The sequence below is a fragment of the Cobetia sp. UCD-24C genome, assembly GCF_001306765.1.
Lineage (GTDB): Bacteria > Pseudomonadota > Gammaproteobacteria > Pseudomonadales > Halomonadaceae > Cobetia > Cobetia amphilecti.
In genome coordinates this window covers 57,672-113,891 of record NZ_LJTD01000012.1, presented here as the reverse complement: position 1 = coordinate 113,891, position 56,220 = coordinate 57,672, and the positions used below count along the sequence as shown (strand labels likewise).

Here is a 56,220-nt window from a genome sequence, read left to right as displayed (position 1 = left end):
TGAGCACGCTGGCGGGCGCCTTCGCTGGCATGTCGATGGGGCTGACCGGTCTGCTGACCGCCTTCATCGTGCCGCCTATCGTCAGGCTGTTCGGCTTCTGAGCATGAGGTGCATTGGTGGAGAGTCGAGCTGGAGGTGAGCAAGCGGCGAGCAAGAAGCAGGAAGGCCAGCGTTATCGTGGCATCGTCTTGTGAGAGCTTAAGTTTGCGTTAAGCGCAGCCATTCATGCTGGTGATCACTCCATGGTTCAGCTCAGCGCTTGCGTGTTGGCCATGGCAATCGCCAGCACGTCTTGTGGAGATGTCACCTCGTTGCCACATGTCTGTCAGTGAGCTGATCGATCATGCTCCTATGCAGGTCCACAAGGCGTGGCATCCACTCGCGCCTCTGTGTCTGGCAATGCCTCGACCCAAGGAAAGCCCTCATGTTCACTTCTCTTGCACGCACAGTTCTTGAACGCACTGGTCTTGCCCGCATTGGTCTTACCCACACCGCTGCAAAGCTCAAGCCCGCTGGCCTTGCCGGGCATCGTGTACTGGTCGAGGCGCCGATGGCCTCCAGTTGTCGAGAACTCTGTTGGCAGCTGGCGGCGGCAGGGGCTGCATTGATTCTGGTCGAGCGAGAGGGGGATGACCTTGCCTTGCTGTGCAGGTTGTTGCCCACCCCGAGTGGCCAGCAACACCGCCGCCTGTCACTGACGCACGCAGATGTGAGGGGTGACGCGCTATGCACGCAGCTGCGCAACATCCCGACTTCGGAGCGCCCCGATACCTTGCTGAGCCTGCCGGGCGATGGCCGCTGGCATCTGGAGAGTGGCCGCGCCTGGCATGTGCTCGAGCTTGGGGGGTGGCCGGCCGAGGTGCGCGCGAAGGTACTGGAGTGTCTTGGGCTGCATGGCTCGGCGGATGGCCGACGCCCGCTGCTGGAGCTGATCGTGCAGGCAGACGGCGACTTTTTCGTTCCGCTGCCGACAACCAAACACTCACGTATCCGTTTGCATACCCCGGCGCTGATCACCGGTGAAGAGGACCCTCTGTTGATGCGCCTGGCGCGTCATCAGGGCAATCATCCTGTCAGTGTGGCGCGTCAGGCGCGCAAGCTGATCTTCCGACTGCGGCTGGCGCGAGCCAGGCACCCGCTCGCGTATGGCTGGCTGATGGCGGGTGAGGCGCTGCGGCGTGTCATCGGCGGGCCGCGCCGCATGCTGGAGCGTGGCGCGCTCGGGCTGCGCGAGCAGAGGATGCTGCTGACGGCGCGTCTGGCCAGGTGGCGCCATGCTCGGCACCAGGGGCGTCGCGCACGCAGTGGTGTGTGATGGCTGGCTGATCTGTCGACACCGCCCGCAGTATGCTTCCGACGTCCGTCACCTTTCGGTGGCGGACGTCTTGTCTCATGTCCTGATATGACATGGCAGAATCAGAACGATTTCAAGGAGTCCAGATGCGAGTTCTGCTCGTCGAAGATGATCCGTTGTTGGGCGAGGGGGTCAGCCATACCCTGCGCCGCGAAGGCATGAGCACTGAATGGTTGAAGGAGGGCGCCAACGTTGCCGCCACGCTCAAGCATTCGCCCTTTGATGTGCTGGTGCTGGACCTTGGCCTGCCGGATCTCGACGGTCTGCAGGTCTTGAGTCACTTGCGCCGTCAGGGCCAGACGTTGCCGGTATTGATCCTGACGGCGCGTGACGACATCAGCGACCGGGTACGTGGTCTGGACGGCGGCGCGGATGACTATCTGGTCAAGCCGTTCGACATTGCCGAGCTGGTAGCGCGTCTGCGTGCGTTGGTGAGGCGCCATGCCGGGCAGGCCAGCGGTTGCCTGCAGCTGGGGCCGTTGCGCATTGATCAGTCTGGCCGCACTGTCACGCTCTCCGGTAGTGAGGTCGGCCTGGGGCGGCGCGAGTTTGATCTGCTGGAGTTCCTGCTGCTGCACCCCAGTCGTGTCTTCAGCCGGGATCAGCTCGTCGAGCAGCTCTATGGCTGGGATGGCGATGTCGAAAGCAATGTCATCGAGGTACATGTGCACCATCTGCGCCGCAAGTTCGGCACCGGGGTGGTCAAGACTGTGCGCGGTGTGGGCTATCGGCTGGGGGAACTCACGTGAAATCCATCCGCAGTTTCCTGCGGCGCAACCTCATCGGTGGCGTCGTGGTCGTGCTGGGGACGGCCGCTGCCTGGAGTTACTTCGATTCCCGCGAGCAGATTGATGAGCTGTTCGATGCTGAGCTGGCCCAGAATGCACGCATGCTGGGGCGACTCTATCAGTCCCGACTCGCCTCGTTGACACCGGTCGAGCGTCAGGAAACGTTGCAGCAGATGACATCGGGCCAGTTCAGCCTGCGTCCGCCCTCCTTGAGCTTTGCCGATGGCCATGAGAAATCCCCGCTGGGACATGTCTATGAAGACAAGCTGATCTTCCAGATGTGGGATGCGCTGGGCCAGCCGTTGCTTGGCCTCTCTTCACGCTCCGTGGTGCTCGATTACCTGCCGGTGCCCGGCTATGGCAGGCAGCACGACAATCACCATGACTGGTTCACCTTCACGCTGTATTTCCCCGAGAGTGGCATCTGGGTCACGGCGGCCCAGCGTGAAGATGTGCGCGATGAACTGACCGGCCAGATTGCATTGCACAACGTGTTGGCGCTGGTGGTCGGGCTGCTCGTGATCGCCTTGCTGATCGGTGTGGCGGTCTCGCGGGGGTTTCGTCCCGTCTTGCGCATCAGTCATCAGATCACGGCCCGTCAACCCGGGTACCTCGAGCCGCTGGATGCCAGCGAGGCGCCGGACGAGATACGCGGCATGGTGGATGCCCTCAATGGGCTGCTGGCGCGCCTGGCGGACACCCTGGACAAGGAGCGGCGCTTCACGGCCAATGCCGCCCACGAATTGCGGACTCCCCTGGCGGGCATCAAGGTGCATGCCCAGAACCTGGAGGCCGATGCCAGGGATGAGGCCTCGCGGCGCTCGGCACGCATGATCGTGGATGGCGTCAATCGCATGACGCGGGTAGTGGAGCAGCTGTTGACCCTGTCACGACTGGAAAGCGGGGCAGAGGCACCGCGTCGTCCGGTCGATCTCGCCCAGCTGACCCATGAGCTGGCGCGGGACCTGGGCCCCATGGCACGCCAGCGAGGCATCAAGCTGCATGTCGAGGTTGCACCCGGCGCGCAGCTGGTCAGTCATGAGAACGGCCTCTACGTGCTGCTGCGCAATCTGCTCGACAATGCGCTGCGCTATACGCCAGAAGGCGGAGAGGTGCATCTGGATATCCGCCGCGACGACGCTGGATGGCGCATGGAAGTGGCCGATACGGGCCCCGGAATCCCGCTGCGTGAACGCGAGCGCGTCTTTGAACGCTTCGTGCGTCTGGCCGGCCAGAAGACTCAAGGTTCCGGGCTGGGCCTTTCCATCGTGCGCGAGCTCGCCGAACGTCTAGGCGCAGCGCTGGCGCTGAAGGAGAGCCCCTTGGGAACGCCGCAGGCCCCGGGGCTGCTGGTGCAGGTTCGCTTCCCGTCGTAGCAGGTTCGCTTCTCGTCGTGAATAGTGCGTGTCCGCCGGGTTGCGTCAGTGGAGGCCAATGATTGCGCCGAATGCATCATGCGGCTGTGATGCTGGCTGGCGCCCGATAATGCCAGCGGGGAGTGCAACTCGGCGATGGTCGGGTGGCAAAGACGGCTAGATTAGCGCTATCTTCATTATATGTTGCAGAGCAGCATGACATTCCCCTCTGTCAGGAGATTCGCATGAGTGAACAACAGTCTTCCCCTGTCCGTGTTGCACTGGTGACCGGCACCGCCAGTGGTATCGGCGCCGCCATCATGCAGGCGATGTGCGATGCCGGGCATCAGGTGCTGGCGGTCGATTTCAGTGATGAGGGGGCAGAAGTCGCCGACAAGGCAGGGGCTGCCTTCTTCAAGGCCGACCTGACGGATGCCGAGCAGTGTCGCGCGGCGGTGGATGAAGCCGTGTCCCGTTTCGGGCGTCTCGATATTCTGGTCAACAATGCCGGCATCCAGCATGTCGAGCGCATCAAGGACTTCCCCGAAGCCAAGTGGAATCAGATCATCGCCTTGATGCTGAGTGCGCCATTCACGCTGATCCAGGCGGCCTGGCCGCACATGGAGAAGAATGGGTATGGCCGTATCGTCAACATGGCGTCCATCCATGCCCATGTCGCGTCGCCGGGCAAGGCGGCCTACGTCAGCGCCAAGCACGGCTTGATGGGGCTGACCAGAACCGCTGCGCTGGAAGGGGGCGAAAGCGGCATTACCGCCAATGCCATCTGCCCGGCCTATGTGCGCACGCCGCTGGTCGACAAGCAGATCGCCGAGCAGGCCAAGCTCAATGACATGCCCGAAGATGAAGTGATCGAGAAGATCATGCTCAAGGGCGCGGCGATCAAGCACATGATCGATCCCTCCGAAGTGGCGGACATGGCGGTGTGGCTGGCCTCCGACAAGGCAGGCTCGGTGACCGGCTCCAGCTTCAACATGGACCTGGGGTGGACGGCGCAGTAACGGCGTACCCTTGAGCAACGGCTCATTCCAGACAGTGCAGAGACACCAAGCCCTCACCATCGATTCGCGCTTGCGAGCGAGGATGGTGAGGGCTTTTGCTTGGCCGACAGCAAAGTGTCGCCTTGGCGCAGACTAGGCCAGCGGCACGGTCTCAGCGCTTGACCGGGCGCTTCTGTAGCTTGCGTTGCAGGGTACGGCGGTGCATGCCCAGGGCGCGGGCGGTGGAGGAGATGTTGCCATCGTGCTCGTTGAGCACCTTCTGAATGTGCTCCCAAGTCAGGCGGTTGACCGACGGCGGGTTGTCGGAGATCTCGGCGGCAGGGTCGCCGCCCTCGCGGTTGAAGGCGTTGAGAATCTCGTCGGCGTCGGCGGGCTTGCACAGGTAGTTGACCGCGCCGAGCTTGATGGCTTCCACCGCGGTGGCGATGCTGGAATACCCGGTCAGCACCACGATACGCGTGTCAGGCAGCAGGGCGATCAGCTCGGGCAGCAGCTTGAGGCCGGAGCTCTGCTCCAGCTTCAGGTCCAAGGTGATCAGCTCCGGGCGGTGGCTGCGTGCCACACTGAGTGCCTGGGCTTCATCACGGGCCACTTCCACTTCATAGCCGCGGCGCGTCATGGCGCGCGCCGTGACCTGGCAGAAGAATTCATCATCGTCGATGATCAGCAGTCGGGTTGCATCGCTCATCAGGGTTCTCGCTTGGGCGGTCTTTGCCGCCATCATGTCAGATGAAGGGGGAGGCGCACTTCCGTCAAGGTGCCGCCATCTTCGTGGTTGTACAGACTGACGCCGCCACCGAACCGATTGATGGTGGCATGCGTGAGGAACAGGCCGATGCCCATGCCCTTGGATTTGGTGGAGATGAAGGTCTCACCGAGCTGGTCCGCCACCGCCATGGGCACGCCATCGCCATGATCGCGGATGTCGATCAGCACTTCCTGATCGCGTTGCTCCAGGGTGATCTCGATATCATCCGGGCAGGCGTCAGCAGCATTGTTGAGCAGGTTCATCAGCGCCTGCTCAAGCGTGGTGTCCACCAGCATGGAGGCCTGTTCAGCGCCGGGCGTCACCTCGACGCTATGCTGCACGTCCGGGCGTACCACCAGCCAGCGCTGCACGATTTCCTCCAGCCACTGGGCAGCATTGATGGGTTGGGGCTGCTCCATGCGGCGGCGGTCGGCTGCGGCCACCATCGCCTGCAGGCGTTGCTTGCAGGTGTCGACCTGGCTGCGCAGCAGGGCAAGATCCTCCTCCAGCTGAGGGTCATTCCTGTCCTTGGCATCCTCGCGCATCTCGCTCAGCAGCACCGCCATGGTGGAGAGCGGGGTGCCCAGCTCATGCGCGGTGCCGGCGGCCTGGCTGGCCACCGCCAATACCTGCTCGCTGCGCAGGGCGGCCTCACGCGTGGTGGACAGCGCCTGATCCCGGGTGCGCAGGGCATGGGCCATCTTGTAGATGAAGTAGGTCACCAGCGACGCCGACAGGCCGAAGTTCAGCCACATGCCGATGACATGCAGGCTGATGCGTCCACCCAGCTCATAGGTCGCCAGCTGCGGCACCGGCTCATAGAACACCATCAGGAAGCTGTAACAGCCCATGCCAACCGCGGCAATCACCCAGGCATAACGCCACGGGAGCGTTGCGGCCGCCATGGTCACCGGCACCAGATAATAGGGCACGAAGGGATTGGTGGAGCCACCGGTATGGAAGAACAGCATCGTCAGACCGGCGATATCCACCAGCAGGTGAATCAGGTTCTCGGTGTCGGTGACGGGATGCGACTGCCCGAGGCGCCACCAGGTCGCGACATTGACTAGCCCCATCGCGATGATGATCGAGATGACGGGCAGCACATTGAGCTGAAAGCCGATGATCTCGAGCCCGAAGATGATCAGGATGAGAAAGCCGGTCCAGGTGATACCGCGCGCGATGGTCAGACGAATGAGATTGCGGTGCGGCGTGGACAGTGGTGGCGGTAGCGGCTGATTCATGACGACTCCTGCGAGGAATGCGGCCATGATAGTGAATAAGGCCCATAAAGTGCAGCCCTGACGGTCAGTTAGCGCCAAGGCGCCATGCAATCCCCTGCCTTGCTTTCTCTTCTTTGTGCCCGCTTTGTGGCGCTCTCTTCGTGGTTCAAAGTTATCAGCCTCGCTCGAAGGAGCCACTCAGCCAGGGCGTCACGCGTGTCGGTGTGATGTCGGCCAGATGGACCTCCCAACTCTCGTCATGCGTGAGAGGCTGGCGCGGGTAGCTTCCCGCTGATCTGTTGCGGCCAGTGCTGCTTGACCAGGCGAGCCAGGGCGCATGGCGCTGCATGCCGGCGGGCAGTGTCGCAAGCTCCGGTATCCAGCGGCTGACGTAATGGCCGAGAGGGTCGTGCTGGCGTGCCTGCTTCATCATGTTGAAGTGCCGATCCCCGCGCGGATCACGTCCGATACCCGCCAGATAGCGCCAGTTGCCCCAGTTGGAGGCGACGTCGTGATCCAGTAACTGATGCTCGAACCAGGCCGCTCCCTGTCGCCAGTCCACGCCAAGGTCCTTGACCAGAAAGCTCGCCACGTTCTGGCGCATGCGGTTGCTCAGCCAGCCGGTAGCCGCCAGTTCGCGCATGCCGGCATCGACCCACGGTATCCCGGTCATTCCGGCCTGCCAGCGTTCAAGTGCTTCCGACTCCCGCGCATGACTGCGCGGCTGAGCCGCGTCGTGGCTTTGGGGCTCGCCCGTGAAGGTGTGCCTGCCCAGCCGCCGTGCATCCCAGTGGAAGTATTCGCGCCATAAAAGCTCGACGCGGATCCAGTCGCTGTCCTTGAAGGCAGCCTGCGGATGCGCGCAGTGCTCGGGCAGCGTGGCCTGAAAGCGGTGCAGCGCGTCCAGTATCCGCCGCGGCGACAGACAGCCCAGTGCCAGCCACACGGAGAAGCGGGTCGAGAAATCCGCGCCGTTGAGGCGATTGCGGGTGGTCTTGTACTGACCGGCGAAGGCGGGGTTCAGGTAATCCTGCAGGCGCTGCAAGCCGGCGGGCTCACTGGGGGCAAAGGTGTATTCGCCGCGGGTGTCGGCCTGCCAGTGGCGAGCCTTGAGCAGGTACCTGGCCGTGCCCTGAAAGCCACGAGGGGCGGCCTCTGGCCAACCGGGGAGCGTGGATGGCGCGTTCAGCGGGGCAGGCATGTCAGTGAGGCTCGGGCGGGCCTTCTCCAGCTTGCGCCGGAAGGCACTGAAGCTCTCGGGGAGTGCGACGAGTGGTTCCGGCAGCTCGTCTTCGTCCAGCAGCAAACCGCTGTTCAATTGCCGCAGGCGACACTGGCTTGCCACCGCGCGTTGTTGGCGTTGTTCCACCACGCCCGTGGCGCGGCGCGTGATGACGCCCCGGCAGCCATATTGCCTTGCCAGTTGCCCAATCAGCTGTGCCGCGTCGCCATGGAGGATCAGCAGGTCACTGCCTAGTGCCTGAAGTCGTGTGCGCAGCGATTCCAGGCTCCCGAGCAGGGCATGTTGCCGTCCCGTGCTGAGCGGCTGCAGGCGTGGCTCCCCGGGGCTGACGCTGCCGAAGGGCTGAAAGGTCGTCTCCGCCACCACATGCACGACCAGCAGGTGCGAGGCTCGCTCCTCGAGCGCGGCTTGCCACAACGGGTTGTCATCCAGGCGCAGGTCCTTGTTCAACCATACCAGCCAGGGGTCAGTGGACGTCATCGCGCGCCTCCCGTGCCAGCTGGCGTGCGTTGCGACGACAGCGCTGACTGCAATGGCGTACGTCGTCCCAACAGTCCTGCCACTTCTTTCGCCACGTGAAGGGGCGCTGGCAGGTCTGACATGGCTTGCTGGGCAGGTACGGTTTGCGATGCATGCTGGCAAGGCTCCTTAAAAACAGTACATAACCTATACCATAATTGTACGTCACACGAAATGGCGGCCAGGCAATCCCCTGTCATTCAGTTGATGAGCGCCTTGTGTGGCTGCCTCAGTCGCTGCCCGGCAGTTGATCCAGTTGTCGCTCCAGAGTCTGCATGGTGAGCAGCAGATCACGGTATTGGCGTGCATTGACGGCGCCGAGCAGCTCATCCTCGAAACGCCGCGCTTCGGGAATCAGCTCGGCGAGCATGGCCTCTCCCTCGGCGGTGAGAACGAGTAGCTGCGCACGCTGGTCCTGCTCGCTCGGACGACGCAGGATCAGTTCACGGCTCTCCAGTGATTTGACGGCGCGCGAGACGCGTACCTTGTCCATGTGGGTGCGCAGGCTGATTTCCCGCGCGGTCATCGGCACGCCGCGGCTCAACCAGGCCAGCAGACGCCACTCGGCGACATTGATGGCGAAGCGCTCGCCATAGCGGGCGAACATCGCCTCACTGGTGCGCTCGGCCAGTCGGTTGAGGCGATAGGGCAGGAACTGGTCAAGATCCAGCTCGCAGCGGGGCGTGTCCTGTGAGGCTTCCCCATCAAGGGCATCGCGCGCTTCGGGAGTGTCATCAGTGCGTTGCATCGAGAGTTACCTGTCTCGGTGAGAGGGCTGACCAGCGTTGTCACGACAGTGCATGGTGGTGGGATCAGGTTACCGATGTTACCACTTTCGACAGCGAGCAAGACAAAAGTCGAGCACTCGAGCGATTGCCAAGGTATGAATCTGTCTATATGGTTTCATATGTAACTATTTAAGGGCGATGGCGGCATGTCGTGCCGTGGATGCCCCAGGTCATCAGGAGCCGCGAGCCCACAAGGAGATTAATCGTCATGCGCGAGCGCAATGCTGAGTGTCATTATCACGCCGGTTTTCGAAATCATGTCTCCAGCGAGGCGTTGCCTGGCGCCTTGCCGCAGGGCCAGAACTCTCCCCAGCGTTGCCCCTATGGCCTGTACGCGGAGCAGTTGAGCGGCTCGGCCTTCACCGCGCCGCGTAGCCACAATCTGCGCAGCTGGCTTTACCGCATTCGGCCCTCGGTGGTGCAGGGCGCCTATCAGCCCATGGAGATGCCGCAGGTCGCCACCGCACCGCTGGCCGAGGGAATGCCGGATCCCAACCCGATGCGCTGGGACCCCATCGAGTTCTGCGCTGGCGATTTTCTCGAAGGCCTGATCACGCTGGCGGTCAATGGGGATGCCCAGGCGCAGCAGGGCTGTGCCACGCATCTCTACGCCTTCTCTCGCGGCATGCAGCAGCGCTTTTTCTACAATGCTGATGGCGAATTGCTGATCGTGCCGCAGCAGGGTGCCATTGAGGTGCGCAGCGAGCTGGGCCTGCTGGAAGTCGCCAGCGGCGAGATCGTCGTGATTCCGCGTGGTATCAAGTTCCAGATCAATCCGCTGGCGGGGCACACGGAGGGCTGTCGAGGCTATGTGGCCGAGAACTATGGCGCGCCTCTCGAGCTACCCTCGCTGGGGCCCATCGGCAGCAATGGACTGGCCAATCCGCGTGACTTCCTCGCGCCATCGGCACGTTTCGAGGACGAAGCCGGTGACTTCACGCTGGTGGCCAAATTCGGCGGGCGTTTCTGGCGCGCGAGCCTGGATCATTCACCGCTGGATGTCGTGGCCTGGCACGGCAACTACGCGCCCTACAAATATGATCTGGCGACCTTCAATACGATCAATACGGTCAGCTTCGATCATCCTGACCCCTCGATCTTCACCGTGCTGACATCACCGTCGGACACCGCCGGGGTCGCCAATCTCGACTTCGTGATCTTCCCGCCGCGCTGGATGGTCGCCGAGAACACCTTCCGACCGCCGTATTTCCATCGCAATCTGATGAGCGAGTTGATGGGGCTGATCCATGGCGAATATGACGCCAAGCGCGAAGGATTCTGTCCGGGCGGCGCGAGTCTGCACAACGCCATGACCCCGCATGGCCCTGACGCTGCCACCTTCGAGGCCGCCAGTCAGGCAGAGCTCGCCCCTCGCTATCAGGGCAATACGCTCGCCTTCATGTTCGAGAGTCGCTATCTGTTCCAGCCCACCCCGCAGGCCCTATCGTCGAGCGCTCGTCAGCGCGACTACGGCTCGGTATGGCAGGGGCTCGCGTCGCACTTCACGCCTCACACCACTCCTCAATTCACCCCTTAATTCACCCTGCATAAGTGATGACCTTTGACTGTTCATCGTCATCCGACCCCAGGCAATTCCTGCATTATTGCTCACGTTGCTCTTCAAGGAGGCACCCATGAAATTCGCTACCTACCAGGATGGTTCCCGTGATGGAACGCTGCTGCTGGTCTCCCGTGACCTGACCCGCGCCGTCAAGGTCGCGGATGTCGCCACGACGCTGCAGGCGCTGCTGGAAGACTGGACGTCGCTGGCGCCCAGGCTCGAGCAACGCTACGAGGCGCTCAATGATGGCACGCTGACGGACGCCTTTGCGCTGGAAAGTCAGGCGTTGCATTCCCCGCTGCCGCGCAGTTACCAGTGGGCAGACGGCTCGGCGTATCTGAACCATGTCCAGCTGGTGCGTCAGGCGCGTGGCGCCGAGATGCCCGAGACCTTCTGGCACGATCCGCTGATGTATCAGGGTGGCAGCGACAGCTTCCTGGCCCCCAGCGCCGATATCGTATGTGTCAGTGAGGAGCATGGCATCGATTTCGAAGGCGAGATCGCCGTCATCACCGATGATGTGCCGATGCACGTCAGTCCGGAGCAGGCCGAGGACCACATTCGCCTGTTGATGCTGGTCAACGACGTCAGTCTGCGTGGGCTGATCCCCGGCGAGCTGGCCAAGGGCTTCGGCTTCTTCCAGGCCAAGCCGTCGTCAAGCTTCTCGCCCATCGCCGTGACGCCGGATGAGCTGGGGGATGCCTGGCAGCAGGGGCGCGTACATCTGCCGCTGAGCGTGCATCTCAATGGTGAGAAGTTCGGTGAGCCAGAGTCCGGGCCAGACATGATCTTCAGCTTCCCGCAGCTGGTGGCGCATGCCGCGAAGACTCGCCCCCTGGGCGCCGGTGCGATCATCGGCTCAGGTACCGTGTCCAATCCCGGCAAGGATGGCGGCCCCGGCAAACCGATCAGCGAAGGGGGCGTGGGCTACAGCTGTCTGGCCGAAGTGCGCATGGTCGAGAAGATCCTGTTCGATGAGATTCGCACGCCCTTCATGCGTTTTGGTGATCGCATCCGCATCGAGATGTTCGATCGCGATGGCCAGAGCATCTTCGGCGCTATTGATCAGCAAGTGACGCAGTTGGACGCCTGATGGCGGCGTCGAGAGGCAGAGCTTCTCAGAGACATGTCTCGGGAAGGCGTCGTGTGCCGGTAAGCCTCAAGCCAACTGGATGCGAGGTAGTGCGAAGGGGCGGCCGGCATCCAACCGCGTCACAGGGGAGTGCAGCATGAGTTCAATGAGTCTGTATGGCTATTACCGTTCATCTACCAGCTATCGGGTAAGAATCGCGCTGGCGCTCAAGGGGATAGAGGTCGCTCAGGTGCCGGTCAATCTGCTCAAGGGCGAACAGCGCTGCGAGGACTATCTGGCCATCAACCCCCAGGGACTGGTGCCGACCCTGATGGTGGGAGATACCCCAACATCTGTGGCCCTGACCCAGTCACTCGCGATCATGGAATATCTGGAGGAGCGCTGGCCCACCCCGGCGCTGTTGCCCTCAGTGCCGGAAGCGCGTGCGAAGGTGCGCTCGCTGTGCCAGTTCATGGCCTGTGAGATGCATCCGCTCAACAATCCGCGCGTGCTCAATTATCTGACCGATCGGCTTGAGGTCACCCAGCAGCAGCGCCTTGAGTGGTACCGACACTGGGTCGCCGAGGGCTTCGCGCGTCTGGAAGTGATGCTGGCGGAAAGTGCAGGGCGTTTCTGCCATGGAGATAGCCCAGGCATGGCGGATGCCTGCCTGATGCCTCAGCTCTACAATGCGCGCCGCTTCGAGTGTGAACTCAAGGACTACCCGAGGATTCTGGCCATCGAGGCGGCCTGTCAGTCACTGGAAGCTTTCCAGCAGGCCCACCCCGAGCGTCAGCCAGATTGCCCGGCGGCCTGACGCGCATGGCTTCAAGGCAGCAAGCAGCGCCCCACCCGGAACGGTGGGGCGCTTTCGTCTTGCTCATGCGCAGCTTGCACGCTTTCGGCCTGCTTGGCTTCGCGCAGCTCAAATCGCGCATCGCGAATCACCTGCCAGGCGGACTGCAGGAAGAGGGCGGCAATCGCCGCCCCCAGCAGCACATCCGGCCAGCGGGAGCCTGTCCAGCCGACCAGTAGTGCGGCGCCGAAGACCGAGGCATTGGCGATGATGTCATTGCGTGAACATAGCCAGGTGGAGCGCATGTTCAGATCATCCGACTTGAAGCGCCACAGCAGGCCGAAGCAGACCAGATTGACGGCCAGCGCCAGCAGGGCGAAGGCACCCATGCCGTGTGCGGCTGGGGCGACGCCATGGAGGGCCTGATAGCCCGCCTCGCCAAGGACGATCACGCCCAGTGCCAGCATCACGATACCTTTCACCAGCGCGCTCAACGCACGTTCACGCACGCTGCGGTGCAGGACGTAGAGGGTCAGGGCGTAGACGCTGGCATCGCCGAACATGTCGAGGGAATCCCCCAGCAGCGCGGTGGAGCCCAGCCACCAGGCCGCGGTGAATTCGATGAAGAACATGCTGGCATTCAGTGCCAAAAGGATCTTGAGCACCTTGCCCTGAGAGGCTCTGAGCTCTGCCAGCTCGCCGGACTTGCTTTCGCAACAGCTTTTCATAAGGGGTCTTGGCCTCCTGTCGTATTGCTGACAGCATGGAGGTTATAGTCACTATAAGGTCAAGCCTCATGACACAAGGATCCGAGCGCGAGCCGGGAACAGCAGCGCAAGACCCGCAAAGCTCAGAGGCTGTCACAGGGGCGATGAGCATCGGTCAGCTGGCCAAGGCCTCAGACGTCCAGGCGGTGACGATCCGCTACTACGAGAAGCAGGGTCTGTTGGCCCCGCAGCGGCGTGCGGCCAACGGCTATCGCGAATATGGCAATGCACAACTGCGCCGGTTGACCTTTATCCGCCGTTGTCGGCGTCTGGGGTTCTCGCTGGATGATATTCGCGCCTTGCTGGGACTGGCGGATCAGCTTGCCTTGCCGTGCAATCAGATCGACGCGCGTATCGAGGCGCAGCTGGCCGAGGTGCGCAAGCGCCAGCGCGATCTCGCCGTCATGGAGGAGGAGTTGCAGCGCCTGACACACTGCTGCGCCGGCGGGGTGGTGGCGCAGTGCCGTATCGTCGAGACACTGACCGAGGTCTAGGAGTAAGGCCCTGGCATTTTCGCGCGCGCAAGGATGACTGAAGGCCGCTGATCGCGCTCGCCTCTGTTGCCGCGCCGCGCCAGCCGCTACAATGCGCGCCATTCGTCTTGTTCTGCTATTCACCCAACAGTGCGCGCGGCGTGCCTCACGTCGGGCCGGATGCCTTTCAGCTCATGTCAGATTCCCAGATTGCCAAGGCGGCGGATGTGCGCCGTACATTCGCCATCATCTCTCACCCGGATGCCGGTAAGACCACCATCACCGAGAAGCTGCTGCTGTTCGGGAATGCCATCCAGATGGCCGGCTCGGTCAAGAGCAAGCGGGCCGATCGCCACGCAACCTCTGACTGGATGAAGATGGAGCAGGAGCGTGGCATCTCCGTGACCACCTCCGTGATGCAGTTCCCCTACAAGGACCGCATGGTCAACCTGCTGGATACTCCCGGGCACGAGGACTTCTCCGAAGATACCTACCGGACGCTGACCGCCGTCGACTCGGCGCTGATGGTCATCGATGGTGCCAAGGGTGTCGAGGACCGCACCATCAAGCTGATGGAAGTCTGCCGCCTGCGCACCACGCCGATCCTGACCTTCGTCAATAAGATGGACCGCGAGACGCGTGACCCCATCGAGGTGATGGACGAAGTCGAGACGGTGCTCAACATCCAGTGTGCGCCGATGACCTGGCCGATCGGTGTCGGCAAGGGCTTCAAGGGCGTCTATCACCTGCTCAATGACGAGATCCATCTCTACAAGCAGGGCCAGGGCAACCGCATTCCCGATGACGTGCGCATCAAGGGCCTCGATAGCTCCGAAGCCATCGAAGTGCTGGGCGAAGACCTGATCGAAGAGTTGAGCATGGAAGTCGAGCTGGTGCGCGGCGCCTCCCACGAGTTCGATCTCGAGGCCTATCGTCGCGGTGAGCTGACGCCGGTCTACTTCGGTACTGCCATGGGCAACTTCGGCGTGCGCGAGATGCTCGACGGCTTCGTCGAATATGCCCCGCCGCCCCAGCCGCGCGATACCGATACCCGCGAAGTCACCGCCCACGATGAGCGCTTCACCGGCTTCGTGTTCAAGATCCAGGCCAACATGGACCCGAAACACCGTGACCGTGTCGCCTTCCTGCGTGTCTGCTCCGGCAAGTACGAGAAGAACATGAAGATGCGCCACGTGCGCATCAACAAGGACGTCAAGATTCCTGATGCCCTGACCTTCATGGCGGCGGACCGCTCCCACGTGGAAGAGGCCTGGCCGGGCGATATCATCGGCCTGCACAACCACGGCACCATCCAGATCGGTGACACCTTCACCATCGGCGAGGACATGCGCTTCACCGGCATTCCGCACTTCGCGCCGGAACTGTTCAAGCGCGTGCGCCTGAAGGACCCGCTGAAGATGAAGGCGCTGCAGAAAGGTCTGCAGCAGCTCTCCGAAGAGGGCGCGACCCAGGTCTTCCAGCCGTTCGACAACAACGACCTGATCGTCGGTGCCGTCGGTACGCTGCAGTTTGACGTGGTCGCTCACCGCCTGAAGGAAGAGTACAAGGTCGAGTGCATCTATGAGGCGATCAACGTGCAGACCGCACGCTGGATCTACTGCGATGACAGCAAGATGCTGGAAGACTTCAAGCGCAAGGCCAGTGCCAACCTGGCCTACGACGGCGGTGGCTGGCTGACCTACATCGCGCCGACCCGCGTCAACCTGCAGCTGACCCAGGAACGCTGGCCGGACATCACCTTCCGCGCGACCCGTGAGCACTGAGACAGTTGCCACAACGGCGTTGCCACAGCGGCGCTGCCGTAACGGCGTTGCCCTAGCGGCGATGTCGTAATGGCGCTGCCACAGCGACGCTGCGATAGCGAGACCGTCGATCACGGCATGAAGAACGCCACCCCTCGGGGTGGCGTTTTTTTATGCCCGGATAAAGGTGGCACTTTTTGTGGCCAGACATGCGTGTAACCCTACGTTTACACAGCCAACCCATGGCGCGGCATCAGCACGGCATAATGTTCGGGTCATGTTGTCTTGCTGGCATCCGTGTGATGAAGCTTGCTGGGGCGAAGGTCGGTAGGGCGCAGACAATGACAACAACAATGGCGTGGGATGTGTCTCAGTGCGGGCCATGCATGATGCGTGGCAATCCACCGGATGGTTAGCGAGTGACAGGAGATGACAGATGTCCGGATTCATGCAGGAATTTCGTGATTTTGCCGTCAAGGGAAGCGTCGTCGACATGGCGGTCGGCATCATCATCGGCGGGGCATTCACACTGATCGTCAAGAGTCTGGTCGGTGACATGCTCAACCCGTTGATCGGGCTGCTGATCGGCGGAGTCGATTTCGCCAACTTCTTTGTCGTCCTCAAGGAAGGCGCTCAGGCCGCGCCCTACGCCAGTCTCGAGGCCGCCAAGGAAGCGGGAGCCGTCACGCTGAACTATGGCTTGTTCATCAATGCCATCATCAGTTTCGCGCTGGTGGCGCTGGCGGTATTCGTGTTGATCCGCCAGATCAACAAGCTCAAGAAGGAAGCCGAGGAAGCGCCGGAAGAGGTCACCGACAAGGATTGCCCGTATTGCCTTTCCAAGGTGCCGCTGGCGGCGACCCGTTGTGGTCATTGCACCTCCGAGCTGGCGCCGGCAGCGCCGGTGGAGGCGGCCTAGGCCATCTGCGTCAGTCACGACGACAGACAAGCAATATCGACACTCGTCCTCAAGGGGCCGGCCACCAGGCCGGTCCCTTCGTTTGTCTGTCACACGCAGATATAGCACGATGGCTGTACGACCATCACCGGGAGATTCCATGCTGATCGACAGCCATTGCCATCTGGATTTCGCTGACTTCACGCCGGATCGTGAGGCGGTCATCGCGCGTGCCGAGCAGGAAGACGTCTCGGCCTTCGTGGTGCCCGCCACCACGGTGGCAAGCTTTTCGGCAGTGCTGGCGCTGGCGGATTCAACGGCGCGTATCTTCGGTGCTCTGGGACTGCATCCCTATTTTCTGTCCGAGCATGGCGATGACGCGCTGGCGGCGCTTCATCAGGCTCTCGATCAGCATGCTGATCATGTCGTCGCGTTGGGCGAATGTGGCTTCGATGCGCGACTGGCCGATCATGACGCCCAATGGCAGCTGTTCGAGGCCCAGCTGAGCATGGCACGCGAATTCTCCCTGCCTGTCATCGTGCACTGCGTACGCGCCAATGACGAAGTCGCCAAGCGTATCAAGCAGGCACGACTCACCCGTGGCGGCATCATTCATGCCTTCGCGGGTAGTCAGGTGCAGGCGGAGCGCTTTCTCGAGCTTGGCTTCGTGCTGGGGCTGGGCGGCAGCGTGACCTACCCGCGTGCCAACAAGCTGCGCGGAATGGTGGCGTCACTGCCCGACGATGGCTTCGTGCTGGAAACCGATAGCCCCGACATGCCGCTGTGCGGGTTCCAGGGCCAGCGCAATGAGCCATCGCGAGTGGCCAAGGTCGCGGACGTGGTGGCGGAACTCCGCTCGAGCAGTCGCCACGATATCGCGTTATCCACCACGACGAATGTGCAGCGTATTCTTCAACTGAACGTCTGATCTAGACTGACCTCAAAGGCCAGGCGACAGCCTGCCGACCCGGTTCAGGAGGTCGCCTCATCATCGGTAAATCAATGTCAGATTCTTCAGCATCGCGTTCCTCCTCTCGTGTGCCGGCACACGAGTCTTCTGCTGTCTTCGCGCACGCCTCCCTGCCTGCTGGCCCCCGCTATCGGATTTACCTGCTGCCGCTGCTGTTGCTGGCGGCATTGCTGGCCACCGCCTGGTTGACGGCCAGCCAGATCACGCAATCCCGCGAGGCGGATCGTGAGTCCGACAGGCAGCGCCTGGCCTTGTGGGTCCAGAGTGAACAGCGCCTGCTCGCGGGACAGTTGCAGGAGAATGGCTACTGGGAAGAAGTCGTGACCAGGTTTCTGCGCGAGCCCGAGCTCGACACGACCTGGCTCGAGTACATGTATGGCCCCGAGTTCGCCATCAATACCGGCATACATCTGATCTCTGCGGTGCGTGGCGATGGACAGGTGGCCGCCTGGGTGCAGCACAACGCCGGGTCGCCGGGGGCCGACTGGCTGGGCAAGCAGCCGGTGAGCTGGCGACGTGCGCTCGCCCCCGTCATGCAGGCGGCCCGCCAGTCACCGACACAACCTCAGCTGGCCTGGTTGATCGTCGACAACCAGCCATGGCTGATCGGCATGCAGGGGCTCTACGAGGATGAGGAGGCCTTGCCACCGCGTGACGAGCAGGGGCTGTTGATTCTGGGCATGCCGCTCACGGCAGACCTGCTGGACGAGCAGGCGGCCGTGCTGGGCTTGAAGGGTCTGCAGGTGGTCAGCAACGCCATGCCACAGCCCATCGCGACGCAGCAGGTCTGCGTGGCCTTGCCCGCTTCTGGTCGGGCCGATCGCTACAACCATGCCAAGGCCTGCTGGCAGGATGAAAATCGCGTCGCTCAGTTGCTGCAGGAGATGGGCACTCCGCTGGCGGTGCTGCTGTTGATCATTGTGCTGGCGGGCATGGGCACCATCGGCATGCTGGTGCGCGACAGTCGGCGCCGCAGGGCGAGTCGGGCCTATGGCGCCTATCTCGAGCATCAATACCAGCGCCACAGCATTCTCAACCAGCAATTCCTGAGCGTCCCCTATGAAACCCACACGCCGCAGAATGCGCGTGCGTCTCTCACCCGCTACCTGCAGCGCGTGCGCGAGATGCTGGGGGCAGAGATCATCATCTATCGGCGTGAGGTGGGAAATCCCAACGCCGGCTACCTGATTCTGCAGAGTCACGATGAGCGTGAGTGGTTGAGTGAGGCATCGTTGCGGCGTGATCCTCTCTGGCGCCTGCCGGTGGGGCGCGTGTGCGTGTCAGCCGGCGATCGCTCGCGACGCGATGGCGATGGGAGCGTCGACAAAAATGTCGATGAGCAGGAAGATCGCGCGCTGCTGCTGTGCCAGCGACTGGGCGCCAGCCAGCTGATGGGCTATTCGGTCTCGCCGCATCCCGGGCGCAGCGAATTGCTGCTGGTGGCCAGTCGCGGCCATCGACTCAACGCCACCGAGATGATGCCGTTGCTGGACATGACCCTCGATACTCTGGTGGTAAGAGGACTGGAGCAGGAGCGCGTGCTGCTCCAGCACCAGTTGCTCGAGGAGCGCGAGACGGATCTCGATACCGGCCTGCTCAGCCGTGAAGGCATGCTGCGCCTGATCAAGGTGCGGATTGACCAGCTGGGCGAGGTCGCGCCGATGGAGGGCTTCGTGCTGATGGCGCTTAGGATCGGCGGCTTGCAGGTGCTCTACGATCATGCCGGCGCCGAACCGGGCAATCACCAGCTGGAGCAGGTCCAGAAGCGCATCGCTCCCTTGCTGGGAAATTCCGGCGATGTGGCGCGCCTCGAGACCGACAGGCTGCTGATCATGGTCCAGCGCCGGCTGCTGGAAGCGACGCGAGGCGGTATCAGCGGCTGGCTGGACAACCTGCTGAATGCCGTGCGCGACAAGGTCACGCTCAATGATGAGGTGATCTATCTGCAGCCGAGCCTGGGCATCACGCGCTATCCCGAGGATGGCCATCAGGTGGATGCGCTGGTCTATCGCGCCGAACGTGCCCTGCACGATACCCAGCAATGCCAACGCGAGTGGCATTTCTTCGATGAAGAGGCGGAGCGTGAGTTGCGTCGCCTCAAGCAGCTGGAGGCCGAGTTCACCGTCGCGCTGCGCGAGAATCAGCTCAGGCTCTTCGTGCAGCCGATCGTCGACGGGCGTACCGGCCGCTTGCAGCTGTCTGAGGCGTTGATTCGCTGGCAGCACCCGGAACATGGCTTGATGGGCTCGGCGGACTTCATGGCCATCGTCGAGTCCGCCCGCCTGGATGTCGCGCTGGGGCGCTGGGTGCTCAAGGAGAGCATCGCGACCCTGATGCGCGTCCACGAGAGCGGCCATGAGCTGCATCTGAGCGTCAACGTGACCGTGCGCCACATGATGGACAAGCGCTTCCTGGCAGACCTGGAAATGTTGTTCCGGCATCCGGAGCTGTGTGAGCGCCTGACGCTTGAACTGGTCGAGAGCCAGCTGCCGGATGATATCCAGACCCTGGCCGTGCTGTTCCAGACCATCCGGGCTCACGGCGTGGCGTTGGCACTGGACGATTTCGGTACGGGCTACTCCTCGCTGTCACAGTTGCAGCGGCTACCGTTCGACAAGCTCAAGATCGATCGGCAGTTCGTGACGGCGCTGGGCTCCAGCAAGGGGCAGGCCATGATCGAAGCGATGCTGGGGCTGGCGGAGGCCTTCCATCTTGCGGTGGTGGCCGAGGGCATCGAGACGCCAGAGCAGCGAGCCGAATTGCTCGCGCATGGCTGCTCGCTGCATCAGGGCTATCTCTATGCACGACCGATGCCGGTGCAGGAGCTGATCGAGCACCTGATCGCAGGGGATGGCTGGCTGCCGGAAGGGCTGTAAGGGCTGGGAGCCCCAGCAGGCGCCTGATATCAGCAATCCGTGGCAGACAAAAGCCCCGCACGTTGGCACGTGCGGGGCTTTCCTGTGGCGGCTTTGCAGCGCTCAGTCCTTCAAGCCGTATCCTTCAGCCCTTGAGCTGCTCCGGGTCGCGACGCTCGACGGCATAGGGCAGTGCGCTGCGCTCAAGCTGGGTGCCATCTTCCAATGCCAATGCGATCTCTTCATCGCGCAGGCTGATCACGGCCAGCAGCTCCAGGCGACCCTGCTCATCATGGGCTGCCTGCAGCACTTCGCCGAGAGACTTGCCGTCGGGGCTTGTGACCTTGCTGCCCACCGCCGGCAAGTCGGCCGGCTGCGCCGTCGTCAGGCGTTGCAGGCGCTTCTTGACCCGGCCGCGGAAGTGGGCGCGTGCCACGACTTCCTGACCGGTGTAGCAGCCCTTCTTGAAGCTGATCGCGGCGAGGGCTTCCAGATTGAGCATCTGCGGCAGCCAGCTGTCAGTCTGCGCGGAGGTGACCCATTGCAGACCGGCGCGGATATCTTCCAGGCACCAGCGGGTGTCATCGCTGGCGGCCACATCGCGTGCGAAAAGCGCCGTCGCGAGGTCTGACAGGACGGCATGCGGGCCGACCAGTATCGCGCGCGGGGTATTGCCTGACGGCTGGCGTGCCAGCGCGCAGGTCTGCGGTTCTTCGTCCTCGCTCGACTGCAGGGGCGACGGGAGGACCGAGCGCATGGCCAGGTCATGCTCGGCCAGCGCAGGTGCCGCAAGGGCGTCGGCACAGGCCGCCAGAGCCTGCTCACCGAGCAGGCCGAGCACGCTCAGCTCACTCGACACCTCCAGCGTCACCTTGTAGAAGGGCGCGAACTTGGCCAGATGGGCACGCAGCGGTTCGGCGGTGCCAGCCGGCATCACCAGCCACAGGCGCTCTTCGCTGACGCGCAGCAGCTGGGCCATGGCCAGAATGCGTCCCTTCGGGGTGCAGAAGGTCGTCAGCGGCGCCAGCTCGCCATCGACCAGACTCAGCTGCTGTGAGGTCTGTCCCTGCAGAAAGCGTTCGCCATCCTTGCCGCAGACCTCGAGTACCTCGAAATTGCCCAGCGGGGTCAGTGCATTCTCGGCCAAGGCACGGCCGGCTACGCCAGCGTGAGGCATGTCAGCGGGGGGCATGGAGGCGTCGGCTGGCTCACCCAGCGTCAGGCGGCCGTCCTCGCCGAGCTGGTAGCCGTGGTCTTGCATCAGGGTCTTCAAGGGATTCATCTACCACCATCCTGTTGCGAAGGAGTGAACTGCCGGTGGCGCACTGGCAACCATGCGGCATGTCGGATGCCCGCATTGTCACGCGCCAGCTGGCGGCTGTCAGCCCCTTGTGCCTCAAGTGGCAGTAAAAGAGCGGGCAAATCAGTGTTCCCGTCCTGCCAGGCGTTTCTCGGGCCTTGCTCGCGACGAGCCTGATGGGCGCTGACCGCCAGGCAACCGTGCTATTCTTGACGGCTGCAATGCGCTGCGGCGCCCCTTTTTTACTGCATGACAGGAATGACACGATGGCCAGCTTTTCTCTTACTCTGATCGGCGTCGAGAGCGTCAAGGATGTCAACAAGGTCACCACGGCGCTGATGATGATGGATGGCGTCAAGGAAGCCGAGGTCGGACGTGGCTTTGCCGAAGTCGACGGTCAGGTGCGTTATGACGCGCTGGTCAAGACGGTCGAGAAGGCCGGTTACAAGGTCAAGTGACCGCAGTGCGGTGACGCTGGACAGGCGGCAAGCAGGCAACGTCTCACGAGCGGGATCACGGATAGATCAGCGACAGGGAGGTGACGAATGAGCATCGAGGTAATCAGCCGTCGGTCAGGCAGCTTCGTGCAACGGGTACAGGTCGCAAGCTTTGATGAGTTGCTGGTCGATGTGCCGGCGGTGGTCGGTGGCGACGAGAGCGCCCCGGACCCGCATGACTACTTCGACCTGTCGCTGGGGGCCTGCAAGTCGATCACCGTGCAGATGTACGCCCGGCGCAAGGGCTTGCCGCTGGCGGGGATCATCACCACGGTGGACCGGGACGACAGCGACGAGCGCCGTGGCAGCAACAGCGAATATCGCCTCACGGTCAGCATGCAGTTCCTGGCCGAGGAGGGTCATGAGCTGGATGCCGAGACCCGCGCGCGCCTGATTGAGATCTCCGAGCGTTGCCCCATCCATCGCCTGATGACCAGCACCCGGGTCTCGGTGACCAGTCGAGAAGCGCCCGCGAGCGAATGATGCCGCTGGGCAATCATCTGCCTGTCGTCAGTTGAAGACCCGACTGACTGCCACCATTGAGAGCGCATGAGCAAACCATTTCGCATCAATTCCAAGTTTCAGCCGGCCGGTGACCAACCGGCGGCCATCGAGAAGCTGATCACCGGCCTGGACGCGGGTCTGGCGCATCAGACCCTTCTGGGCGTGACCGGTTCCGGCAAGACCTTCACGGTGGCCAACATCGTGGAGCGCCTGCAGCGTCCGGCCATCGTCATGGCCCCCAACAAGACGCTGGCGGCGCAGCTGTACGGCGAGTTCAAGTCGTTCTTCCCCGACAACGCCGTCGAATATTTCGTCTCCTATTACGATTACTACCAGCCCGAAGCCTACGTTGCCTCCTCGGACACCTTCATCGAGAAGGATGCCTCGATCAACGACCACATCGAGCAGATGCGCCTGTCGGCGACCAAGGCGCTGCTGGAACGCCGCGATGCGATCATCGTGGTCTCCGTCTCGGCCATCTACGGCCTGGGTGATCCGGACCAATACCTGAAGATGCGCCTGCACTTCAATCGTGGCGAGCAGATCGATCAGCGCGGCTTCCTCAGGCGTCTGGCGGAGCTGCAGTACACCCGCAACGACATGGATTTCCGGCGCGGTACCTATCGGGTGCGCGGCGACGTGATCGACATCTTCCCGGCCGATTCCGAAGAGCAGGCGGTGCGTGTCGAGCTGTTCGATGACGAGATCGATTCCATCCGGCTGTTCGATCCGCTGACCGGTGAAGTGGCCGAGTCGGTGCCGCGCATGACCATCTATCCCAAGAGTCACTATGTGACGCCGCGCGAGACCATCGTCGCTGCGGTCGATCACATCAAGGAAGAGCTGGTCGAGCGCCTCGATTACCTGCGCAAGCACGACAAGCTGGTCGAGGCCCAGCGCCTGGAGCAGCGCACCCTCTATGACATCGAGATGATGATGGAGCTGGGTTACTGCAACGGCATCGAGAACTACTCGCGCTATCTTTCGGGGCGTGATCCCGGCAATGCGCCGCCGACCTTCTTCGATTATCTGCCCAAGGACGCGCTGGTCTTCATCGACGAGTCCCACGTCAGCGTGCCCCAGGTCGGCGGCATGTATCGCGGTGACCGCTCGCGCAAGGAAACGCTTGTGGAGTACGGCTTCCGCCTGCCGTCGGCCCTCGACAATCGCCCGATGAAATTCGAGGAGTGGGAAAGCATTCTGCCGCAGACCGTATTCGTCTCGGCGACGCCTGGTCCCTACGAGGAAGAGCATGCTGGCCAGGTGGTGGAGCAGGTGGTACGTCCCACCGGGCTGCTCGATCCGGTCATCGAGGTGCGTTCGGCCTCTACCCAGGTGGATGACGTACTCTCGGAGATTCGCGCGCGCACCAAGGTCGGCGAGCGCGTGCTGATCACCACGCTGACCAAGCGCATGTCGGAAGACCTGACCGAGTATCTGGGCGAGCACGACGTGCGGGTGCGCTATCTGCACTCCGATATCGATACCGTCGAGCGCGTCGAGATCATTCGTGACCTGCGTCTGGGCAAGTTCGATGTGCTGGTCGGTATCAACCTGCTGCGTGAGGGCCTCGATATTCCGGAGGTCTCGCTGGTGGCGATTCTGGATGCCGACAAGGAGGGCTTCCTGCGCTCGGAACGCTCCCTGATACAGACCATCGGTCGCGCGGCGCGTAACGCCAACGGCAAGGCCATCCTGTACGGGGACCGCATCACCGATTCCATGCAGCGGGCCATCGCCGAGACCGAACGCCGTCGCGAGAAGCAGATGGCCTTCAATGACGAGCACGGCATCACGCCGCGCACCATCACCAAGTCGGTGGCGGATATCATGGAAGGTGCCCAGGCGCCGGGCCGCAAGAGCAGCCGTCGCAAGGGCAGCGAGCGTCAGGTGGCGGAAGAGACGCCGGACTACGCTGCGCTGGCGGCCGAAGGCCCTCAGGCGCTCGAGAAGGAAATCAGTCGTCTCGAAGATGCCATGTTTGCCGCTGCCAAGAATCTCGAGTTCGAGGAAGCCGGTCGACTGCGCGATCAGATCAACGATGTCCGCAATCGCCTGATCGCGCTGGGCTGACGCTATCCTCCATCCCCAGCACCCGAGTCACTCAAGGCATGACCCTGCGCGCCCGACGATGTCACCCATCGTCGGGCGCGTGGCGTTCAGGGCTGGCGGATATCTGACGGGGGAGTGCCATCAACAAGTTATCCCGTTATCTTACCTGTTGCCTTGCAGATCATCACATTGCAGCTCAGTGCATGCCTCAGGAGCAGCCGGCTGCTCGGGGAGGGCGGCAGGATTGCTTCTCTTACAACCTTGGGCGTAGCCGGGCAGGGGACTGCGGTGCGTCCTGATGGTGCGAGAGGAGAGGGAAATCCTGTTATCCGCGTGTTGGCATGTGCCAATGACTAGCTTTGATCGGGATTTCCGAGGAATGTCTGGCCATATTGGAAAGCGTGGTGCTTTTCGCTATTGGCAGGCTGCCGAGCCGCATTCATGAGCGCCCAAACGGTCACTTTACATGCGTATTCGCTGCTGCCAATAATGCTTTCAAGGCATTCCTGACGCGTCGACCCCCTGCCTGTAGGCTGGCAGCGGCGCACAAGGTCAGCGAATGACAGACACTGTCGCCACCCTTTTTCGGTCAGCCCAGCGCTGCCACCAAGCGTCAGTCAGGTCTGCCCGGCCGTAGTACAACAATAATCGGGAACAGGAATTCTCATCATGATGCGCAGGTCTCTTCTCGCTCTCGGTATCGCCGCGGCGATGTCCACCCAGGCTCAGGCCGATATCACCATCGCCATGGCAGGCCCGGTCACGGGGCCGGTCGCCCAGTACGGTGACATGCAGTTCATCGGTGCCGAGATGGCCATCGAGCGGATCAATGCCGCCGGTGGCGTCGACGGCGAGATGCTCAAGGGCGTCAAATACGACGACGCCTGTGATCCCAAGCAGGCGGTGGCGGTGGCCAACCAGATCGTCAATGACGATGTCCAGTACGTGATCGGGCACCTGTGCTCCAGCGCGACCCAGCCGGCCTCGGACATCTACGCCGAGGAAGGCGTGATGATGATCACGGCGGCGTCCACCAGCCCGACCATCACCGAGCAGGGCTATGAGCTGGTTTTCCGCACCATCGGTCTGGATTCCCTGCAGGGGCCGGTCGCCGGGCGCTATATCGCCGAGACGATCAAGCCCAAGCACATGGCCGTGATCCACGACAAGCAGCAGTACGGGGAAGGCATCGCCACCGGCGTGCGCGACACCGTCGAGGAAGCAGGCATCGATGTGGTGCTGTTCGAGGGCATCACGGCGGGCGACAAGGATTTCTCGGCGTTGATCTCCAAGCTCAAGAAGGAGAACGTCGACTTCGTCTATTACGGCGGCTATCACCCGGAGCTGGGCCTCTTGCTGCGTCAGTCGCGTGAGCTGGGCTTCGATGCCCCCTTCATGGGCCCGGAAGGGGTCGGCAACCCGGACATTTCCAAGATCGCCGGTCAGGCCTCCGAAGGGCTTTACGTGACGCTGCCGCCGGCCTTCGAGACAGACCCGAAGAACGCCGATCTGGTCGCGGCCTTCAAGGACAAGGATCAGGACCCCTCCGGCCCGTTCGTCATGCCGGCCTACACCGCAGTGGAACTGATCGCCGATGGCATCAAGGGCGCCGACTCCACCGATCCGTATGACGTTGCCGAATATCTGCGCGCCAACAGCTTCGACACGCCCATCGGCAAGGTCGAATACGACGAGAAGGGCGATCTGAAGGACTTCAACTTCGTCGTCTACAACTGGCACGCCGACGGAACCAAGAGCGAAGCGGCACATTGATCATCGGCTGGCCTCTGCTCGTCTGAGCCCAGCCTTCGCCACGGCCATGTGACATCTCATCTGGCACCTCATTTGAGCGATCATTTGAGACCTTATTCGAGACCTCATGTGGCCGTGGTGGATCAACCCCGAGACGCTTCCCGTCATGCCAGCTGGCATGGCGGGCTTCTCCGTTCGGTCGAGTCCACGGTGATGCAATATCGCCGTGCCTTCCCGTTGTCGCCGCGCATGCGGCATTTCCCTGACGGTCACCGGCCACAAGCCGAAGACAGTCGCGGCCAAGGGTCGTTTCAATGGAAGACATCCTCTACTTCCTGCAACAGGTCATCAATGGCCTGACCATCGGCAGTACCTATGCCTTGATCGCCATCGGCTACACGATGGTTTACGGCATCATCGGCATGATCAATTTCGCCCACGGCGAGATCTACATGATCGGCACCTACGTGACCTTCATCGTCATCGCGGCGCTGGGCATGCTGGGCATCGCCAACCCCTTCTTTCTGATGGCGGCCGCCTTGCTGGTGGCGGTACTGGTGTCCTGCGCCTACGGCTTTGCCGTGGAGCGGGTGGCCTATCGCCCGGTACGTGGCTCCAAGCGTCTGATCGCACTGATTTCGGCGATCGGCATGTCGATTTTCCTGCAGAACTACATGCGTCTGGCCCAGGGCTCGCGTGACATGGCGATCTCCAGCCTGATCCCGGGCGGTTGGGAGTTCGGGCTGGAAAGCTTCGCGGTCAATCTCTCCTACATGCAGGTGATCATCTTCAGCGTCACCCTGGTGTGCATGCTGCTGCTGTCGTCCTTCATCTCGCGCTCCCGCCTGGGACGTGCCTGTCGTGCCTGCTCGCAGGATGCCGGCATGGCGCGTCTGCTGGGCATCAATACCGACATGATCATCTCGATGACCTTCGTGATCGGGGCGGCGCTTGCCGCCGTGGCGGGCCTGCTGCTCGGCATGTATTACGGCGTGGTCAATCCCTACATCGGATTCCTCGCCGGCCTCAAGGCGTTCACGGCGGCGGTGCTGGGCGGTATCGGCAGCATCCCCGGCGCGATGCTGGGCGGGCTGCTGTTGGGAGTCGCGGAGGCACTGACCGGCGGTTACCTGTCCACGGAATACAAGGATGTGGTGGCCTTCGGACTGCTGATCCTGATTCTGCTGTTCCGTCCCTCCGGGATTCTCGGCAAGCCCGAAGTGGAGAAGATCTGATGCCCAAGCTTGCGAAACAGACTCTGAAGAAGGCGGGCACCTCGCCTGCCGAGACGTTGCCGCCCCAGCCTGCCTATCGGCGCCCCTGGTGGTCGGCGCTCGCGGCCGCCGTGCTGACCCTCGTGCTGGGCGGCTCGGTGCTGGGGGTACAGCTCGAATCCACCGGCATCACCACCACGGTGCGCTTGATGGGCATGGATACCTGGGGCTGGTTGCTGGCTGCGGCGCTGGCCGTCTTCCTGCATCAGCTGGTACGCCCGCAGATCGAGGAGTGGCGGGCGCGCACCCGCAAACCTTCGCGTTTCAGCGTCCCTGATGTGATGAGCGGTCAGAAGCGTCAACTGTGGATCATGCTGGCCATCGGTGCACTGCTGATCTTCCCGTTTCTCTCCAACCGCTCGGCGGTGGATCTCGCCACCCTGACGCTGATCTACATCATGCTGGGCCTGGGGCTCAACGTGGTAGTGGGGCTCGCCGGACTGCTGGATCTCGGCTACGTGGGCTTCTACGCCGTCGGGGCCTATACCTATGCGCTGCTCAACAGCTATCTGGGCTTCAGCTTCTGGGAGGCATTGCCCATCGCCGGGTTGATGACGGCGCTGTTCGGCTATCTGCTCGGCTTCCCGGTACTGCGATTGCGCGGGGATTACTTGGCCATCGTGACGCTGGGCTTCGGCGAGATCATCCGCATCCTGCTCAACAATTGGACCGAGTTGACCGGCGGCCCGAATGGCATCGCGCGCATTCCCAAGCCGACCTTGTTCAACCTCGAGTTCTCGCGGCGGGCCGACGAGGGCAATATCGCCTTCCATGAGTACTTCGGCATCGACTACGACCCGGCCCTCAAGGTGATCTACCTGTATCTGCTGGCCTTGATCCTGGTGCTGATCACGCTGTTCGTGATCTACCGCTTGCTGCGCATGCCCATCGGGCGCGCGTGGGAGGCACTGCGCGAGGATGATATCGCCTGTCGCTCGCTGGGCATGAACCCTACCGGCATCAAGCTCTCGGCCTTCACGATCGGTGCGAGCTTCGCGGGCTTCGCCGGCGCCTTCTTCGCCGCGCGTCAGGGCTTCATCAGCCCCGAGTCCTTCACCTTCATCGAGTCGGCGATCATTCTGGCCATCGTGGTGCTGGGCGGAATGGGCTCGCAGCTGGGCGTGATTCTGGCGGCGATCGCCATGACGCTGTTGCCGGAGCTGGCACGCGAATTCAATGAATATCGCATGCTGCTGTTCGGGCTGATGATGGTGTTGATGATGGTCTGGCGTCCTCAGGGACTGGTGCCGCTCAAACGACCGCAGATGGAGCTCGATCGTGGCTGACACACATGACAAACAGGTCCATGACAAGCAGGCCCGCGACAGGCAAGACCTCGACAATTCGACACCGGTCGCCTCCTCGCGTCGTCAGGCGCGCGCCGAGGGCGGAGCGCCATTGCTGGATGTGCGCGATCTCACCATGCAGTTCGGTGGCCTCAAGGCCGTGGACGGCGTGACGTTGCAGGTGCATCCGGGCGAGGTGGTGTCGGTCATCGGGCCGAACGGTGCGGGCAAGACCACCGTCTTCAACTGCATCTCCGGCTTCTATCAGCCCACCGGTGGCGAGGTGTATTTCCAGAACCGCGCCATGCATCGTCTGCCGGGCTATCGCATCGCCCAGGCCGGCATGGTGCGCACCTTCCAGAACGTGCGGCTGTTCAAGGAGATGACCGTCATCGAGAATCTGCTGGTGGCGCAGCACATGCACGCCGAACGCAATCTTCTCAAGGGACTGTTCAAGACGCCGGGCTATCGACGCAGTGAAAAGGCGCTGATGCAGCATGCCGGCGACTGGCTGGAGCGAGTCGGTCTGCTCGAATTCGCCAACCGCGAGGCCGGCAATCTGGCCTATGGCCAGCAGCGCCGACTCGAGATCGCGCGCTGCATGGTCGCCAGGCCGCGGCTGCTGATGCTGGATGAGCCGGCGGCGGGCCTCAATCCCAACGAGACACGTGATCTGGATGATCTGATCGTCAGCCTGACCCGCGATGAGGGCATCTCGGTGCTGTTGATCGAGCATGACATGAGTCTGGTGATGGGCATCTCGGACCACATCTACGTGGTCAATCAGGGCCAGCCGCTGGCGGATGGCAGTCCGGAAGACATACGGCGCAACGATGCCGTGATCAAGGCCTATCTGGGGGAAGAGTGATCATGAGTGAGCATGTCGAAGACGTGACACCCGAGGCCACGCTTGCCGGTGAGGAACTCGCGCCCCGGGAGGCCATGCTGGCCCTCGAGCATCTGACCACCCACTACGGGCCGGTGCAGGCGCTCAATGATGTCTCGCTGGCCGTCGGCCAGGGCGAGATCGTGACGCTGATAGGTGCCAACGGCGCCGGCAAGACGACGCTTCTGATGTCGATCTGTGGCGATCCGCGTCCAACCAGCGGGCGGGTGTGGTTCGAGGGCGAGGAGATCACCGGCACGCCCACGGCGCGCGTGATGCGTGGCGGGCTGTCGGTGGTGCCGGAAGGTCGCCGCATCTTCACCGGCATGACGGTGGAGGAAAACCTGGCCATGGGCGGCTATTACCAGAGCAAGGAGGAGAACGAGCGCAGCATCGAGCACGTGCTGGGGCTTTTCCCGCGTCTCAAGGAGCGCTTCCAGCAGCGCGGCGGCACCATGTCCGGTGGGGAGCAGCAGATGCTGGCCATTGGGCGCGCCCTGATGAGTCGGCCGCGGCTGTTGTTGCTCGATGAGCCATCGCTGGGGCTGGCGCCCATCGTGATCGGGCAGATCTTCGAGATCGTCGAGCAGCTGCGCGAGCAGGGCACCACCATCTTCCTGGTGGAGCAGAACGCCCATCGTGCCTTGTCGATCGCCGATCGCGGTTATGTACTGGAGCATGGTCGAGTGGTATTGGCGGATAGCGGCAAGGCGCTGCTGGCCAACGACGACGTGCGCCGCGCCTATCTCGGAGGCTGATCGCTGGCAGTGATCGGATTCACCAAGGCAGGACGCCGCCCCCGGCACTGAATCGTCAGTGTCGGGGGCGGCGTCTTCTTTCGCTCTCGAGATGGGGATGAGGTGGAAGTGTGGGAAGGTGGGGGGGGGGAGAGGACAAAGGCTGGCTCGGTCAGTGGTGTGCTGCTCGTGCCAGTCCCTTTATCAGTACCAGTGACCTGCGTGAACAGAGGTCAGGCTGATAGCGATTCGGGAAACTCTTCGGGCATGTAGGCGACGCCGTCATGAATGCGGTACTGATCGGTGGGGCCCGAGGCCTGGCAGCTGTTGACGCATGCCTGGCTGGCGGGAAGCTGGCGCAGGGGGTAGCGCACACCGGCCTGGCATAGTTCCAGCATTTTCTTGAGCGCGCTGCGCTCACAGTAACCACACAGGCACTCGAGGGCGTTATCGAGGCAGTCTTCTTCGCTCATGCCCGCGCCGTAGATACGATTGTCATCACAGACGACGAATCCGAGAGCGCCGGGGGATGTGGCGGGTGTTGTCATGTCTGCTGCCGTATCAGGTACTGCACTGAGAATGTTGTCAGCCATGATGAACCTCATTGTGATGGGGTATTCCGGCTTCTCCGAGCCAGTCGCTAGCTTGTCTGTCCATGACCCTCTCTGGTCATGCCTCACCCCAGAGTAGACGGCGGTCGTCAAACTGCCATGCAAATCTGTTTGGCGCGTCAAGGACGAACCGATGCTGCGTCAAAAATGTGGCAGAGAAATGACATTCAGGTGACTGCCCGGTTCCCACACCTGGCGGTCTCAGGTTGACTGGCAGCCCAGTGACTGGCGGTAACGTGTGTTGAGCGCCAGCAATATCGCGGCACTTTCGGCATCGAAAGCCCCGCTGATCGCCCCGGGGCGAAAATGTGCCTGGAACGCGGCAATCGACAATTCGGGACGTGCGGCGTCCACCGGATAGCCGTAATGCGTGAGCGCTGTGAGAAGAACCTGCTGTGATGGCAGACCCTCGCTTGCCAGCTGACGCTGGAAGCACAGCACGTCAGAGGCGCGTGGCCAGGCGCCGATGCCGGCGTCATGCAGGCGTTGCCAGGGGAAGCGCGAGCCGGGGTCGGTCTTGCGCTCAGGGGCGATGTCCGAATGCCCGACGACATCCACCGCCTTGATGCCATGGCGCGCAATGATGGGCTTGAGCAGCGTGATCAATGCAGCGATCTGCGCCTCGCTCCACGGCGCGAAGTCACGCGAGGGGGACCAGCGTCTGGCGACCGCCGCCCTGGCATCTTCCTGCTCGCCTGCCTCCAGTGGTACCAATGCCCGCGGCCCGGCATTGACGATCTCGATGCCGATGGAAGTGTCATTGAGGTTGCTGCGCTCACCCCACTGGCTGACGCCGGCATGCCAGGCCCGGCGCGCTTCCGGCACCAGCGGATAGACGCGCGGCAGGCCGGTCTCGGACATCGGCGCCGACAGCAGATAATGCGCGCTGACCTGAGGGCCGGTCAGGCTGATCAGGGAGCCGCGCAGATCATCATCGGTGTAGTGCAACACCAGATGGCGAACCCGCGAATTGCTCTTGCCGTGGGGGGAGAACGTCACCCAGTCGAAGGTATCGCTCCCGTCACCTGCGCCAGAACCCGGCTGGGTGCCACAGCCTGCCAGCAACACAGTGAGCGCGGCAGCGGCCAGCGAGAGCAGACGTTGTGAGAAGAAGCGTGGCGAGCAGGGGCGTGGTGAACAGTAGCGTGGCGTCATTGAGCGGTCATCGTGGTTAAAAAGGAGAGTCTGTATGACAAGACGGTACCGCAACGGGACGGCGGCAGTCGCCTTGCGATGCACGCGACTGCCGGTAGCGAAGCAGGCGGCTCCGGGCGGGGGAGCATCACGCAGACTGGGCCATAACCTGCTGAATTCTCATGACTTGCGGGTTGCAGGATTCGCTCTGCCGCCTCGTGCTCGCATGAGGTATAATCCTGCGCACCTGACCTGACGCTCGCCCCGTGGCGGCGCGATTACCGTGCCTGACAACAGTAATCGCCCCTGTGCCCTGCGCGCCAGTATGTCTGTCTTTCCCATCGCTTGCCCTTGAGGAGCCGATCCTGATGACCGTGATCCGCCAGGATGACCTGATCCAGAGCGTCGCCGACGCGCTGCAGTACATCTCCTACTACCATCCGAAGGATTTCATCGACGCCATGAACGCGGCGTATGAGCGTGAAGAGAATCCTGCCGCCAAGGATGCCATCGCGCAGATCCTGATCAACTCCCGGATGTGTGCCCTGGGTCATCGTCCCATCTGTCAGGACACCGGTATCGTCACCGTCTTCGTTCACGTCGGCATGAACGTGCGCTTCGAGGCCGACATGAGCCTGGATGACATGGTCAACGAAGGCGTGCGTCGCGCCTATCTGCTGCCGGACAACGTGCTGCGCGCCTCCGTGCTGGCAGACCCGGACGGCAAGCGTGCCAACACCAAGGACAACACGCCGGCCATCATCCACCACAAGCTGGTGCCGGGTGACAGCGTCGAGATCCACGTCGCGGCCAAGGGCGGCGGCAGCGAAGCCAAGTCCAAGTTCGCGATGCTCAACCCGTCCGACTCCGTAGTCGACTGGGTGCTGGAGCAGATTCCGAAGATGGGTGCTGGCTGGTGTCCGCCCGGCATGCTGGGTATCGGCATCGGCGGTACCGCCGAGAAGGCGATGCAGCTGGCCAAGGAGTCCCTGCTCGAGCCGATCGATATCCAGGAGCTGCAGGCGCGTGGTGCCTCCAACCGCGCCGAAGAGATCCGTCTCGAGCTGTTCGAGAAGGTCAACGCCACTGGCGTCGGTGCCCAGGGCCTCGGCGGCCTGACCACCGTGCTCGACATCAAGGTCATGGATTACCCGACCCACGCGGCCAACAAGCCGGTGGCGATCATCCCGAACTGCGCGGCGACCCGTCACGTGCACTTCACCCTGGATGGCAGCGGTGTGGCAGAACTGCCGGCACCCAAGCTCGAGGACTGGCCGGAAATCACCCGTGAAGCAGGCGACAGCGTCAAGCGTGTCAACCTCGACACCGTGACGCCTGAGGAAGTGCAGAGCTGGCAGCCGGGCGACACCCTGCTGCTCAACGGCAAGCTGCTGACCGGCCGTGATGCCGCTCACAAGCGTATGACCGAGATGCTGGCACGCGGCGAGCAGCTGCCGGTCGACCTCAAGGGGCGCTTCATCTATTACGTCGGCCCGGTTGACCCGATCCGTGACGAAGTCGTCGGTCCGGCTGGCCCGACCACCGCGACCCGTATGGACAAGTTCACGCGCACGCTGCTGGAAGAGACCGGCCTCTTGGGCATGGTCGGCAAGGCAGAGCGTGGCCCGACCGCGATCGACGCCATCCGCGACAACAAGTCCAGCTACCTGATGGCCGTTGGCGGCGCTGCCTACCTGGTCGCCCAGGCGATCAAGAAGTCACGTGTGCTGGCGTTTGAAGACCTGGGCATGGAAGCGATCTACGAATTCGAGGTCGAAGACATGCCGGTGACCGTGGCCGTCGACAGCGCGGGCGTCTCCGTGCACCAGACGGGCCCGGCCAAGTGGAAGGAAATCATCGCCAGCCGCGCCTGATGACGGCCGAGTGATGAATCGTCACGTCCTGTGGCATGCGTCCTTGTGGCAAGTGTCCTTGTGAGATGACCTGAAGAACCCCGCCCTTGATCATTCATCGGCGGGGTTCTTGGCTTTGCGGCGCTCAAGACATTTTCTCGAGCGCCAATGCAACGGCATCGTCGTGCGCGCTGCTGTGGCATACTCTGGCAACCCTGACGCCTGCAATGGAGTTGCAATGACCGCCTGGCTACTCGGCTTTCTACTGCTGACCAGTCATATCCTCGGTGCCATGTCTGCCGTCATGGCCCTGATGTCGAGCCGCACTTCACAAGGGGCGATCGCCTGGATTCTGTGTCTGCTGACGTTCCCCTATGTGGCGCTGCCACTGTACTGGGTGTTCGGACGTCCACGCTTCTATGGTTACGTCAGCGCTCGTGAGGAGCGCGATTCGACTATGCGCCGCGTGCTGATGCGCTTTCGGCCCAAGCTTTCGCCGTGGCTGTCACGCCCACTGGGCGGCAACCCCACCCATCTGGATGCCATCGAGCGTCTGGCGATGATGCCGGTCACCACCGGCAACCGCGCCAAGTTGCTGATCAATGGCGAGCACACCTTCGATGCGCTGTTTCACGCCATCGACGCCGCCGAGGATTACATCCTGATCCAGTTCTTCATCGTGCGTAACGATGAGCTGGGGGTGCGCCTCAAGCAGAAGTTGATGCGCCGCGCCGAACGCGGCGTGCGGGTCTGTTTCCTGTATGACGAGATCGGCTCGCGCAAGCTGCCCGATGGCTATCTGAATGATCTGCTGGAGTCGGGGTGTGAGGTCAGCGCCTTCAATTCCTCGCGTGGCTGGCGCCATCGCTTCCAGATCAACTTCCGCAATCACCGCAAGATCACCGTCATCGATGGCCGCGTCGGCTTCGTCGGCGGGCTGAATGTCGGCAACGAATATCTGGGCCATTCCGAACGCTATGGCGCCTGGCGTGATACCCACCTCAAGCTAGAGGGGCCCAGCGTGATGGGCCTGCAGGAAGCCTTCTGGGAAGACTGGCACTGGGCAACCGGTGAGGTGCTGTCACTCGAATGGCAGCCGCAGATCAGCTGTGACGAATGTCAGCATGTGGTGATCGTGCCCTCCGGCCCGGCGGACCGCCGCGAGACGGCCAGCCTGCTGGTGCAGCAGGCGATTCACTCCTCGGTCAGTCGCATCTGGATCACCAGCCCCTATTTCGTGCCGGACCAGGGCGTGCAGGATGCGCTCAAGATCGCGGCGCTGCGTGGGGTGGATGTGCGGGTGATGATTCCTGAGCGTCCCGATCACCTGCTGGTGTTCCTGTCGGCGTTCTCGTTCCTGTCCGAGATGATTCGCTCCGGCGTGCGTGTCTTCCGCTATCAGCCAGGCTTTTTGCATCAGAAGGTGATGTTGATGGACAGCCATACGGCGACCATCGGCACCGTCAATCTCGACAATCGCTCCTTCCGCCTCAACTTCGAGATCACGGCGTTCGTGCCTGATCACCAGTTCGCCTCGGAAGTGGAGGCGATGCTCGAGGAAGACTTCCGCCACTGCCGTGAAATCAGCTGCGAAGAGCTGGATGCGCGGCCGATGTGGCGCAAGCTGGTCTCGCGCGCGGCCTATCTGCTGGCACCCATCCAGTAAGCAGCACTCTATATGCAAAGCCCTGCATGCAAAGCCCTGCATGCGACAAGCGCCTGCCGAACTGAGCAAAACTCGCTCGGCAGGTCTTGCCAATCGCCGCGCCAACAGGCATCTTCTCGCTATAACTGATCGCCTTCTTATTTCTGTATGGAATAAAGTGAGAGCCTTGAGGTGCTTCACGTGCCATGCACGCGAAGCGCCATCGAGGCCGGCGACTTCATGATTCAGCGCTGAGACCTGCCATGACTGCTCAAGACTCCACCGCTAGCACTGCGCCTTCCATCGACTACCAATTTCGCGATGATGCGGATGTGATCGCCTTCGCGCGCCAGCATGTCGGCGCACGCTATCCGGCCTTCGCGACCGCCGAAGAACTTCAGGTCGAAGAGATCGGCGATGGCAACATCAACTATGTCTATCGCGTCTGTACGCCGGACCGCTCCGCCTCGGTGATCGTCAAGCAGGGCCTGCCCTGGGTGCGCATCATCGGCGAAAGCTGGCCGCTGTCGCTGGTGCGTGTACGCATCGAGGCGGAAACCCTGCAATTCGAGGCCGACTGCGCGCCGGACCTGGTACCGGCGCTTCATCACTTCGATGAAGCTCGCTCGGCGATCGTGATGGAAGATATCGGCGATCACCGCAATCTGCGCCATGCCTTCCTGGAGCGCGCGTCATTGCCGCAGCTGGGCGAGCAGATGGGGCGGTTTCTGGCCACCACGCTGTATCGCAGCAGCGATCTGGCACTCGATGCCCACGACAAGAAGGCACGCGTCGCACGCTTCATCAATCCTGATCAGTGCAAGATCACCGAAGACCTGTTCTTCATCGATCCGTTCTGCGATCACGAGCGCAACAGCATCAATCCGGCGCTGCGCGCGGATGCTGAAGCCCTGTGGCAGGACGCCGCCCTGAAGGTCGAAGTGGCGGAGCTCAAGCAGCGTTTCCTGTCCGCGCCCGAGGCGCTGCTGCATGGCGATCTGCATGCCGGCTCGATCTTCGTGCGGGAAGACAGTACCAAGGTCATTGATCCGGAATTCGGCTTCTTCGGCCCGGCGGGCTTCGATATCGGCAGCTGGCTGGCAGCACTGTGGCTGGCGGCCTGCGCGCATACCGAACTTGAGGGCGAGCAGGGCGACAAGCGTGACTATGTGGCGCAGCTGCGCGCCCAGGCGGTCGCCAGCTGGGAAAGCTTCGCTCGTGAGTATCGTGAGCAGGCCGCCCACACGCCGGATGCCAGCTTCGCTGCGCCGGGCGTGGCAGAGCGTCTGTTGGCTCGCATGTTGCGTGATGCGCTGGGCTACGCCGGTTGTGAGCTGATCCGCCGCACCGTGGGGCTTGCGCATATTCTGGAACTCGAATCCATCAGCGATGAGACCACCCGCGCGCGTGCCGAGCGGCGGGCGCTGGCACTCGGGCGCGAGTTGATCATGGCGCGCGAAAGCCTGGGCGATATCGAGGCCATCGATGCCCTGGTGGCGCGTCACCTCGTCTGAGGTGATTGGCGCGCCAGGCAGGAGTCGGGCGTTCAGGGCCCGGCTAGGGTAGACTCTGCGCTCCGCACCCACGCGCTTGCCCTGTCACGCGCGTGGTTCAGTCGAGGAGCATGGTGCTTTATCGGCAGAGTGTCTTCCTGCCATCGCCTTTCCAAGACGTCTGCCTTTTCAAGAAGAGATTTTCATGGCCCTGTCTTCCACGCCTTACAAGGTGGATCTGTCGCTGACCGACCTGGATCGCGGCGTCTACGAGACCCTGCGCTTCACCGTGGCTCGTCATCCCTCCGAAACCGAACTGCGTCTCTGCGTGCGTCTGCTGGGTCACGCCCTGTGGTACAGCGAGAACATCGCGTTCGGTCGCGGCCTGTCCGATGTCGATGAACCGGCGCTGTGGGAAAAGAGCCTCGATGGCCGTGTCCTGCACTGGATCGAAGTCGGTCAGCCGGATGCCGAGCGCCTGACCTGGTGCTCGCGACGCACCGAGCGTACCTCGCTGCTGGCCTATGGCAGCCTGCGTGTGTGGGAAACCAAGGTCGTGCCGGCGGTGGCGGGGCTTTCCAATCTCAACATCGCGGCCGTGCCGGAAGGTTCGCTGGACGCCATCACCGAGTCGCTGCCACGCAACATCAAGTGGACCGTGATGATCTCCGAAGGCACCATCTTCATCACCGATGACAATGGCCAGCACGAGATCAACCTCGAGTGGCTGAAGGGCGAGCGCTGAGCGATAGCGTTTGCTTGATGTCATGTGGTACACGAAACGCCCCCGCAAGCCATGCTTGCGGGGGCGTTGTCGTTGGGGAGGGCTCAGCCGGAGCGGCTGTCGTGATCGAGGCTGATTCGGTCTGGCCGGGGTTCAGATGACGCTCAGGTCCTTGTCGACCATCAGGCGGCCTCGGCCATTTTCCTTGGCGTGGTAGAGGGCGTCATCGCTGCGCTTGACCCAGCTCGACAGGGTGTCGTCGGGGTGCAATTCGCTGGCGCCGGTGCTGAAGAGGATCACGCCGTGCAGCAGGGGAGAGGCTTCGCAGCGCTCCCGCAGGCATCTGTCGAACTGGCGAGCCGTCGCCAGGGTGCCGGGAATCAGGATCATGAACTCCTCGCCGCCATAGCGTCCCGCTTCCCCCGAGAATTCCTGCGTCAGCTGGCTGACATGGCGTGAGAACTCTTCCAGTACCGTGTCGCCATACGGATGCCCGTGGTTGTCATTGATCATCTTGAAGTGATCCAGATCGCAGATCAGCAGGCAGGCGCTTTGCGAACGCCTGATCCAGGCTTCGGCCTGTTCATGGATGGCCCGGTGATTGTAGAGGCCGGTCAGACTATCCAGCAGACTGAGGCGCTCGAGCCGTGCCGCATAGGCATTGGCGATATCGCGCTCTTCATGGATGCGTCGGGCGTAGCCTGCGATCACCACGCTGAGCAGCCCGAAGGCCAGCGTGTAGCTGAAGCCCATATCGAGAAAACGCATGCCTTCGGAGGCATAGCGGCTGACCAGCCCCGGCCTTGCATGTTCAAAGGCCAGCAGTGCCCACGGCATGAACATCAGGCCGATGATGATGATGCCTCGGCGTCTGGGATTGGCGGGCAGTACCGCCAGCACATACGCCGACGCCATCAGGTAGAACAGCAGGGTCGGGCCGGTCGCGCCATGATTGAACAGCCAGTTGCCTGGCAGCATCACGAAGGTGACCAGCGCACAGAACAGCCAGGCCATGCGCTGGAACTCACCATGAAAGCGCGAGCGATACCACATCAGGGCGATGAACGCGCTGGTGATGACCAGCACGATGTTGTACGCCGGCAGGGTGAGGTCCAGCAGGGAATTGAAGAGGGCCGAAATCAACCCGATGAAGAATGCGGAGACGAGAAAGCCATGATGGAGTATCTCGCGGGCGGAGCCGGTCTTGCCGACCAGCCAACGCCAGGAGGTAACTATCAATTTCAATGGGCTGACCATGTGACCTCGGGCATCGAGATGTCAGTGCACTCCAGGCACCAACCGGGAAAGGCTGGATGATACACCACCTCATCATCAGCCACAGCTCGCCAGAGCCAACGAAAGGCGCGCAAACCCTATGCTAACGCATAGTGGGTCAGAACTTTCCTGATATATCACTTCGCGCAATGACGTGGGTCACTCTTGCGTGTGATGCGCAATATATTGCCTGTTCGACGCTGGCGCGATCACTCCTGATGCCTTCCCAATGATTTGCGTCGCCGCGCCGTTACTTCCAGGGCGTGTAGCGGTAGCTGTCGGGGTCGTTGGCATCCGGGCTGTCGGCTTCCTTGAGGCGCACGAGGGTATTGCCATCGTCATCCTCTTCGACTCCCGTCACTGTCACCGGAAAGTTGGGCGACAGGGCATCGAGTGCCGGCCATTGCCCCTTGGTGATCTGGCTGCCGGCGGCAGGGACGCTGTCGGCGCTGACCTTGATGGGGTCACCGCTGACGCTGGTGCCGCCCTTGAGCGTGGTGGTAAGCGTGAATTGGATCATCAGTCGCGAACTCCTCTGGACGATTGTCGTTCATGGGGCGTTGCATTCGAAGGTGCGCAATGAATGCCTGCTTCATGAACATGCGTCGCACCCGGGCATTTTGCAATGCCGGCAGCGGATTCAGGCGTCACTGCGACACCAGATCACGACGCAGGTAAAGAAATGTGAGATTCCTGCTTTTCTTTTTGAGATCAATGCGGTACATTACGTCTCGTCTTGAGGGGGAAGCTCTTCGAGACACTGTCGGGACGTGGCGCAGCTTGGTAGCGCGCTGCAATGGGGTTGCAGAGGTCGCAGGTTCGAATCCTGTCGTCCCGACCAGATTCAAGTGAAAAGGCCATCCGGAAACGGATGGCCTTTTTGCGTTTTCGCATGCCCGAAAGATACCTGCCTCTTCATTATTCGCGCTGCGCTCTTCATTTTTATTCTCCGCTCTTCTGTACCATTCTCTGCGCTCCTCACTTCCATCCTTCATTTCCTTTCTTGCGACAACCAGCCTGCCTCGCGCATCTCGCCTTCGCCCGTATTGCTCACTTTCCTGGCCCCTCAGCTCAATCAGCGCTGTGCTCGCGCAAGTACTTTTGCGTTGATCCAGGCAGATGCCTCTGACATATGACCCTGAAAACGCTGCCTATTGAGTTGATGTGGATCAATTTTCTGTCGGTTCGAAGGGCAGGGCAGGCAGGATGAGTTCTCTAAGCATGTAAGTATTAGAGTTTTCGTATATACTGCGCCAGTCGATATTGGGGGGGTGATAATGAAAATCATAGACATTTACACGGCATCTCGATTCAATCCCGAACGATCCATCCTCAGAGAACAGCTGGGCGGAGGCTATGTGGTGCAGACCTGCGCCGTGGCCGCCGAGAACTTCTGCTTCGAGGTCTCTCAGGCGCGCCATTTCATCCTGGGGTTTGAGGTCGCGGGTGCACGCAGTGCTGAATTTCTGTCGATCATCACCGAGGATTACGTCTTCCAGCATCCCGGCATTCGCCCGGATACGCTCTCGGCTTACCTGCAGGATCGCGCCCGACATCCACTGCGTCGTCGCGCAGCCTCTGCGCCTTCCGCCACTGCGTCGGGCGCCGCACGGCGCAGTGTCACCAGCATTGCCGTTGGCTGATGATGCTTGAGGCAACGCTCTTCAGCGAATGTCGTTGCACCCTGCTGAGGTGAAAATCAGGCCAGAAGCAGGCAAGAGACAGGCAAGAGGCAGGCGCGTGCAGGGCTAGCGAGACAGCCAGAAAGACAGTCAGTAAGACTATAAAGACAAGAAAAATTAGAACGGCAAGGAAGGGTAGAACGCAGTGCTGGGGAAGGGGAGCTGTTCAGAGAAGGCTGCGCAGGTTTTTCACTTTTTACGGCGCATAATTTTCGGCACGGGCTTTTGCGGCACACACTTTTTACGACGTTCACTTTTCGCCGTGCATTTGCTCTTCGTCGTGTATTTGCGCGCCCCATGTATTCGCAGGGCGCGCGCAGGGTCACGTTCTGGCCCGATAGCGCCTGAGCGCCCAGACCGTAGTGGCGAGGCTCAGACAGCAGAGCAGCGGCAGGGCGACATCGAGACAGGAATCCAGGTTCCAGTGTTGCAGCAGGCCGTAGTCCCAGCGCTCCGCCTTGGGGCCGTCGCCCTTGTATTCGTGCTGAGCGATCTCGCGGCCCAGAAACAGGGCCACGGCGATGGCACCTGCCGACCACACGCCAAACAGCGGCCATAGCGCCAGCTGGATCAGCATGGCGATCACGCCATGCTGAACGGCACTGCCCAGAATCTCGGCCGTCATATCTCAGCCATCATGCTGCAGGCCCTCATCCCGCGACCGTCATTTCTCGGCCCTGGTTGTTCGATCAAGCTTGCGCCTCTCACGCATAGCCGAGCGCCTTCTGCAGGCGCTCGGCGTTGTCGGCCACCCACTGGGCATTGATCGGCCCCCAGTCACGAATCACGTAGTGGCCGATATTGTTGCGCTGGCCTTCCTCGCGCTGGAATTCACAGACGATCTCGAGCTCACCCAGGGCAGTGATGGTGTCCTGGGCGGTGCGCCGCGGCATGCCGGTGGCCGCGATGATGGCCGGTACGCTGGCGATGTCATGCGCGATGAGGTGGGCCACGAACAGGCGTCGATAGAAGCTCGTCTGGGTCTTGCTCAGCGGGATGTCGGACATGGGGGCTCCATACGGCGAAGAAGGGGGCTGTCGAGAGGTGATCAGTGGCTCAGGGTGTAGTCGATGGTGGTCACGACTCTGACTTTCTTGATGTCCGGGGTATAGCTGTCGAGGTCCGAGATCGAGAAATAGCCCTGGCTGGCATGCTTGATGTGACCCACCGTACTGCCGGAATCCTCCGCGAACTGCTGGGCGGCGCGTCGGGCATCCGCGGTCGCGGCCGCGATCATGTCGGGCTTGATGGCTTCAAGCCCCGTGAACAGGAATTCGGTGCGATAGGCATAGTCAGCCGACAGCAGGATACCCTCGCGCACCAGCTCGCCAGTCAGCGAGGCACTCTGCTTGACGAGGTCGACCTTGGGCGAGCGCACCAGCACCGTGGCTTCGGCGCGATAGCGCTCATCCGGGCGCTGAGCGTTGTAGCTGTTGGCGTAGAGGTCAGTCACCTGGGGAGAGGTCACGCTGACCTGATCGGCGGGGAAGCCTCGGGCGGTAAGAAAGGCGCGAATCTTGCGCTCATCATTGGCCAGCGCCTCATGAAGCCCGGTCAGCTGATTGGCATTGACGCTGAAGTGCAGCGGCCAGAGGGCCAGGTCGGCCTTGACCTCACGCTCCGCGAGCCCCTTGACGGTGACCACGCGGCTGGAAGATTCCCACACCTGCGCGGCCTGCTTGAGATAGCTGCCACTCCAGACCATTCCCAGGGCCAGCAGGCCGCCCAGCACGGCCGAGCTGATGATGTTGCGCATGAATTGTCGTCCCTGACGTGAGCTGTGAGCTGGCCGCCGCCTGCGGCGGGGTCAGTCCTGTACCTTGCCGCGCATGGCCTTGATCTTGCCCTTGCGCGTCTTGCTGTCGACGCGGCGACGCTTGGCGCCCTTGCTGGGCGCTGTCGCACGGCGCGCCTTCTGTACCTTGACGGCTTCCAGAATCATCGCCTTGAGGCGCGCCAGCGCATCTTCCTTGTTCAGCTCGAGGGTGCGATGGCTCTGCGCCTTGATGATGATGACGCCTTCCTTGCTGATGCGCTGATCCGACAGTTGCATCAGGCGCTCCTTGTAGAAGCCGGGCAGCGTCGAGCGCTGCACATCGAAGCGCAGGTGAACGGCGGAGGCGACCTTGTTGACGTTCTGGCCGCCATTGCCCTGGGCGCGAATCTGGGTGAGGTCGATTTCCCAGTCGGCCAGCGCTACCGAATTGGAGATGGTCAGCATATTGAATCTCCTTGTTTTTGGGACTGTGTGGTTTGTCACGCAGGCACAGTCAGTGAAGCGATGGTCCATCTTAGCCTATTCGCGCACTGGCTTCAGAATGGCGGGTGCGTCTGGCCCTTCATTGGGTCAGCTCGCGACGCTGATCGCCTGCCCTCGTGTCACAGCGCAGAGAGCCGTGAGAACTGTCATGAAGAGGAGGCGAGGCGAGGAGGCGAGGCGACGATTTATCCTGATATGGCGTTGAGGGAGGGTGAGTTCAACTGCGCGCTGCCCGAGATGCTCGAATATCGGGTACTCTGCTGGCTGCGTCTTGCGTCAAGTCTCTCTACTTTGCTTAGCCCCTCTCCCATCCTCTGCAGAGCGCCTCATGGATATCCCGCATCAGCGTCTCGTCTATTTTCAGGTCACCGTCGAAGCCGGCTCCATTCGGCGTGCCGCCGCGCGTCTGAACATCGCCCCCTCGGCTGTCAGTCGTCAGATAGGTCTGCTCGAAGAGGCCATGGCCGCCTCGCTCATCGAGCGCACCCGTGACGGCGTGCAGCCGACGCGAGTCGGCGAGATGCTGCTGGATTACATCCTGCAGCGAGAGAAGCTCGACCAGCACCTCGGCGAACGCCTCGATGCCTATCAGCGGCTGGAAACCGGGGAAATTCGCCTGATCATCGGCGAAGGCTTCGTCGGCGATATCATCAACAGTCCGCTGCGCGCCTTTCGCAAGCAGTACCCCGGCATCACGCTCAAGGTCGATACTGGCAGCATGCAGAGCATCATCGACAGCGTGATCGAGGATGAGGCGGATATCGGCCTGATGTATCACGAGCGGGTCCATCCCCAGCTGCGTTTCTGGCATTCAAGCCCGCAGCCGCTGGTGGCCATCATGTCGCCGGAGCATCCGCTGGCGAGCGAGACCCATGCGCTGACGCTCGAGGAAGTGGCGCAGCATCCCATGGCGCTGTGGGGGCCGAGCCACGGCGTGCGTCAGCTGATGGACGATGGTTTTCGTGAGGCAGGGGTGCGCCCGCATATGGTGGTGCAGACCAATTCCATGGAGGTGCTCAAGCAGGCGGCGCGCTCCGAGCTGTGCATCACGCTGTTGCCGGCCTTCGCCGCGGCGCGTGAGCTCCAGGAGGGCGTGTTGATCGCGCGGGATGTGGAGTGCGCCAGCTTCCGTCAGGCCCGCGCGCATATCATCACGCGGGTCGGGCGGCGTATGCCGCGTGCCAGCCTGCAGTTGCTGCGCCATCTCGAACGCTGGATCGCGGCGTTCAGCGGTCCGCGTCAGGAAGCGCGCTGATAGCAAGGGCTTGTGGTCTAGGGGCTCTGGTTTCGGTCAGTCGCGGCGGGGGCAGCTGGGCGGGCACCTTGCTAAGCCAGCGATCGCACAGATGATGGAGATCATCCTCGTCCGCCGGACACAGCTCCGGCGGCTGACAGCGCTCGAAGACTGCCTTCATCAAGCCTTCCGGCAGGTTGAGCGTGGTGACGAAACTGCGTGCCAGGCGCAGGTCGCGGCGCAGCTGACCGGTGGAGATCCCCGAGTCATAGCGGCCCGGCAGCACCCAGCGCGGAAAATTCACCTCGCTCACGGCACTGCGCCCGGCGCCCAGGTTGATGGCATCGATGCACGCCTGGGGTGTCACCCCCGCGCGATAGGCCATGGCGACCGCCTCTGCAGTGGTGATCAGGTGCGCGGCATGCAGATAATCGCTGGCCAGGGCGGCGGCATGGCCACAGCCGGCGTCCCCGACATGCAGATGCTGCGTGCTGATGATGTCGAGCAGCGCTGTCATGCGCGTCACTGTCGCCTCATCACTGCCGATCAACAGCGTCAGGCTGTCATTCGCTTCATCGGCCGGATTGCGACTGGTGGCCGCTTCCAGCCAGTGATGGCCGGCGAGGCGTGTCTGCACGGCCAGTTCGCGGCTGAGCGTGATATCACCACTGCAAAGATCGATCACGGTACTGCCGGGCGGCGCCCTGCGCAGCAGGCCTTGCTTGCCCGTCAGTACCTTCTGCACCTGTTGTGATGTGGCCAGCGCCATCAGGTAGATCTCGGCGCTGAAGGACGAATGACTCGCGACTGGCCCCTCGGGCGCTGCCACTGCCATGACGCCCTCGACTCCGGCATGCGCAAGCGTCTGTATGGCCCGAGTGCCAATGGGCGCATCGCCAATCACGCAGATCTTCATGCTGAGCATTCCTCGAGGGTTTGTTCACCAGGCCTCAGGCGGCGGCCAGCAGCTGACGCACCAGCGACGTCCAGTAGCTGACGCCGATGGGCGTGGCAGCATCATTGAAGTCGTAGTGCGGGTTGTGCAGCGAGGCGCTGTCTTCGCCGTTGCCCAGCCAGATATAGGCGCCCGGACATTCCTGCAGCAGATAGGCGAAGTCTTCCGAGGCCATCGAGGGCGGCAGGTCACGATGGACCCGCTGGATGCTCGGCAACTGCTCGAGAACGCTGGCGCAGCGTTCGGCATGGCCGGGCGCATTGAGCGTCGCGGGATAGCGCGGCTGATAGTCGAAGTTGACCTTGAGACCGTGGAAGGTCGCCATGGCATCGACGGCGTCATGGAAGCGGTGCTGCAGATGCGCGCGCAGTGTCGGGTCGAAGCAGCGCAGGGTGCCGCGCAGTTCGACTTCTTCCGGCATCACGTTGAAGGCGTCGCCGGCATGGAACTGGGTGATGCTGAGAATCGCGGTCTGATGCGCCGGCGTCTCGCGGCTGATCAGCCCCTGCAACTGGGTCACCAGCTGACAGGCCGCCAGGATGGTGTCCTTGCCCAGATGCGGCATGGCGGCGTGGCAGCCGTGACCGCTCAGGGTCAGGGTGAAGACATCGAAGGCCGCCATCACCGCCTCTTCATGCACCGCCGCCTCGCCGAGCGCCAGCCCCGGCCAGTTGTGCAGGCCATAGATGGCATCCATCGGGAACTGCTCGAACAGGCCGTCCTCGACCATGCGGCGCCCGCCGCCTTCGTTCTCCTCGGCCGGCTGGAACACGAACACCACGCGCCCGGCAAAGTCAGGATCGCGCGCCAGTTCACAGGCTGCGCCCAGCAGCATGGTGGTGTGACCATCATGGCCACAGGCATGCATCTTGCCCGGTGTGTGCGAGCAATGTGAGACGGCGTTGGCCTCGGTGACATCCAGCGCATCCATGTCAGCGCGCAGGCCGATGGTCTGGCCCTTGCCCAGCTTGCCGTCGAGCACCGCGATCACGCCGGTCTCGGCAAGTCCCGTGGTGACTTCCAGGCCAGCGGCACGCAGGATCTCGGCGACGCGCGCCGAGGTGCGGTGCTCCTCGAAGGCCGTCTCGGGGTGCTGATGAAACTCATGACGCCAGCTGCGCAGCAGTGCCTCGTCGATCTTGTCGGGTAGTTGCATGCTGAATTCCTGTGGAAACCGACACCCTGGAGTGCCGGCGTGAAAGTGTTGAGAAGGGGGTAGCAAAGTGAGAAGCGAAGGTAATACGAAAGGTAAAGCCCGAAGCCCTAGTGATCAGAGCAGTGCCTGCGCCACGACCGCCGAGCCGATATAGGTGCCAGTGAAGACCAGCAGCGAGATGATCACCAGCTTCCAGCCCGCCTGGCGGAACATGCTGAACTCGCGCTTGCTCAGCGCCAGACCCGCATAGCCGAGCACCGGCGTGACGATGGCGAGGAAGTTGACGAAGCCCAGCTGTTCGGTGATCCAGCCGCTGCCCGGGAACCACGGCAACGTCATCAGGATGCTGACCAGCGACACCCAGGCGATGGCCGGCAGATAGAAGGGCATGATGCGGGCGACCAGCAGGCCGAGCATGGTCATCACGTACAGGATCAGCATGCCGGGGGCGGCGTCGATCAGGCTGGCACCATTGATGGTATTGACCACCCAGCCGACCACGCAGACGGCCGCGACGACCATGGCTGTCTTGCTCAGCTGGTTCTCAGGGCGATCTTCAACCAGCGCGTCTGAGGCAAGCTTGGCTTCCTCGTCATTCATGGCGTCGTCGCTGCCGGCCCGCTTGCGGCTGAAGAAGCGGAACAGGCGCTCGGCAACCGGCAGGGCGATGAACAGCGAGACGTAGAGGCCGGTGGCATAGGTCAACAGGTTGCTGGCGCCGGCGAAGGCCAGCAGCTCTTCGCCCATCTCCGGCAGGGCACCGGCGATGGCGCCGGAACACGCCGCCACCATGCTGCCGCTGCCGACACCGCAGGCCATGGCCAGCGCACGCGGGTCGAAGATGTCCAGTGAGGTCAGATAGCCTGCCATCAGCGCGAACCACAGGGTGCCGAACATGGTGCCCACGACATAGACGCCCATCACGCCGACGCCTTCCGGGCCCTTGAGGCCGTATTTGTCGGAGATGATCGCGATATTGGGCTCACGCGCGATGGAGTAGGTCGCGCCGATCGCCTCGCGGCCCATCTTGAGCACCACCACCGCGATCGGCATCGCGATCAGCATGGTGCCCAGGTTGCCCAGCTCCTGCAGGATCAGCGCCGGCCCCGCCGAGATCAGCTGCTCGATGGCCGGGCCGATGGTGGAACCGAAGCGGGCGATGAACGGCATGATCGACAGCAGGATGACCGGCCCTGCCGCCGCGCTGACCACCGGCGGGATGAAGCGCCTGGTGCCACTGAACAGGTGCGGATTGCACAGTACGGCGGCAATGAAGGCATAGAACAGCGGCAACAGCAGCAAGGTGCCGGGGCCGAGCGGGAACTTGAGAATACCGATCAGTTCGGCGCCGAGAGACAGCACCACGACCAGCAGGTGCAACCGCCAGTCCAGGAGTTGAGAAAGGGGCATGTGGGACTCCGCTTGTTATTGTAGTTTCTTCAGCTGATGAAACGTCTGGAATGCAGCGCCTCGGGGCATGCCCGCGGCTGTCGGCTGCCACCCTCTGTCGGGGCGGTCAGCGCAATCCAGTATTGTCAGGAGCGGTGCTCTAAAGAAACACGGAGGGTGTTCGAAATAATAGCGCGGGTCGTCATTGCCACTGAACCAGGCGCCCACAACGCAGCGACCCGACACGCCGCGGGAGGCGGCGTGTCGGGTCGTCGGGTGTATCGAACGTGTCGAGTGTGTAGAGAGTGTCAGTCGCGGGTGATCACGCGCAACAGCTCATGGCAGGCGCCGAGGCTGTGGTAGTCACACTTGGCACCCGGCGAGCTCTTCAGGTCATCGAAGCGCTGGTTGTCAGCATTCAAAAGGCGATACCAGGCACCGTGCTGGTGGTCGATGAAGTGCTGCCAGGCGTAGCCCCACAGGCGCTCGTACCACTCGGCGTAGTGTGAATCGCCGGTGGCCTCGTGCAGCAGCGCCGCAGCCACCAGGCTCTCGGCCTGCACCCAGAAGTACTTGTCGTCGTCGCAGATGGTGCCATCCGGCGCGAAGCCGTAGTAGATGCCGCCGCGCTCGCTGTCCCAGGCCAGATCCACGGCGGTATCGAACAGACGCTGCGCGGTCGGCAGCAGCCAGTCGTCATCGCGATGACGCTTGAGCATCAGCAGCAGCTTGGCCCACTCCGTCAGGTGCCCCGGCTGGAAGCCCCACGGACGATAGAGGTTCTTGGGGTCGTCGCGGTTGTAGTCCCAGTCGACGTTCCAGTCGCGATCGTAATGCTCCCAGATCAGGCCATCGGCCTTGGCGGCCTGACGCTGGCAGATGTTGCTGGCCAGGGTCATGGCCCGCTCCAGATAGTGCGCCTCGTCGGTGGCCTCGAAGGCGGCCAGCATGGCTTCACAGGCATGCATGTTGGCGTTCTGGCCACGATAGTCGGACAGCGTCTGCCAATCGGCGCTGGCCTCGTCGGCATAGAGCCCCGCCTCTGGCGACCAGAACTTGTCTTCCATCAGCGCACGGGTCTCCTCGAGCCAGCCGCGAGCCTCCTCGATGCCGGCGCGCCAGGCCGTCGCATAGGCCAGCATCACGAACGCCAGGCCGTAGCACTGGTTGGTGTGGTCTGCCTCGCCTTGTTCGCTCAGCGACCACAGATAGCCACCGGTCTGCGGATCGAGATGGACATCGCGCAGGTAGTCGATGCCGTGACGGGTCGCGGCCAGACACTGCTCATCACCGCTGCGCAGATATTCCATCGCGAAGTTGAAGACCATCCGCGTGCTGCTGACCAGATGACGCGCGGCGGGCGCATACACCGTGCCGTCGTCGCGCCAGGCCTGGAAGTAGCCACCGCGCTCATGGTCTATCGCTTTGGGCAGATAGAAGTCCATGATCGAGCGGATGTGCGTGTCCAGAAAGCCGCAGCTGGCGAAAGTCGCCGGCATGGGCGGTACTGCCTGGCGTGACAGCGGTGCCTTTTGCGGTGCCTGCATCAGTTGGGAGGCTTGTTGAGACTGTTGCTGAGAGGCGTGCTGAGTCATCAGGAAGCCTCCACGACGCCGGCTGCCGCCTTGCGGGCAGTGAAGCTCTCCAGCGGGTTGAGCCAGTAGAGGTCCATCGCCGCGGTCCAGGAGAAGTCGCGGCCGCCACAGCCCTCGCCGGTCACCGAGTTGAAGTACTCGTAGTAGCCGGCGGCCTCGATGCACTTCTGGCTGGCCTGCTTGATCTGGTCGGCCTCGCGGGACATGCCATATTCCTCGCAGCCGATGGCCAGCATCCAGTTGATGTGCAGCCAGCTCGGTCCGCGCCAGTAACGCTTCGGCTCGAAGCGGGTGCTGGCCGGATGGGTAGAGGCGACACCGAAGGGCGCCTGTTCCAGCCATTCCTCGAGCAGACCGCCCATGCGCTGCGCCTGGGCGCCGCTGGCGACACCGGCGAACAACGGCAGGATGCCGGCGGTGGTGACGTGCTCCAGCAGCACGTTGGCACGCGCATCACGGCTCAGGAAGCAGCCCAGCTCATCGCTCCACAGCGCCTGCACGCCTTCCTCGGTGCGCGCCAGCGACTGCTTGAGGCTGAAGAGCGCCTCGCCGTGGGTGTTGACCAGGCCCAGACCGGCGGCATCCTCTTCACACAGCGCGATCAGGTCGCGCGTGCCACGGTGCAGGATGGAGATCAGGCTGATGTCCTCGACGCGGTACGGGCAGTCGCGATACAGCACCTCGGCGTCGTGCTCGTTCTGCTGGAAGAACTTCACCAGATAGATGTAGCGATCATATTCGTACTTGTGCGGGCGCTCGGACGGATCGACCAGCCCGGTATCGCGACGCACGTATTCGGCATCGACCGGCGGCACGCCAGCCAGCGGGCCGTCCCACTGGGGGCTGTTGTCCATGCCCGATTCCCATGGGTGATAGCTGCACACGCGGCCGGTATGTTCCGGATCACGATCACGGTAGAACCACAGGTGGTAGCGGATGACGCCGGGCAGGGTGGCGGCCAGCTTTTCCTCGGCAAGCCGGCGGTCACGGCCTTCCTCGAACAGCAGCTTCATGACGCTGGCCAGCACCGGCGGCTGGGAGATGGCGCTGGTCGACGGGCTATGCTTGACGCCCCAGACTTCCGGCCCCGGGAAGTAGGTTTCCGCGTCACCGTGGAAGACGATGTGCGGCACCATGCCGTTGTCCCACTGACCTTCCAGCAGGCGCTCGACCTCACGCCAGGCACGCGCTTCATCACCGGCGGCCAGCCAGCCCAGCGCGGTGATGGCGGCGTCCCAGTTCCACTGGAAGGGGTAGAGGCCACGCGTGGGCACGGTGTAGCCGCCCAGGTCGTTGAGCTTGAGAACGTCGTGAGCGCTGAGCGCGTCGAGCTTGGCATTCATGTAAGTCGGCTCCGTTCGGGATGAAAGGTTTGGGCTGAAAGGTTGGCTAGAGAGGGGTCGGGGTGCCTTACGCCGACATCAGGTGGCCGCTGTGGTCGTAGAAGCGCACCTTCTCGGCCAGCGGGCGGATGTGGATGTCGCTGCCATTGCCGACATCGAGATCGCTCGGCACGTTGACGCGAATCATCTCGTCACCGAAACGCGCGGTCAGCTGCTTGTGCGATCCCAGCAATTCCGAGACCAGTACGCGCACCGGGGCGAAGTTCTCGGTGGGCTCGAAGCGCACCTCGAAGTCCTCGGGGCGGATACCGCACTTGTGCACCTGCTGGCTCGACTGCTCGGAGCGGGTCGGGTGATTCCAGCGTGCATCCGGCGGGATGAAGTTCATCGGCGGGTTGCCGATGAAGCTGCCGACGAATTCGGTCGCCGGGTAGTGGTAGATCTCGGAGGGCGGTGCGTACTGCTCTATCTGGCCACCCTTCATGACCGCGATACGGTCTGCCAGGCTCATGGCCTCGACCTGATCGTGGGTCACGTAGATGGTGGTGGTGTCGGAGGCGGCAAGGATGGTCTTGAGCTCGGCGCGCATCTCCAGACGCAGCAGGGCATCCAGATTCGACAGCGGCTCATCCATCAGCAGCACTTCCGGCTCCATTGCCAGGGCGCGCGCGACCGCGACACGCTGACGCTGACCGCCGGAGAGCTGACCGGAGTAATGATCGAGGCGGTCCTCGATATGCATCAGTGCGGCGGTTTCCTTCACCTTGCGCTGGATATGCGCCTCGCTGTCCTTGCGCACGCGCAGGCCGAAGGCGATGTTCTCCGCCACGGTCATGTGTGGGAAGACGGCGTAGTTCTGGAACACCATCGCGATGCGACGATCGCGCGGTGCCAGCGAGGTGATCTCGCGCTCGCCGATGCGGATCGAGCCGCTGCTCTCGTATTCCAGCCCCGCGATGATGCGCAGCAGGGTGGACTTGCCGCAGCCGGACGGGCCGAGCAGCACGGTGAATTCCTTGTCGCGGATCTCGAGATCGATGGACTTGAGGATTTCCTGCTTGCCGAACTGCTTGCGTACGGCGCTGATTTGGATGGCTGACATGGTCTGACTCCTTTGATCGAGAGCGGCGGCGAGGAAGTGAACTCGCTTGCGAGACGATGAAGATCGCCGCCGGTCATTGGCCTGATGAGCGGGCGTACGTTAGCGGTTGGAAATGCCCCACATGCTGAACAGGTACTTCCTGATCGCGAACAGGAACAGCAGCGCCGGGACGACCAGAATCAGACCACCGGCATATTTGATCTCGGCAGGTGACTCGGAAAGGCTCTGCACCAGGAAAGCGGTCAGGGTGCGGTTCTCGACGGTGAGAATCGCCGAGGCGAACACCTCGTTCCACGAGATCACGAAGGCGAACACGGCCGAGGCGGTGATGCCCGGGGCGGCCAGCGGCAGCACCACGCGGCGGAAGGCCTGCCAGCGGTTGCAGCCCATCAGCCAGGCGGCTTCCTCGAGTTCCACCGGAATGCCCATGAACAGGCTGGAGGTGATCAGCACCGCAAACGGCAGTGCCAGGGTGGCGTGCACCATCGCCAGACCCAGGATGGAGTCATCGATGCCGACCTGGATGAAAATGACGGCCAGCGGCAGCGCCAGCAGCGGCATCGGGAAGGCCCGCGACAGGATGATGATCATGCGGTAGGCATTCATGCCCGGGAACACGAAGCGGGCCAGTGCATAGCCTGCCGGTGCGCCGAGCACGATGGCGATCACCATGGTGAAGACGGCGGCCAGCAGCGAGTTGCCCAGCGCACTGATCACGCCCTGGTAGTGCCAGAAGAAGTCGAGGGTCTCGAAGCTCAGCGCCGGGGTCAGGGTCTTGGGCCAGCCGGTGATCTGTTCCGGCGTGCTGACGCTGTTGAGCATCAGCAGGGCGATGGGCACCAGCACCCACAGCACCAGGATCGAGACACCGGCCCGGAACAGCCATTTCCAGGCCATGTCATTGCGCCGTGGCTTGTGGGCGGTCTGCGCTACCTGGCGTGAGGAATCGGCTGAGGAGGCGCTTGCGCGTGACGAAAGCGATGACGGCATGACGGCCTCGGAAGAAGAGGATTTCATCAGCGGGCCTCCTTCGGCACATTGAGGAACTTGATGTAGAAGCCGGTGATGACCACCGAGATCAGCATGATCAACACCGCGTAGGCTGCAGCGGCACCTGTCTGCTGGTAGAGGAACTGCCAGTCGAAGGTCTCGCTCATCAGTACCGGCATGTCACTGCCGCCCAGCATCATCACTACCGCGAAGACCTCGAGTGCCAGCAGGGTGCGCAGAATCAGCGCCGACTGGATGCTGGGGCGCAGCATCGGCAGGGTGATCTTGCACAGGCGCTGCCAATAGCTGGCGCCGAACACCTGACCGGCCTCGTCATATTCCTTGGGGATCAGCCCCATGCCCGATACCAGGATCACCAGCACGATGGCGGTACCGCGCCAGATCTCGGCGACCACCACGGCCAGGAACAGCGCGAAGGCATTCTGATAGTTGAGCCAGGACGCCGGCGCATCGATCACGCTGACCGCGCTCAAAAAGCTGTTGAGGAAGCCGAACTGCTCGAGGATCGCCAGCCAGATGATGCCGGCGGCCAGATCGGAGATGCCCAGCGGGATGGTCCAGATGTAGAGGATGCTGTCGCGGCCCTTGTTCATCTTGGTGACCATCAGCGCCATGCCGATGGCCAGCACCAGCTGCAGCGGCACCACGACCCCGGTCAGCAGCAGAGTGTTCTTGAGTGACGGCCAGAAATTGAAGTCCTGATAGATGCGCGTGAAGTTGGCCAGGCCCACGTTGCCGTCACTGCTGGTGAAGGCCTCGGCGAAGATCTGGATGAACGGATAGAGAAAGAAGGCACCCATGAACAGCAGGCTGGGGGCGATCAGGTAATAAGGTAGCCAGCGATCGTGCTTCATCTTTGCTCACCTTTGGCGTTGTTGTGATGGCTTGTCGGAATGGTTTGGTGGCACCGGGTCGGCATGACAGGGGTTGGCGTTCCGTCATGGCGACCCGTCGGGGGGTGCCGTTGCTGCTGCTGTGCTGCGAGTGATGCGTGTGATGCGTGTGTGGCGAGTGATGCGTTCTTGAGTGCTGCGTTCTGGCGCCAGCGGCTTACTTGACCGGGCAGGGGCCGTCGCTGGGCGTATCCGGGAGCCAGCAGCCTGCGCCTGATGTGTTGATCAGCGTCTGCAGGCGCGGAGCGAGGATATCCAGCGTCTCCTCGATGTCGGCGTCGCGCAGTACGATCTGCACGAAGGCATCGCGGTAGATCTTGTTGAACAGGCCCGACTGCTGGCCAAGGCCGCTGGGCAGCAGCGAGAGCACGGCGTCATCGGCGGAGGACTGGGCCGCGACCGCCTTGCCGGACATGCGAATGCTGGCGGGCAGGTCATCGGGCAGTTCAGCCTCCACCACCGGGAAGAAGTTGGTGGCCCGCAGGGTGCGAATCTGGGCTTCCGGCGTCATCAGATAGCGGATCAGCTTGCGCGAGGCATCGGGATTCGTGGCATTGGCGGGTACCGCCAGGCCGGCGACCACCGGCATGTAGCCGCGTCCGCTGGGGCCGGCAGGGGCCGGGAAGGCCACGTACTGATCCGGCTGCTTGTTGAAGGCATCCTTGAGGCGCGCGGTGTGATCGAAGGCGACCCACACCTCGCCATTGAGCAGCGGTTCCTGCATGAAGCCGTAGGCGGTGGAGCGCGGATTGGTCACCGCCCAGATCTCGCGGAACTTCTGCCACATGGCCACGGCGTCATCGCTGCGGAACTCACGCACCACCGAGTGGGTGAAGGACGGGTAGAGATAGCCTTCCAGGAAGCGGTGGATCAGCCCCTTGCGACCGGCCGGGAAGCCCAGTTTGGGGCTGCCGGTGGCCTCCTGCATGTTGCGGCCCCAGGCCAGCAGCTCGTCATAGCTCAGCGCGTTCAGGTCAGCGCCTTCGGGCAGGTAGGGCAGCGCCTTGCGATTGGCGGCCATGATGTAGGTCGCCTGCATCCACGGGATGTAGCGCTGCTGGTCGCCGCCCAGCTTGCCCAGCGTCATGTACTGCTGGCTGATGCCCGCGTCCGCAAGCGAGCCTTGCAGGTCATCCAGCGGCGCTAGAATGCTGGGCGTCAGCGACCCCAGTTCGCCGTGCAGCCCGCCGAGCAGATCCAGCGCGCCATCAGGGCTGGTCTTCTCCGCCTCGAGACGCGACAGGAAGGTGCCCGTCTCCTGCGGCATGTAATTGATGGCCTCGGCGTAGGGTGCCAGCGCGATCTCGCGCATCTGCTGGGCCTCTTCCAGCGGTCTGGCCTGGGTGCTGAAGAAGGTGATGTCAGCGAGGGCGGACGTACTGCCCAGCAGCGCCAGCAAAGCGAGGGCGGTTGGCATCTTGCGCATGGAGGTCTCCCCGGTCGGGTGTTGTTTTTCTGGCGTCACGCTGACCACGTTCTGGCGATGGCATTTTCAGATCAGGCGTCTTGCGGTCAGGCGTCTGGCGTCGTGAGGTCAGTCGATGGTCCTGTGTGCTCAAGCATGTGTGCTCAGGCAGTGGTATCGCGCAGCAGCAGGTCGTAATCGAAGCAGCGATGGCGTGGCGCGCCATCCTGCGGTGCCAGCACCAGTTCGATCAGCGCCTGACTGACGGTCTCGAACGAGATGTCCAGGGTGCTGAGGCTGGGCTGGCGGTACATCTGCGGCGGCAGGTTATCGGCGCCGATGATGGCGATGTCCTCGCCGGGTGTATGGCCGCAGGCGCTGACCGCTTCCATCACGCCGTAGGCGAAGATGTCGCTGGCACATACGAAGGCGGTGGGGGCGTTGGCCCCGGACAGCGCTTCATGGGCGACCTGATAGGCGCTGGCATAGCCGTGTGGGCAATGGCGTGAGCTGGGCGCGAGGCCGGCGTCGTGCATCGCCTGCAGATAGCCGGTCTCACGTTCGACGGCGGTGTAGAGGTCGCTGAAGAAATTGAGGAACAGGATATTGCGATGGCCCAGGCCAATCAGGTGGCGGGTGGCGCGCATGAAGCCGTCGGCGGCATTGATATCGACCCAGTCGTGCTCGCTGGCGCGGCCGGTACGACCGTGAGTGACGAAGGGGATGCCGCTGTCGAGCAGGAAGTCGACGCGCGGGTCCTGAATGCGGGTACGAGCCACCACGAAGGAATCGACCTTGCCGCCATCGATGAAGCGCTTGTAGGTGTCCAGCTCGTCGCGGTCCTCGGGAACCGTGGTGACGATGAGGTCATGTTCCGGTGCGGCGTCGTGCAGCGCCTGGCCCAGCGCGACCAGCAGGCGGGTGTTGAACTGATCACGAAAGTCGCCCTGGGCGCCGTTCATGATGTAGCCCACCGAGGA

The 56,220-nt window shown here is 62.7% G+C and carries 52 protein-coding genes and 1 tRNA gene (2 of these 53 running past the window's edge); 28 read left to right on the top strand and 25 right to left on the bottom strand.

The window, feature by feature from the left end; all coding sequences use genetic code 11:
- The 5 genes from AOG28_RS15280 to AOG28_RS15260 all read left to right on the top strand — a co-directional run.
- Positions 1 to 101, top strand: the 3' portion of a protein-coding gene (locus AOG28_RS15280) for an LrgB family protein (RefSeq protein ID WP_054557016.1). It extends 628 nt beyond the left edge of the window; the window shows 101 of its 729 coding nt (coding positions 629–729); its start codon lies off the left edge, out of view; its stop codon occupies positions 99 to 101.
- Positions 102 to 424: 323 nt separating this feature from the next.
- On the top strand, positions 425 to 1,315 hold the full coding sequence (locus AOG28_RS15275; protein WP_152965441.1) for a hypothetical protein: 891 nt from the start codon (positions 425 to 427) through the stop codon (positions 1,313 to 1,315).
- Between the two features lie 125 nt (positions 1,316 to 1,440).
- Entirely contained in the window at positions 1,441 to 2,103 is a 663-nt protein-coding gene (locus AOG28_RS15270) for a response regulator (protein WP_054557014.1), read from the top strand.
- On the top strand, positions 2,100 to 3,518 hold the full coding sequence (locus AOG28_RS15265; RefSeq protein ID WP_054557013.1) for an ATP-binding protein: 1,419 nt from the start codon (positions 2,100 to 2,102) through the stop codon (positions 3,516 to 3,518). Before AOG28_RS15270 ends, AOG28_RS15265 begins: the two co-directional genes overlap by 4 nt.
- A 224-nt stretch (positions 3,519 to 3,742) precedes the next feature.
- Positions 3,743 to 4,516, top strand: a complete 774-nt coding sequence (locus AOG28_RS15260; RefSeq protein ID WP_054557012.1) for a 3-hydroxybutyrate dehydrogenase — start codon at positions 3,743 to 3,745, stop codon at positions 4,514 to 4,516.
- A 151-nt stretch (positions 4,517 to 4,667) separates the two neighbouring features.
- On the opposite strand, the gene AOG28_RS15255 is transcribed toward AOG28_RS15260, so the two are convergent.
- The 5 genes from AOG28_RS15255 to AOG28_RS15240 all read right to left on the bottom strand — a co-directional run bounded on the left by AOG28_RS15255 (position 4,668) and on the right by AOG28_RS15240 (position 8,997).
- Positions 4,668 to 5,204: a response regulator transcription factor gene (locus AOG28_RS15255; RefSeq protein WP_043336058.1), complete on the bottom strand. Its 537-nt coding sequence runs from the start codon at positions 5,202 to 5,204 to the stop codon at positions 4,668 to 4,670.
- Between the two features lie 32 nt (positions 5,205 to 5,236).
- Positions 5,237 to 6,508: an ATP-binding protein gene (locus AOG28_RS15250; RefSeq protein ID WP_054557011.1), complete on the bottom strand. Its 1,272-nt coding sequence runs from the start codon at positions 6,506 to 6,508 to the stop codon at positions 5,237 to 5,239.
- Between the two features lie 154 nt (positions 6,509 to 6,662).
- Positions 6,663 to 8,210, bottom strand: a complete 1,548-nt coding sequence (locus AOG28_RS15245; protein WP_054557010.1) for a DASH family cryptochrome — start codon at positions 8,208 to 8,210, stop codon at positions 6,663 to 6,665.
- A complete protein-coding gene (locus tag AOG28_RS17865) occupies positions 8,197 to 8,364 on the bottom strand; it encodes a DUF2256 domain-containing protein (protein WP_082388858.1) in 168 nt (55 codons plus the stop codon). Before AOG28_RS17865 ends, AOG28_RS15245 begins: the two co-directional genes overlap by 14 nt.
- Positions 8,365 to 8,478: 114 nt before the next feature.
- Complete coding sequence (locus AOG28_RS15240; RefSeq protein WP_054557009.1) at positions 8,479 to 8,997, bottom strand: MarR family winged helix-turn-helix transcriptional regulator; 519 nt, start codon at positions 8,995 to 8,997, stop codon at positions 8,479 to 8,481.
- A 248-nt stretch (positions 8,998 to 9,245) separates the two neighbouring features.
- On the opposite strand from AOG28_RS15240, the gene hmgA reads away from it, so the two are divergent.
- The 3 genes from hmgA (at position 9,246) to maiA (ending at position 12,487) form a co-directional block, all read left to right on the top strand.
- Complete coding sequence (gene hmgA / locus AOG28_RS15235) at positions 9,246 to 10,574, top strand: homogentisate 1,2-dioxygenase (protein ID WP_054557008.1); 1,329 nt, start codon at positions 9,246 to 9,248, stop codon at positions 10,572 to 10,574.
- A 97-nt stretch (positions 10,575 to 10,671) separates the two neighbouring features.
- A complete protein-coding gene (locus AOG28_RS15230) occupies positions 10,672 to 11,691 on the top strand; it encodes a fumarylacetoacetate hydrolase family protein (protein ID WP_054557007.1) in 1,020 nt (339 codons plus the stop codon).
- A 145-nt stretch (positions 11,692 to 11,836) separates the two neighbouring features.
- A complete protein-coding gene (gene maiA / locus AOG28_RS15225) occupies positions 11,837 to 12,487 on the top strand; it encodes a maleylacetoacetate isomerase (protein ID WP_054557006.1) in 651 nt (216 codons plus the stop codon).
- 11 nt (positions 12,488 to 12,498) lie between these two features.
- Here the strand turns inward: maiA and AOG28_RS15220 are convergent, their stop codons facing one another.
- Positions 12,499 to 13,194, bottom strand: coding sequence for a cation transporter (locus tag AOG28_RS15220; RefSeq protein ID WP_082388857.1), 696 nt, complete (start codon positions 13,192 to 13,194; stop codon positions 12,499 to 12,501).
- Positions 13,195 to 13,262: 68 nt separating this feature from the next.
- On the opposite strand from AOG28_RS15220, the gene AOG28_RS15215 reads away from it, so the two are divergent.
- From AOG28_RS15215 to AOG28_RS15195, 5 genes are all read left to right on the top strand, one after another.
- Entirely contained in the window at positions 13,263 to 13,727 is a 465-nt protein-coding gene (locus AOG28_RS15215) for a MerR family transcriptional regulator (RefSeq protein ID WP_235507051.1), read from the top strand.
- 173 nt (positions 13,728 to 13,900) lie between these two features.
- On the top strand, positions 13,901 to 15,490 hold the full coding sequence (locus AOG28_RS15210) for a peptide chain release factor 3 (protein ID WP_054557034.1): 1,590 nt from the start codon (positions 13,901 to 13,903) through the stop codon (positions 15,488 to 15,490).
- Between the two features lie 415 nt (positions 15,491 to 15,905).
- The gene (mscL, locus tag AOG28_RS15205) at positions 15,906 to 16,388 is read left to right on the top strand and encodes a large conductance mechanosensitive channel protein MscL (RefSeq protein ID WP_054557004.1); all 483 of its coding nucleotides are present in this window, start codon (positions 15,906 to 15,908) and stop codon (positions 16,386 to 16,388) included.
- 139 nt (positions 16,389 to 16,527) lie between these two features.
- Positions 16,528 to 17,295 carry a TatD family hydrolase gene (locus tag AOG28_RS15200; RefSeq protein ID WP_054557003.1) on the top strand — a complete coding sequence of 256 codons (768 nt, stop codon included), beginning with the start codon at positions 16,528 to 16,530 and terminating at the stop codon, positions 17,293 to 17,295.
- A 74-nt stretch (positions 17,296 to 17,369) separates the two neighbouring features.
- Positions 17,370 to 20,213: an EAL domain-containing protein gene (locus AOG28_RS15195; protein ID WP_054557002.1), complete on the top strand. Its 2,844-nt coding sequence runs from the start codon at positions 17,370 to 17,372 to the stop codon at positions 20,211 to 20,213.
- Between the two features lie 124 nt (positions 20,214 to 20,337).
- Here AOG28_RS15195 and ygfZ read toward each other — a convergent pair whose 3' ends face one another.
- Positions 20,338 to 21,474 carry a CAF17-like 4Fe-4S cluster assembly/insertion protein YgfZ gene (ygfZ, locus tag AOG28_RS15190; protein WP_054557001.1) on the bottom strand — a complete coding sequence of 379 codons (1,137 nt, stop codon included), beginning with the start codon at positions 21,472 to 21,474 and terminating at the stop codon, positions 20,338 to 20,340.
- Positions 21,475 to 21,758: 284 nt separating this feature from the next.
- Between ygfZ and AOG28_RS15185 the strand changes: the two genes are divergently transcribed.
- From AOG28_RS15185 to AOG28_RS15145, 8 genes are all read left to right on the top strand, one after another.
- On the top strand, positions 21,759 to 21,950 hold the full coding sequence (locus AOG28_RS15185; protein ID WP_054557000.1) for a hypothetical protein: 192 nt from the start codon (positions 21,759 to 21,761) through the stop codon (positions 21,948 to 21,950).
- 87 nt (positions 21,951 to 22,037) lie between these two features.
- Positions 22,038 to 22,472 (top strand): OsmC family protein, encoded by a 435-nt coding sequence (locus AOG28_RS15180; protein WP_054556999.1) that lies wholly within the window; start codon positions 22,038 to 22,040, stop codon positions 22,470 to 22,472.
- A gap of 66 nt (positions 22,473 to 22,538) precedes the next feature.
- Complete coding sequence (uvrB, locus tag AOG28_RS15175; RefSeq protein WP_054556998.1) at positions 22,539 to 24,566, top strand: excinuclease ABC subunit UvrB; 2,028 nt, start codon at positions 22,539 to 22,541, stop codon at positions 24,564 to 24,566.
- Positions 24,567 to 25,217: 651 nt separating this feature from the next.
- Positions 25,218 to 26,318: a branched-chain amino acid ABC transporter substrate-binding protein gene (locus AOG28_RS15170; protein ID WP_442854957.1), complete on the top strand. Its 1,101-nt coding sequence runs from the start codon at positions 25,218 to 25,220 to the stop codon at positions 26,316 to 26,318.
- Between the two features lie 293 nt (positions 26,319 to 26,611).
- Positions 26,612 to 27,532, top strand: a complete 921-nt coding sequence (gene livH / locus AOG28_RS15160) for a high-affinity branched-chain amino acid ABC transporter permease LivH (protein WP_043336883.1) — start codon at positions 26,612 to 26,614, stop codon at positions 27,530 to 27,532.
- Entirely contained in the window at positions 27,532 to 28,857 is a 1,326-nt protein-coding gene (livM, locus tag AOG28_RS15155; protein ID WP_082388855.1) for a high-affinity branched-chain amino acid ABC transporter permease LivM, read from the top strand. Before livH ends, livM begins: the two co-directional genes overlap by 1 nt.
- 112 nt (positions 28,858 to 28,969) lie before the next feature.
- Positions 28,970 to 29,725, top strand: a complete 756-nt coding sequence (gene livG / locus AOG28_RS15150; protein ID WP_082388869.1) for a high-affinity branched-chain amino acid ABC transporter ATP-binding protein LivG — start codon at positions 28,970 to 28,972, stop codon at positions 29,723 to 29,725.
- A 74-nt stretch (positions 29,726 to 29,799) separates the two neighbouring features.
- Positions 29,800 to 30,501, top strand: coding sequence for an ABC transporter ATP-binding protein (locus AOG28_RS15145; RefSeq protein WP_043336899.1), 702 nt, complete (start codon positions 29,800 to 29,802; stop codon positions 30,499 to 30,501).
- 212 nt (positions 30,502 to 30,713) lie between these two features.
- On the opposite strand, the gene AOG28_RS15140 is transcribed toward AOG28_RS15145, so the two are convergent.
- Both AOG28_RS15140 and AOG28_RS15135 read right to left on the bottom strand, forming a co-directional pair.
- Positions 30,714 to 31,073, bottom strand: a complete 360-nt coding sequence (locus AOG28_RS15140; protein ID WP_054556995.1) for a hypothetical protein — start codon at positions 31,071 to 31,073, stop codon at positions 30,714 to 30,716.
- A 219-nt stretch (positions 31,074 to 31,292) separates the two neighbouring features.
- Positions 31,293 to 32,246 carry an N-acetylmuramoyl-L-alanine amidase gene (locus AOG28_RS15135; protein ID WP_054556994.1) on the bottom strand — a complete coding sequence of 318 codons (954 nt, stop codon included), beginning with the start codon at positions 32,244 to 32,246 and terminating at the stop codon, positions 31,293 to 31,295.
- Between the two features lie 347 nt (positions 32,247 to 32,593).
- Between AOG28_RS15135 and AOG28_RS15130 the strand changes: the two genes are divergently transcribed.
- The 4 genes from AOG28_RS15130 to AOG28_RS15115 all read left to right on the top strand — a co-directional run bounded on the left by AOG28_RS15130 (position 32,594) and on the right by AOG28_RS15115 (position 37,961).
- Complete coding sequence (locus AOG28_RS15130; protein ID WP_054556993.1) at positions 32,594 to 34,099, top strand: fumarate hydratase; 1,506 nt, start codon at positions 32,594 to 32,596, stop codon at positions 34,097 to 34,099.
- 217 nt (positions 34,100 to 34,316) lie between these two features.
- Entirely contained in the window at positions 34,317 to 35,744 is a 1,428-nt protein-coding gene (gene cls / locus AOG28_RS15125; protein WP_054556992.1) for a cardiolipin synthase, read from the top strand.
- A 242-nt stretch (positions 35,745 to 35,986) separates the two neighbouring features.
- On the top strand, positions 35,987 to 37,237 hold the full coding sequence (gene mtnK / locus AOG28_RS15120) for an S-methyl-5-thioribose kinase (protein ID WP_054556991.1): 1,251 nt from the start codon (positions 35,987 to 35,989) through the stop codon (positions 37,235 to 37,237).
- 184 nt (positions 37,238 to 37,421) lie between these two features.
- Entirely contained in the window at positions 37,422 to 37,961 is a 540-nt protein-coding gene (locus tag AOG28_RS15115; protein ID WP_043336867.1) for a YaeQ family protein, read from the top strand.
- Between the two features lie 132 nt (positions 37,962 to 38,093).
- On the opposite strand, the gene AOG28_RS15110 is transcribed toward AOG28_RS15115, so the two are convergent.
- On the bottom strand, positions 38,094 to 39,197 hold the full coding sequence (locus tag AOG28_RS15110; protein WP_054556990.1) for a GGDEF domain-containing protein: 1,104 nt from the start codon (positions 39,195 to 39,197) through the stop codon (positions 38,094 to 38,096).
- A 268-nt stretch (positions 39,198 to 39,465) separates the two neighbouring features.
- A complete protein-coding gene (locus tag AOG28_RS15105; protein WP_054556989.1) occupies positions 39,466 to 39,735 on the bottom strand; it encodes a hypothetical protein in 270 nt (89 codons plus the stop codon).
- Between the two features lie 244 nt (positions 39,736 to 39,979).
- Between AOG28_RS15105 and AOG28_RS15100 the strand changes: the two genes are divergently transcribed.
- Together AOG28_RS15100 and AOG28_RS15095 are read left to right on the top strand one after the other, a co-directional pair.
- Positions 39,980 to 40,056 (top strand) — tRNA-Pro (locus AOG28_RS15100).
- A gap of 520 nt (positions 40,057 to 40,576) precedes the next feature.
- Entirely contained in the window at positions 40,577 to 40,858 is a 282-nt protein-coding gene (locus AOG28_RS15095) for a hypothetical protein (protein ID WP_152965440.1), read from the top strand.
- 361 nt (positions 40,859 to 41,219) lie between these two features.
- On the opposite strand, the gene AOG28_RS15090 is transcribed toward AOG28_RS15095, so the two are convergent.
- From AOG28_RS15090 to arfB, 4 genes are all read right to left on the bottom strand, one after another.
- Positions 41,220 to 41,522, bottom strand: a complete 303-nt coding sequence (locus AOG28_RS15090; RefSeq protein ID WP_054556987.1) for a hypothetical protein — start codon at positions 41,520 to 41,522, stop codon at positions 41,220 to 41,222.
- A gap of 79 nt (positions 41,523 to 41,601) precedes the next feature.
- Complete coding sequence (locus AOG28_RS15085) at positions 41,602 to 41,904, bottom strand: winged helix-turn-helix domain-containing protein (protein WP_054556986.1); 303 nt, start codon at positions 41,902 to 41,904, stop codon at positions 41,602 to 41,604.
- Positions 41,905 to 41,945: 41 nt separating this feature from the next.
- Positions 41,946 to 42,653 (bottom strand): SIMPL domain-containing protein, encoded by a 708-nt coding sequence (locus AOG28_RS15080; protein WP_054556985.1) that lies wholly within the window; start codon positions 42,651 to 42,653, stop codon positions 41,946 to 41,948.
- Positions 42,654 to 42,704: 51 nt separating this feature from the next.
- A complete protein-coding gene (arfB, locus tag AOG28_RS15075; RefSeq protein WP_043334927.1) occupies positions 42,705 to 43,118 on the bottom strand; it encodes an alternative ribosome rescue aminoacyl-tRNA hydrolase ArfB in 414 nt (137 codons plus the stop codon).
- Between the two features lie 367 nt (positions 43,119 to 43,485).
- On the opposite strand from arfB, the gene AOG28_RS15070 reads away from it, so the two are divergent.
- Positions 43,486 to 44,412 (top strand): LysR family transcriptional regulator, encoded by a 927-nt coding sequence (locus tag AOG28_RS15070; protein ID WP_054556984.1) that lies wholly within the window; start codon positions 43,486 to 43,488, stop codon positions 44,410 to 44,412.
- Here the strand turns inward: AOG28_RS15070 and AOG28_RS15065 are convergent.
- The 10 genes from AOG28_RS15065 to AOG28_RS15020 form a co-directional block, all read right to left on the bottom strand.
- Positions 44,384 to 45,307, bottom strand: coding sequence for an NAD(P)-dependent oxidoreductase (locus AOG28_RS15065; protein ID WP_054556983.1), 924 nt, complete (start codon positions 45,305 to 45,307; stop codon positions 44,384 to 44,386). The genes AOG28_RS15070 and AOG28_RS15065 overlap by 29 nt on opposite strands.
- A gap of 34 nt (positions 45,308 to 45,341) precedes the next feature.
- Positions 45,342 to 46,502 carry a M20 aminoacylase family protein gene (locus AOG28_RS15060; protein ID WP_054556982.1) on the bottom strand — a complete coding sequence of 387 codons (1,161 nt, stop codon included), beginning with the start codon at positions 46,500 to 46,502 and terminating at the stop codon, positions 45,342 to 45,344.
- A gap of 114 nt (positions 46,503 to 46,616) precedes the next feature.
- Positions 46,617 to 47,912: a DUF3100 domain-containing protein gene (locus AOG28_RS15055; protein WP_054556981.1), complete on the bottom strand. Its 1,296-nt coding sequence runs from the start codon at positions 47,910 to 47,912 to the stop codon at positions 46,617 to 46,619.
- Positions 47,913 to 48,199: 287 nt separating this feature from the next.
- On the bottom strand, positions 48,200 to 49,486 hold the full coding sequence (locus AOG28_RS15050; RefSeq protein ID WP_326998976.1) for an AGE family epimerase/isomerase: 1,287 nt from the start codon (positions 49,484 to 49,486) through the stop codon (positions 48,200 to 48,202).
- The gene (locus AOG28_RS15045; protein WP_054556980.1) at positions 49,486 to 50,829 is read right to left on the bottom strand and encodes an MGH1-like glycoside hydrolase domain-containing protein; all 1,344 of its coding nucleotides are present in this window, start codon (positions 50,827 to 50,829) and stop codon (positions 49,486 to 49,488) included. The genes AOG28_RS15050 and AOG28_RS15045 overlap by 1 nt, the downstream gene beginning before the upstream one ends.
- A gap of 67 nt (positions 50,830 to 50,896) precedes the next feature.
- Complete coding sequence (locus AOG28_RS15040; RefSeq protein WP_054556979.1) at positions 50,897 to 51,931, bottom strand: ABC transporter ATP-binding protein; 1,035 nt, start codon at positions 51,929 to 51,931, stop codon at positions 50,897 to 50,899.
- Between the two features lie 99 nt (positions 51,932 to 52,030).
- Positions 52,031 to 52,948 carry a carbohydrate ABC transporter permease gene (locus AOG28_RS15035; RefSeq protein ID WP_200906809.1) on the bottom strand — a complete coding sequence of 306 codons (918 nt, stop codon included), beginning with the start codon at positions 52,946 to 52,948 and terminating at the stop codon, positions 52,031 to 52,033.
- The gene (locus AOG28_RS15030) at positions 52,948 to 53,796 is read right to left on the bottom strand and encodes a carbohydrate ABC transporter permease (RefSeq protein WP_054556978.1); all 849 of its coding nucleotides are present in this window, start codon (positions 53,794 to 53,796) and stop codon (positions 52,948 to 52,950) included. The genes AOG28_RS15035 and AOG28_RS15030 overlap by 1 nt, the downstream gene beginning before the upstream one ends.
- Positions 53,797 to 53,992: 196 nt before the next feature.
- Positions 53,993 to 55,261 (bottom strand): ABC transporter substrate-binding protein, encoded by a 1,269-nt coding sequence (locus tag AOG28_RS15025; protein WP_054556977.1) that lies wholly within the window; start codon positions 55,259 to 55,261, stop codon positions 53,993 to 53,995.
- A 143-nt stretch (positions 55,262 to 55,404) separates the two neighbouring features.
- Positions 55,405 to 56,220, bottom strand: the 3' portion of a protein-coding gene (locus tag AOG28_RS15020; RefSeq protein WP_054556976.1) for a substrate-binding domain-containing protein. It continues 186 nt past the right edge of the window; only the last 816 of its 1,002 coding nucleotides appear in the window; its start codon lies beyond the right edge, outside the window; it ends in the stop codon at positions 55,405 to 55,407.

Bases quoted from the DNA above. Each gene is read 5' to 3' on its own strand.
- AOG28_RS15275 (WP_152965441.1), top strand. From the start codon at position 425: ATGTTCACTTCTCTTGCACGCACAGTTCTTGAACGCACTGGTCTTGCC.
- AOG28_RS15270 (WP_054557014.1), top strand. From the start codon at position 1,441: ATGCGAGTTCTGCTCGTCGAAGATGATCCGTTGTTGGGCGAGGGGGTC.
- AOG28_RS15260 (WP_054557012.1), top strand. From the start codon at position 3,743: ATGAGTGAACAACAGTCTTCCCCTGTCCGTGTTGCACTGGTGACCGGC.
- AOG28_RS15255 (WP_043336058.1), bottom strand. From the start codon at position 5,204: ATGAGCGATGCAACCCGACTGCTGATCATCGACGATGATGAATTCTTC.
- AOG28_RS15250 (WP_054557011.1), bottom strand. From the start codon at position 6,508: ATGAATCAGCCGCTACCGCCACCACTGTCCACGCCGCACCGCAATCTC.
- AOG28_RS15245 (WP_054557010.1), bottom strand. From the start codon at position 8,210: ATGACGTCCACTGACCCCTGGCTGGTATGGTTGAACAAGGACCTGCGC.
- AOG28_RS17865 (WP_082388858.1), bottom strand. From the start codon at position 8,364: ATGCATCGCAAACCGTACCTGCCCAGCAAGCCATGTCAGACCTGCCAG.
- AOG28_RS15240 (WP_054557009.1), bottom strand. From the start codon at position 8,997: ATGCAACGCACTGATGACACTCCCGAAGCGCGCGATGCCCTTGATGGG.
- hmgA (WP_054557008.1), top strand. From the start codon at position 9,246: ATGCGCGAGCGCAATGCTGAGTGTCATTATCACGCCGGTTTTCGAAAT.
- AOG28_RS15230 (WP_054557007.1), top strand. From the start codon at position 10,672: ATGAAATTCGCTACCTACCAGGATGGTTCCCGTGATGGAACGCTGCTG.
- maiA (WP_054557006.1), top strand. From the start codon at position 11,837: ATGAGTCTGTATGGCTATTACCGTTCATCTACCAGCTATCGGGTAAGA.
- AOG28_RS15220 (WP_082388857.1), bottom strand. From the start codon at position 13,194: ATGAAAAGCTGTTGCGAAAGCAAGTCCGGCGAGCTGGCAGAGCTCAGA.
- AOG28_RS15215 (WP_235507051.1), top strand. From the start codon at position 13,263: ATGACACAAGGATCCGAGCGCGAGCCGGGAACAGCAGCGCAAGACCCG.
- AOG28_RS15210 (WP_054557034.1), top strand. From the start codon at position 13,901: ATGTCAGATTCCCAGATTGCCAAGGCGGCGGATGTGCGCCGTACATTC.
- mscL (WP_054557004.1), top strand. From the start codon at position 15,906: ATGTCCGGATTCATGCAGGAATTTCGTGATTTTGCCGTCAAGGGAAGC.
- AOG28_RS15200 (WP_054557003.1), top strand. From the start codon at position 16,528: ATGCTGATCGACAGCCATTGCCATCTGGATTTCGCTGACTTCACGCCG.
- AOG28_RS15195 (WP_054557002.1), top strand. From the start codon at position 17,370: ATGTCAGATTCTTCAGCATCGCGTTCCTCCTCTCGTGTGCCGGCACAC.
- ygfZ (WP_054557001.1), bottom strand. From the start codon at position 21,474: ATGAATCCCTTGAAGACCCTGATGCAAGACCACGGCTACCAGCTCGGC.
- AOG28_RS15185 (WP_054557000.1), top strand. From the start codon at position 21,759: ATGGCCAGCTTTTCTCTTACTCTGATCGGCGTCGAGAGCGTCAAGGAT.
- AOG28_RS15180 (WP_054556999.1), top strand. From the start codon at position 22,038: ATGAGCATCGAGGTAATCAGCCGTCGGTCAGGCAGCTTCGTGCAACGG.
- uvrB (WP_054556998.1), top strand. From the start codon at position 22,539: ATGAGCAAACCATTTCGCATCAATTCCAAGTTTCAGCCGGCCGGTGAC.
- AOG28_RS15170 (WP_442854957.1), top strand. From the start codon at position 25,218: ATGCGCAGGTCTCTTCTCGCTCTCGGTATCGCCGCGGCGATGTCCACC.
- livH (WP_043336883.1), top strand. From the start codon at position 26,612: ATGGAAGACATCCTCTACTTCCTGCAACAGGTCATCAATGGCCTGACC.
- livM (WP_082388855.1), top strand. From the start codon at position 27,532: ATGCCCAAGCTTGCGAAACAGACTCTGAAGAAGGCGGGCACCTCGCCT.
- AOG28_RS15145 (WP_043336899.1), top strand. From the start codon at position 29,800: ATGCTGGCCCTCGAGCATCTGACCACCCACTACGGGCCGGTGCAGGCG.
- AOG28_RS15140 (WP_054556995.1), bottom strand. From the start codon at position 31,073: ATGGCTGACAACATTCTCAGTGCAGTACCTGATACGGCAGCAGACATG.
- AOG28_RS15135 (WP_054556994.1), bottom strand. From the start codon at position 32,246: ATGACGCCACGCTACTGTTCACCACGCCCCTGCTCGCCACGCTTCTTC.
- AOG28_RS15130 (WP_054556993.1), top strand. From the start codon at position 32,594: ATGACCGTGATCCGCCAGGATGACCTGATCCAGAGCGTCGCCGACGCG.
- cls (WP_054556992.1), top strand. From the start codon at position 34,317: ATGACCGCCTGGCTACTCGGCTTTCTACTGCTGACCAGTCATATCCTC.
- mtnK (WP_054556991.1), top strand. From the start codon at position 35,987: ATGACTGCTCAAGACTCCACCGCTAGCACTGCGCCTTCCATCGACTAC.
- AOG28_RS15115 (WP_043336867.1), top strand. From the start codon at position 37,422: ATGGCCCTGTCTTCCACGCCTTACAAGGTGGATCTGTCGCTGACCGAC.
- AOG28_RS15110 (WP_054556990.1), bottom strand. From the start codon at position 39,197: ATGGTCAGCCCATTGAAATTGATAGTTACCTCCTGGCGTTGGCTGGTC.
- AOG28_RS15105 (WP_054556989.1), bottom strand. From the start codon at position 39,735: ATGATCCAATTCACGCTTACCACCACGCTCAAGGGCGGCACCAGCGTC.
- AOG28_RS15090 (WP_054556987.1), bottom strand. From the start codon at position 41,522: ATGACGGCCGAGATTCTGGGCAGTGCCGTTCAGCATGGCGTGATCGCC.
- AOG28_RS15085 (WP_054556986.1), bottom strand. From the start codon at position 41,904: ATGTCCGACATCCCGCTGAGCAAGACCCAGACGAGCTTCTATCGACGC.
- AOG28_RS15080 (WP_054556985.1), bottom strand. From the start codon at position 42,653: ATGCGCAACATCATCAGCTCGGCCGTGCTGGGCGGCCTGCTGGCCCTG.
- arfB (WP_043334927.1), bottom strand. From the start codon at position 43,118: ATGCTGACCATCTCCAATTCGGTAGCGCTGGCCGACTGGGAAATCGAC.
- AOG28_RS15070 (WP_054556984.1), top strand. From the start codon at position 43,486: ATGGATATCCCGCATCAGCGTCTCGTCTATTTTCAGGTCACCGTCGAA.
- AOG28_RS15065 (WP_054556983.1), bottom strand. From the start codon at position 45,307: ATGAAGATCTGCGTGATTGGCGATGCGCCCATTGGCACTCGGGCCATA.
- AOG28_RS15060 (WP_054556982.1), bottom strand. From the start codon at position 46,502: ATGCAACTACCCGACAAGATCGACGAGGCACTGCTGCGCAGCTGGCGT.
- AOG28_RS15055 (WP_054556981.1), bottom strand. From the start codon at position 47,912: ATGCCCCTTTCTCAACTCCTGGACTGGCGGTTGCACCTGCTGGTCGTG.
- AOG28_RS15050 (WP_326998976.1), bottom strand. From the start codon at position 49,486: ATGACTCAGCACGCCTCTCAGCAACAGTCTCAACAAGCCTCCCAACTG.
- AOG28_RS15045 (WP_054556980.1), bottom strand. From the start codon at position 50,829: ATGAATGCCAAGCTCGACGCGCTCAGCGCTCACGACGTTCTCAAGCTC.
- AOG28_RS15040 (WP_054556979.1), bottom strand. From the start codon at position 51,931: ATGTCAGCCATCCAAATCAGCGCCGTACGCAAGCAGTTCGGCAAGCAG.
- AOG28_RS15035 (WP_200906809.1), bottom strand. From the start codon at position 52,948: ATGAAATCCTCTTCTTCCGAGGCCGTCATGCCGTCATCGCTTTCGTCA.
- AOG28_RS15030 (WP_054556978.1), bottom strand. From the start codon at position 53,796: ATGAAGCACGATCGCTGGCTACCTTATTACCTGATCGCCCCCAGCCTG.
- AOG28_RS15025 (WP_054556977.1), bottom strand. From the start codon at position 55,261: ATGCGCAAGATGCCAACCGCCCTCGCTTTGCTGGCGCTGCTGGGCAGT.